General features: G+C 73.9%; 44 protein-coding genes and 1 pseudogene (1 of these 45 running past the window's edge). 21 read left to right on the top strand and 24 right to left on the bottom strand.

Annotated elements, in window-relative coordinates:
• From KV557_RS09235 to KV557_RS09200, 8 genes are all read left to right on the top strand, one after another.
• On the top strand, positions 1-256 hold the final stretch of the coding sequence (locus KV557_RS09235; protein WP_218199285.1) for a zinc-dependent metalloprotease. It extends 593 nt beyond the left edge of the window; only the last 256 of its 849 coding nucleotides appear in the window; its start codon lies off the left edge, out of view; the stop codon is at positions 254-256.
• 98 nt (positions 257-354) lie between these two features.
• Positions 355-1,467 (top strand): PQQ-dependent sugar dehydrogenase, encoded by a 1,113-nt coding sequence (locus tag KV557_RS09230; protein ID WP_218199284.1) that lies wholly within the window; start codon positions 355-357, stop codon positions 1,465-1,467.
• Between the two features lie 163 nt (positions 1,468-1,630).
• Positions 1,631-2,488 (top strand): DUF4132 domain-containing protein, encoded by an 858-nt coding sequence (locus tag KV557_RS09225; protein WP_374106606.1) that lies wholly within the window; start codon positions 1,631-1,633, stop codon positions 2,486-2,488.
• Positions 2,485-7,665 (top strand): hypothetical protein, encoded by a 5,181-nt coding sequence (locus KV557_RS09220; protein WP_256177145.1) that lies wholly within the window; start codon positions 2,485-2,487, stop codon positions 7,663-7,665. Before KV557_RS09225 ends, KV557_RS09220 begins: the two co-directional genes overlap by 4 nt.
• Positions 7,662-8,822: an AAA family ATPase gene (locus KV557_RS09215; protein WP_218199283.1), complete on the top strand. Its 1,161-nt coding sequence runs from the start codon at positions 7,662-7,664 to the stop codon at positions 8,820-8,822. Before KV557_RS09220 ends, KV557_RS09215 begins: the two co-directional genes overlap by 4 nt.
• 4 nt (positions 8,823-8,826) lie before the next feature.
• On the top strand, positions 8,827-12,672 hold the full coding sequence (locus KV557_RS09210) for a vWA domain-containing protein (protein ID WP_218199282.1): 3,846 nt from the start codon (positions 8,827-8,829) through the stop codon (positions 12,670-12,672).
• A 2-nt stretch (positions 12,673-12,674) separates the two neighbouring features.
• Positions 12,675-14,540 (top strand): hypothetical protein, encoded by a 1,866-nt coding sequence (locus KV557_RS09205; RefSeq protein ID WP_218199281.1) that lies wholly within the window; start codon positions 12,675-12,677, stop codon positions 14,538-14,540.
• A 126-nt stretch (positions 14,541-14,666) separates the two neighbouring features.
• Positions 14,667-15,137: a MarR family winged helix-turn-helix transcriptional regulator gene (locus tag KV557_RS09200; protein ID WP_218199280.1), complete on the top strand. Its 471-nt coding sequence runs from the start codon at positions 14,667-14,669 to the stop codon at positions 15,135-15,137.
• Between the two features lie 3 nt (positions 15,138-15,140).
• Here the strand turns inward: KV557_RS09200 and KV557_RS09195 are convergent, their stop codons facing one another.
• From KV557_RS09195 to KV557_RS09175, 5 genes are all read right to left on the bottom strand, one after another.
• On the bottom strand, positions 15,141-15,713 hold the full coding sequence (locus KV557_RS09195; RefSeq protein WP_256177144.1) for a GTP-binding protein: 573 nt from the start codon (positions 15,711-15,713) through the stop codon (positions 15,141-15,143).
• 100 nt (positions 15,714-15,813) lie between these two features.
• Positions 15,814-16,194, bottom strand: a complete 381-nt coding sequence (locus tag KV557_RS09190) for a DUF742 domain-containing protein (RefSeq protein WP_218199279.1) — start codon at positions 16,192-16,194, stop codon at positions 15,814-15,816.
• Positions 16,191-16,622: a roadblock/LC7 domain-containing protein gene (locus KV557_RS09185; protein ID WP_218199278.1), complete on the bottom strand. Its 432-nt coding sequence runs from the start codon at positions 16,620-16,622 to the stop codon at positions 16,191-16,193. The genes KV557_RS09190 and KV557_RS09185 overlap by 4 nt, the downstream gene beginning before the upstream one ends.
• Entirely contained in the window at positions 16,622-18,718 is a 2,097-nt protein-coding gene (locus tag KV557_RS09180; RefSeq protein WP_218199277.1) for a sensor histidine kinase, read from the bottom strand. The genes KV557_RS09185 and KV557_RS09180 overlap by 1 nt, the downstream gene beginning before the upstream one ends.
• A gap of 457 nt (positions 18,719-19,175) precedes the next feature.
• Positions 19,176-20,444: an acyl-CoA dehydrogenase family protein gene (locus KV557_RS09175; protein WP_218199385.1), complete on the bottom strand. Its 1,269-nt coding sequence runs from the start codon at positions 20,442-20,444 to the stop codon at positions 19,176-19,178.
• Positions 20,445-20,887: 443 nt separating this feature from the next.
• Here KV557_RS09175 and KV557_RS09170 point away from each other — a divergent pair, with 443 nt between their 5' ends.
• The 3 genes from KV557_RS09170 to KV557_RS09160 all read left to right on the top strand — a co-directional run bounded on the left by KV557_RS09170 (position 20,888) and on the right by KV557_RS09160 (position 25,958).
• On the top strand, positions 20,888-21,946 hold the full coding sequence (locus KV557_RS09170) for a GAF domain-containing protein (RefSeq protein WP_256177143.1): 1,059 nt from the start codon (positions 20,888-20,890) through the stop codon (positions 21,944-21,946).
• 299 nt (positions 21,947-22,245) lie between these two features.
• Positions 22,246-23,799: a lipase maturation factor family protein gene (locus KV557_RS09165; protein WP_218199384.1), complete on the top strand. Its 1,554-nt coding sequence runs from the start codon at positions 22,246-22,248 to the stop codon at positions 23,797-23,799.
• 206 nt (positions 23,800-24,005) lie between these two features.
• Entirely contained in the window at positions 24,006-25,958 is a 1,953-nt protein-coding gene (locus KV557_RS09160) for a hypothetical protein (RefSeq protein WP_218199275.1), read from the top strand.
• Between the two features lie 74 nt (positions 25,959-26,032).
• Here the strand turns inward: KV557_RS09160 and KV557_RS09155 are convergent, their stop codons facing one another.
• Together KV557_RS09155 and KV557_RS09150 are read right to left on the bottom strand one after the other, a co-directional pair.
• Positions 26,033-27,016, bottom strand: coding sequence for a lytic transglycosylase domain-containing protein (locus tag KV557_RS09155; RefSeq protein ID WP_218199274.1), 984 nt, complete (start codon positions 27,014-27,016; stop codon positions 26,033-26,035).
• 95 nt (positions 27,017-27,111) lie between these two features.
• The gene (locus KV557_RS09150; protein WP_218199273.1) at positions 27,112-27,921 is read right to left on the bottom strand and encodes a helical backbone metal receptor; all 810 of its coding nucleotides are present in this window, start codon (positions 27,919-27,921) and stop codon (positions 27,112-27,114) included.
• 140 nt (positions 27,922-28,061) lie between these two features.
• Between KV557_RS09150 and KV557_RS09145 the strand changes: the two genes are divergently transcribed.
• The 3 genes from KV557_RS09145 to KV557_RS09135 all read left to right on the top strand — a co-directional run bounded on the left by KV557_RS09145 (position 28,062) and on the right by KV557_RS09135 (position 31,108).
• Positions 28,062-29,150: an ABC transporter substrate-binding protein gene (locus KV557_RS09145; protein ID WP_218199272.1), complete on the top strand. Its 1,089-nt coding sequence runs from the start codon at positions 28,062-28,064 to the stop codon at positions 29,148-29,150.
• Positions 29,151-29,252: 102 nt separating this feature from the next.
• Entirely contained in the window at positions 29,253-30,287 is a 1,035-nt protein-coding gene (locus KV557_RS09140; RefSeq protein WP_256177164.1) for a FecCD family ABC transporter permease, read from the top strand.
• On the top strand, positions 30,284-31,108 hold the full coding sequence (locus KV557_RS09135; protein ID WP_218199270.1) for an ABC transporter ATP-binding protein: 825 nt from the start codon (positions 30,284-30,286) through the stop codon (positions 31,106-31,108). The genes KV557_RS09140 and KV557_RS09135 overlap by 4 nt, the downstream gene beginning before the upstream one ends.
• Here the strand turns inward: KV557_RS09135 and KV557_RS09130 are convergent.
• From KV557_RS09130 to KV557_RS09115, 4 genes are all read right to left on the bottom strand, one after another.
• Positions 31,093-32,073 (bottom strand): L-tyrosine/L-tryptophan isonitrile synthase family protein, encoded by a 981-nt coding sequence (locus tag KV557_RS09130; protein WP_218199269.1) that lies wholly within the window; start codon positions 32,071-32,073, stop codon positions 31,093-31,095. The genes KV557_RS09135 and KV557_RS09130 overlap by 16 nt on opposite strands.
• 100 nt (positions 32,074-32,173) lie before the next feature.
• Entirely contained in the window at positions 32,174-33,529 is a 1,356-nt protein-coding gene (locus KV557_RS09125; RefSeq protein WP_218199268.1) for a cytochrome P450 family protein, read from the bottom strand.
• Positions 33,530-33,593: 64 nt separating this feature from the next.
• Positions 33,594-35,003 carry an MFS transporter gene (locus KV557_RS09120; protein WP_218199267.1) on the bottom strand — a complete coding sequence of 470 codons (1,410 nt, stop codon included), beginning with the start codon at positions 35,001-35,003 and terminating at the stop codon, positions 33,594-33,596.
• Positions 35,004-35,209: 206 nt separating this feature from the next.
• Positions 35,210-35,830, bottom strand: coding sequence for a sigma-70 family RNA polymerase sigma factor (locus tag KV557_RS09115; RefSeq protein WP_218199266.1), 621 nt, complete (start codon positions 35,828-35,830; stop codon positions 35,210-35,212).
• Between KV557_RS09115 and KV557_RS09110 the strand changes: the two genes are divergently transcribed.
• Positions 35,829-36,071: a zf-HC2 domain-containing protein gene (locus KV557_RS09110; protein ID WP_218199265.1), complete on the top strand. Its 243-nt coding sequence runs from the start codon at positions 35,829-35,831 to the stop codon at positions 36,069-36,071. The two genes, KV557_RS09115 and KV557_RS09110, sit on opposite strands and share 2 nt — an antisense overlap.
• A 277-nt stretch (positions 36,072-36,348) precedes the next feature.
• On the opposite strand, the gene KV557_RS42390 is transcribed toward KV557_RS09110, so the two are convergent.
• On the bottom strand, positions 36,349-37,248 hold the full coding sequence (locus tag KV557_RS42390) for a hypothetical protein (RefSeq protein ID WP_256177142.1): 900 nt from the start codon (positions 37,246-37,248) through the stop codon (positions 36,349-36,351).
• 232 nt (positions 37,249-37,480) lie between these two features.
• Between KV557_RS42390 and KV557_RS42385 the strand changes: the two are divergent.
• Positions 37,481-37,858: pseudogene (locus tag KV557_RS42385) on the top strand (cytochrome P450); the annotation flags it as partial.
• A gap of 48 nt (positions 37,859-37,906) precedes the next feature.
• On the opposite strand, the gene KV557_RS09095 reads toward KV557_RS42385, so the two are convergent.
• The gene (locus KV557_RS09095; RefSeq protein ID WP_218199262.1) at positions 37,907-38,602 is read right to left on the bottom strand and encodes an MBL fold metallo-hydrolase; all 696 of its coding nucleotides are present in this window, start codon (positions 38,600-38,602) and stop codon (positions 37,907-37,909) included.
• Between the two features lie 169 nt (positions 38,603-38,771).
• On the opposite strand from KV557_RS09095, the gene KV557_RS09090 reads away from it, so the two are divergent.
• Positions 38,772-40,247 carry a CoA transferase gene (locus tag KV557_RS09090; protein ID WP_218199261.1) on the top strand — a complete coding sequence of 492 codons (1,476 nt, stop codon included), beginning with the start codon at positions 38,772-38,774 and terminating at the stop codon, positions 40,245-40,247.
• 31 nt (positions 40,248-40,278) lie between these two features.
• A complete protein-coding gene (locus KV557_RS09085) occupies positions 40,279-40,920 on the top strand; it encodes a DUF6461 domain-containing protein (protein WP_218199260.1) in 642 nt (213 codons plus the stop codon).
• A gap of 18 nt (positions 40,921-40,938) precedes the next feature.
• On the opposite strand, the gene KV557_RS09080 is transcribed toward KV557_RS09085, so the two are convergent.
• Positions 40,939-41,562 (bottom strand): HdeD family acid-resistance protein, encoded by a 624-nt coding sequence (locus KV557_RS09080; protein ID WP_308129817.1) that lies wholly within the window; start codon positions 41,560-41,562, stop codon positions 40,939-40,941.
• Positions 41,563-41,769: 207 nt separating this feature from the next.
• On the opposite strand from KV557_RS09080, the gene KV557_RS09075 reads away from it, so the two are divergent.
• The gene (locus tag KV557_RS09075) at positions 41,770-43,626 is read left to right on the top strand and encodes an NAD-binding protein (RefSeq protein WP_218199259.1); all 1,857 of its coding nucleotides are present in this window, start codon (positions 41,770-41,772) and stop codon (positions 43,624-43,626) included.
• A gap of 99 nt (positions 43,627-43,725) precedes the next feature.
• On the opposite strand, the gene KV557_RS09070 is transcribed toward KV557_RS09075, so the two are convergent.
• The 7 genes from KV557_RS09070 to KV557_RS09040 form a co-directional block, all read right to left on the bottom strand.
• Positions 43,726-44,511: an enoyl-CoA hydratase gene (locus KV557_RS09070; protein ID WP_218199258.1), complete on the bottom strand. Its 786-nt coding sequence runs from the start codon at positions 44,509-44,511 to the stop codon at positions 43,726-43,728.
• A gap of 208 nt (positions 44,512-44,719) precedes the next feature.
• Positions 44,720-45,784, bottom strand: a complete 1,065-nt coding sequence (locus KV557_RS09065) for an enoyl-CoA hydratase/isomerase family protein (protein ID WP_218199257.1) — start codon at positions 45,782-45,784, stop codon at positions 44,720-44,722.
• Positions 45,785-45,987: 203 nt separating this feature from the next.
• The gene (fahA, locus tag KV557_RS09060; protein ID WP_218199256.1) at positions 45,988-47,208 is read right to left on the bottom strand and encodes a fumarylacetoacetase; all 1,221 of its coding nucleotides are present in this window, start codon (positions 47,206-47,208) and stop codon (positions 45,988-45,990) included.
• Positions 47,205-48,080 carry a hypothetical protein gene (locus tag KV557_RS09055; RefSeq protein ID WP_218199255.1) on the bottom strand — a complete coding sequence of 292 codons (876 nt, stop codon included), beginning with the start codon at positions 48,078-48,080 and terminating at the stop codon, positions 47,205-47,207. Before KV557_RS09055 ends, fahA begins: the two co-directional genes overlap by 4 nt.
• Complete coding sequence (locus KV557_RS09050; protein WP_218199254.1) at positions 48,077-49,279, bottom strand: homogentisate 1,2-dioxygenase; 1,203 nt, start codon at positions 49,277-49,279, stop codon at positions 48,077-48,079. The genes KV557_RS09055 and KV557_RS09050 overlap by 4 nt, the downstream gene beginning before the upstream one ends.
• Positions 49,280-49,354: 75 nt before the next feature.
• Positions 49,355-50,569: a 4-hydroxyphenylpyruvate dioxygenase gene (hppD, locus tag KV557_RS09045; protein WP_256177141.1), complete on the bottom strand. Its 1,215-nt coding sequence runs from the start codon at positions 50,567-50,569 to the stop codon at positions 49,355-49,357.
• A gap of 255 nt (positions 50,570-50,824) precedes the next feature.
• Positions 50,825-52,144 carry a phosphoribosyltransferase family protein gene (locus KV557_RS09040; protein WP_218199253.1) on the bottom strand — a complete coding sequence of 440 codons (1,320 nt, stop codon included), beginning with the start codon at positions 52,142-52,144 and terminating at the stop codon, positions 50,825-50,827.
• Between the two features lie 226 nt (positions 52,145-52,370).
• On the opposite strand from KV557_RS09040, the gene KV557_RS09035 reads away from it, so the two are divergent.
• Positions 52,371-52,739, top strand: a complete 369-nt coding sequence (locus KV557_RS09035) for a hypothetical protein (RefSeq protein WP_218199252.1) — start codon at positions 52,371-52,373, stop codon at positions 52,737-52,739.
• A gap of 199 nt (positions 52,740-52,938) precedes the next feature.
• On the opposite strand, the gene KV557_RS09030 is transcribed toward KV557_RS09035, so the two are convergent.
• Together KV557_RS09030 and KV557_RS09025 are read right to left on the bottom strand one after the other, a co-directional pair.
• Positions 52,939-54,639 (bottom strand): acyl-CoA dehydrogenase family protein, encoded by a 1,701-nt coding sequence (locus KV557_RS09030; RefSeq protein WP_218199251.1) that lies wholly within the window; start codon positions 54,637-54,639, stop codon positions 52,939-52,941.
• Positions 54,640-54,781: 142 nt separating this feature from the next.
• Positions 54,782-55,336, bottom strand: coding sequence for a PadR family transcriptional regulator (locus KV557_RS09025; protein ID WP_218199250.1), 555 nt, complete (start codon positions 55,334-55,336; stop codon positions 54,782-54,784).
• A gap of 186 nt (positions 55,337-55,522) precedes the next feature.
• Between KV557_RS09025 and KV557_RS09020 the strand changes: the two genes are divergently transcribed.
• Positions 55,523-55,993, top strand: a complete 471-nt coding sequence (locus KV557_RS09020; protein ID WP_308129816.1) for an SPW repeat protein — start codon at positions 55,523-55,525, stop codon at positions 55,991-55,993.
• Positions 55,994-56,082: 89 nt separating this feature from the next.
• On the opposite strand, the gene KV557_RS09015 is transcribed toward KV557_RS09020, so the two are convergent.
• Positions 56,083-57,438, bottom strand: coding sequence for a class II fumarate hydratase (locus KV557_RS09015; protein WP_218199380.1), 1,356 nt, complete (start codon positions 57,436-57,438; stop codon positions 56,083-56,085).
• Between the last annotated feature and the right edge of the window lie 233 nt (positions 57,439-57,671).

The following is a 57,671-nucleotide window of genomic DNA, read 5'->3' as shown; positions in this document are numbered from 1 at the left end:
GGACGCGGCGGGGGAGCGGCTGACGGGCCTGGCCGGCCGACTGCTCGCACGCCTGCCCGGCGTACGGGCGGAACTCGACACCCACGACCGGGCGGAGACGTTCGTCCGCTACCTCGTCGAGTCGAGCGGGACGGCCACGGTGAACCGCATCTGGACCGACCACACCCTCATCCCGACCCGCCGCGAACTCACCACCCCGGCCACGTGGCTCACCCGCACCGGCCTGGAACCTCAGGACCGCACACCCGAATCCTGAGCGAACGCGCGAGGCCGTCGGCGGGCGGCGGGTCGTCGGGGACGCTTCGCGCCGATGTGCTGAGCTGAAGGCCCGTCACGTCCACGGAAGGGCCCCCGGTGCACCGTCGCCTCGCCGCCGCCCTGCTCGTCCTGCTGCTCGGCCCGGCCGCCGCCTGCTCCTCCTCGCCCGCACCCGCAGGCGGTGCGACCACCCCTGCCGCGACCACCGCCCCCGCGGGCGCCCCGGTCGTCCGGGCCACCGTGGCGGACGGGCTGGGCGTGCCCTGGGGCGTGGCCGTGCTGCCCGACGGCGACCTGCTGGTCTCGGAGCGGGACACCGCCAGGATCGTCCGGGTCGCGGCGACCGGCGGCCGGAAGACCGTGGCGGGCACCGTGCCGGGCGTGACCGCCGGGGGCGAGGGCGGGCTGCTCGGCATCGCGCTGTCCCCGGCGTTCGCCACCGACCGGCTGGTGTACGCCTACCTCAGCACGGACGCCGACAACCGGATCGTCCGCTTCGGCTACGACCCCACCCTGCCCGCATCCGCCCAACTCGGTGACCCCGCCGTGCTCCTGGCGGGCATCCCGCGCGGTCCGCGCCACAACGGGGGCCGGATCGCCTTCGGCCCGGACGGACTCCTGTACGCCACCACCGGCGACAGCAGCAACTCGGCGCTCTCCCAGGACAAGGGCTCGCTCGGCGGCAAGATCCTCCGGCTGACCCCGGACGGCGCCCCGGCGCCCGGCAACCCGTTCCCCGGCTCGGCGGTCTGGTCGTACGGCCACCGGAACGTCGAGGGCATCGCCTGGGACGGCGAAGGGCGGCTCTGGGCCTCCGAGTTCGGCGCGGACACCTGGGACGAGCTCAACCTGATCCGCCCGGGCGGCAACTACGGCTGGGCCGTCGTCGAGGGCATCGGCAACCGCCCCGAGTACATCGACCCGGTGGCCGAGTGGCGCCCCGCCGAGGCCTCCCCGAGCGGCCTCGCCTACGCCGACGGCGCCCTCTGGATGGCCGCTCTGCGTGGCACCCGCCTGTGGCGCATCCCGATCTCGGGCGACCACCTCGCCGCCGCCCCGCAGGACTTCCTGACCGGCACCTACGGCCGCCTGCGCACCGTCGTCACCGACCGCGACGGCACCCTCCTGCTCGCCACCGGCAACACCGACGGCCGCGGCGACCCCCATCCCGGCGACGACCGCATCCTCCGCCTCGCGGTCCAGAGGTAGCCCCGCCGCCGAGATCTCTCGCAGCCCTCGACCCCGGCATCGTTCACTCGTTCGAGCGGTTTGGTTTCCGCAGGTCGCGGAGCGGGGCCCCTGGGTGTCGGCTTGTCAGTGGGCCTCGCTACGTTCCTCCCATCGCTGACCGGCAGGTGGGAGGAGAACAGCCGTGGCATGGGTGGAAACAGGGGCGGGCGGGTACCGCGTCGCGCTCGACGGGGACGGCAAGGTGGTGTGCCGCAATGCGGCGGGCCGCGAGCTGAAGTCCGTCCCGTCGAAGCTGGGTGACGACCCGGTGGTCACCCAGCTGAGGCAGCTCGCCGAGTGGCTGGACGCGCACGAGCGGCGCTGCCAGGAGGACGTCGAGCGGTGGATGGTGCGCTCGCTGCCCGTGCCCGCGGCCGTGATCACCGCGGTGTGGGCCGACGAGGCCTGGCGGAACGTCCTGCGCGACCTCGTGGTCACCGGGGCGGACGGCGAGGTCGCCGGCTTCCTGCGCGGCGCGGACGCCGAGCGCGGGCTCGGGCTGGTCGACCTGGACGGCGACACCGTGCGCCTCACCGACGGCGAGATCCGGATACCCCACCCCGTCCTCCTCCCGGAGCTGGACGAGCTGCGCGAGTTCGCCGTCGAACTCGGCGTCTCCCAGCGGGTCCAGCAGCTCTACCGGGAGGTCTGGCACCGGCCGGACGAGACGCCGGGCGGTACCGAGGTCACCACCTACACCGGCGGGCGCTACAAGGAACTGCGCGAGCTCACCGGGCGCTGCGCCCGGCTCGGCTACCGGGTGCGCGGCGGCAGTGCCGTCCTGCCGGTGGTCGAGGACGGCCGCGCCGTCGAGGCCCGGCTCTGGGTGGGCGACTACTACGAGTACGACGCGTGCGAGACCGGCCCGCTCAGCTGGGCGGCTCCGGACGGCCGGGCGCTGCCGCTGGCGCAGGTCGGTCCGGTCGCCTGGTCCGAGGGCATGCGGATGGCCGCCGCGCTGCACGCCGGCCGCACGATCGAAGGGGAGGAAGCGGCATGACTGTCACCGCACCGGGCCAGAACGCCCGCCACGACACCACACCGGGCCAGAACGCCCACCACGGCACCACACCGGGCCAGAACGCCCAACTCGACCGGAACGAGCGCCTGCTCGACGCCGGCGCCGTCCTCCAGCCGGGCACCCTGCCCGGCGCCGGCCGGCCCGACAGCGCCGCGGACGTGCTCACCGCCCGCGCCTACGCCCACCCCGCGCTCGACGGGCGCCGGATCGTCAGGCTGGTGCCCGGCGCGCTCGGCGCGGCCGAGGACCTGGCCGTCGACTTCCTCGGGCTCGCCCCGGCGGCCGAGCCGGCCGAGGTCGGCCAGGTCCGGCAGGAGGCGCTCGGCTTCCCGGCGTGGGCGCTGGTCCACGACCCGGCCAACGGGCACCACGCGCTCGCCCTGGTCAAGGAGATCGAACGGCTCGCCCGCCAGGCCAAGTCCAAGCCCGGCGCCGCCAAGGACGGCTTCGACGCGCTCGCCGGGCGCCTCGGCCGTGCCGTGCCGCACTTCCTGCCCACCTTCTGCGAGGAGGTCGGCCGGATCTTCCTCGACCTGGGCAACCAGACCTACGCCGCCAGCTGGTTCGGCAAGGCCCGCGAGGCCGAGCGCACCCACGGCCTCGCGGTGGACGAGGAGCGGCTGCGCGCGGTCTTCCTGGAGTTCGCCCTGGCCGGCGCGCTCACCGTCAAGTCCCTGCGCCAGTACGTGAAGGCGCTCGCCGCCCGGCTCGACCCGGCGACGGCCTGGCAGCGCTTCCGCCAGCTCTGCACCGAGCGCTCCACCGCCGGCATGGCCCCGTACGCCGGGGTCGCGGAGGACGCCCGCGCGCTGATCAGGGCCGCCGGGCTGGACCGTGCCGAGCACGAACAGGCGCTGCTCGCCGAGCTGTTGGCCGCGCCCGCGGCCAACCGGGCGCCCGCCGCGTTCTGGAAGTCCTGGCACGGCGCCCTCGTCGAGCTCGGCAAGCGGGACGAGGCGGTCCGGGTCCGCCTGCTGGAGCTGATGCCCGACGCCGGCAGCGGCGGAGACACCGGCTCCCACGACGACGCCTGGCTCGGCGTGCTCGCCGAGACCGGGGCCGAACAGCTGCTGACCGGCCCGCGCCCCGAGGGCGCCGGGGACGCCGAGGGCACCGAGCCCGCCGCGGCCTGGCTCCGGCGCTGGTGCCACCACCACGGCCGCGGCTGGGGCTCCCGGCCCTCCCACGCCGCCACCGTGGCCCTGGCGGGCCGGATGGCCGGGCGGCTGCGCGCGGACGGCGTGCCGGTCGACCTGTTCACCGACATCCGCCGCAGCAACACCCTGCTCGACGTCCTGGACCTGCTGCTCGCCGAGGGCGTCCCGGTCGCCGACCCGCCGCGCGGCCACTCCTTCGACCTCACCGACTGGGTCCGCCACTGCACCCCGGCCAGCACCGGCCTGGCCGCCGTCGCCGCCGACCCGCGGTTCCGGTCCGCGCTGCGCGCCGCCACGCCCCCGGCCTGGGCGGCTGCCGTCGAGCACCAGGTGTCTGCCGTACCGCTGCTGCGCACGCTGTACGGCGAGTGGGCCGAGGAGCGCGCCGACGAGCTGACCGCCGCCCGCGGCCTGGCCGGCGCGGCCGACCTGGTGCGCTCGCTCTCCCCGTACCGCACCGCCGTCCGCGAGATCGCCCCGGCCGCCGCCGAGCGGATCGCCGGCCTCGACATCGCCGGGCTGCTCGCCCGCGCGCTCGCCACCGGCATCCTCGACGAACTCGGCTGGCCCGCCCTGGAGGAGGCGCTGGACAAGCTCGCCGACCCGCCCAAGCCGGGCGCCGACCAGGCGGCCCACCCGGACGCCGCCGCCCCCGGCCGGCGCACCCTCAACGACCTGCTCGTCGAGGACGCCTGGCCGCACCTGATCCTCGCCCGCCACGACAAGGCGATCGTGGTCGGCCCGCAGGGCATCGTGCTGGAGCACACCCTGCGCCTGCCCAAGCTCGACAAGTGGAACCGGCCCCGGCTGCGCTTCGTCGACGGCGAACTCCTCGTCGTCTGGCAGCAGGACGGCAAGCAGCAGGCCTACTGGTCCGGCCGCCCCGCCGAGATCTTCGAACTCGGCGGACAGACGATCGCCTGGTACTACTACGGCGACCGCCAGCCCGAGGCGCCCTCCCTCCCGCTGCCCGGCGGTGGCCGCACCACCGGCGAACGTCCGCTGCACACCGGCGACACCCGGATGCCCGCCGAACATCGCGTGCTCGGCGACGGCACCGGCCACTGGACCCTGCGCCACGGCCACGACGGGCCCGTCCTGCACGAGTTCGACCCGGCCACCGGCACCCTCGGCCGCGCCGCCGAACCGCCCGTGATCGCCGCCACGGCCGCCGCCGGCCGGCTGGAGCCCACCCGCACCCGGCTGCTGCCGCTCCAGCCCGGCCTCGAACACACCCCGCTCGGCACCGACGGCACCGTGCTCGGCAGCTGGGTCCGGGTCGAGCCCGGCCGCGCCGTCACCACCGGCACCGCCGACGGGCGGACCATCGTCCTGCCGTTGCACGGCGGCGTCACCGCCACCTTCCCGGTCGGCCGCCTCACCCTGCCCGGTGCCACCGGCCAGGTCGTCGCCGGCCCCGTGGTCACAGAACATGGCGTGGGCGCCCTCGCCCTCACCCTGCCCGACCTCGCCGCCCAGGCCGACCGCACCGTCGACCTGCGTCCCTGCCGCCCCGGCGAACTCCAGGCCGCCGGCACCGGGTTCGTCCCGCCGCTCGACCACTGGCACGCGCTGCGCGTCCGCGACGAGGCCGGCTCCTGCATCCTGCGCGCCGTCACCCCCGAGCAGGCCGCCGTCCTGATCGACGTCGCCTGGCCCACCGACACCGAACCCATGCCCGAGGACGACCAGCGCTGGATCACCGTCCAGGGCGTGCGCCGCAGGCTCGCCCAGCGCCAGGGCGCCCGCCGCACCCTGCCCGTCCAGGCGGTCGGCGCGGTCCTGCCCGGCATCGCCGACCTGCGGCTGCTCGCCGGGGTCGCCGGGCTCGCCCGGATCGCCGCCGACCTGCTCGACCGCGTCGCCCGGTTCGTCCCGCAGCCGGAGGCGGAGGCCCGGCCCAAGCCCGGCAGCACCGCGGCCGAGTACCGGCCCGACCATGGCCGCGACGACCAAGTCCACGCCGCCGTAAGTCCGTTCGTGCCCGAGGTGGCCCGCTCCGGCTCCGCCTGGGGCAACAGTGCCACCTGGCGGGTGCTCAACAACCTGCGCACCGTCACCGCCGTCCTCGCCGACCCGCCGGCCCCCACCGGCGAGGGCTGGAGCACCCCGACCACCGTCAGCCTGCACGGCGGCGACACCCACCACGCCTGGCTGTATCTGCTCGGCCGGCTCCACGTGCTCGCCCACGCCGCCGCCTCCCCGCTCACCGAATCCGCCCAGCGCTCCACGCTCGTCCAGCTGCTCGACGAGCTCACCAAGGGACTGCTCGCCGGCCGCGGCGCCACCCTGCGCGAGATCGTCCTCAGCGAGGCCTCCGACAGTCCCCTGAGGAACGGCCGGCCCACCACCCACCGCCAGGGCGAGGTGCTGCGCCACGGCGACCGCACCGTCGTCATCCTCGGCTACCGGTACCACCACCAGGACGGCACGGTGCACTGGCTCGCCGTCGACCACGACCCGAGCGGCGAGTTCGGCCCCGTCGCCCACTTCACCACCGCCGAGGAACGCGGCACCGAGGAGCTGATCAGCGCCGCCTGGGTCGCCAAGTTCTGGCGGGTGCTCGCCCTGCGCGGCGCCGTCCCCCACGACCCGGCCCGCGCCGCCGCCTTCGGCGCCCTCACCGGCATCGGCACCACCCGCTCCGCCCTGCTGCTCACGCCGCCGCCCACGCTCCTCCAGTGGTACGGCACGGTGCTGCCCGCCGACCGGCTCCAGGAGTACGGGCTCAAGGCCACCGAGGCCACCGCCGCACGCGACTGGCTGCGCCGGCGCGACCACGCGGGCCTCGCCGCCGTCTGGGGCGCCCTGCTGCCCGCCGACCCCAAGACCCTCTGGACCGACGGACCCGACATCGCCGCCGCGGCCGCGGCCTGGAACGAGCGCTTCGGACGGCTCGTCACCCTCCCCGAGGACGCCCAGGCCACCGTCCGCGGCGCCGACATCCAACACATCGAGGCCGTCCTCAACCCCGCCAACACCCCCTGGCTCGGCCGTACCACCGCCTTCCGGTTCACCACCGACGGATCGGCCCGCCAGCTGCTCCCGGCCGACCCGTCCGCCGTCCCCGACGCCGGAGTCCTGCGCGGCGCCCTCGACGCCCTGCGCTGGCTCGCCTACCATCTGCCCGCCGACAGCCCGCTGTGCCCCGTGCTGCCGCAGGCCGCCGCCGCGCTCCGGAGCCGGCTCGCCGATCCCGACCTGCTGCTCGACTTCAACCACGTCTACACCGTCAAGGGCAAGCCGCTGGCACCCGTCCTGCGCGCCCACTTCGGCCTGCCCGCCGAGGGCGGCGCCGACCCCGACGGGCTGGTCCGCTGCGGTCCGGCCCTCGTCCTCGCCCCCGACAACTCCGGCCACGAACGGGTCTGGCTGCGCCCCGCCGGGCTCGCCGGGCCCGACGACCCGGTGCTCGAACTGCTCGACGGGCTCGGCGCCGGCTACTGGTTCTCCGCCGATCGCCGCGCCATCGCGGCCGTGCTCGGCGGCGAACTCGACCGCCTGACCGCCCCCGTGGCGCTCGACGCCGCCGACGGAGGTCCGTTCTGGGCCCAGAACCCGCAGTTCGCCGTCCCCGACCTGGTCGCCGAGGCGGCCCGCACCCACGGCCTCGGCGAGGACGCCGCCGCGCTCTACCTCCAACTCCTCGCCCTGCCCGACCCCACCGACCGCAACGTCGCCCGCTGGACCGGCTGGAAGCCCGCCCGGCTCAAGCGGGCCCGCGCCGAACTCGCCGCCACCGACCTCGTGCTGGAGGCCAAGCGGTCCCGGGCCGGCCGCACCCTCTTCCTGCCCTGCGGCTGGCAGGAGGCCAAGTCGCCCGCCCTGCCCGCCGAGACCTGGAAGTCCGCCCTCTACGACCTGCCCACCCACCAGGTGGCGCTGCCGCACCTGCCCGTCCCCGAGCTGTTCGCCCGGGCCTGGCAGCGGATCCTCGACGGCGACGCCCCCGGATACGAACAGCTCCAGACCAGCAAGCGCAGGAAGGCCCGCCGATGACCGCCCCCACCGTGACCAGCCCAGCCCCCGGGCAGGCCCCCGCCCGGCAGATCGTGCCGCCGGAGGAGAAGTACGCCGCCGAACTGGAGTTCCTGGCCGCGTACGACTCCGGCCCGCGCCCGCCCGGCTGGCGGCTCACCCCGCGCGCCGCCGTCACCTTCGTCATGGGCAGCGACGGCGAGAAGCTCAAGGCCGGCCGCAAGAGCCTCGCCATCGAGCAGAAATTCGTCGGCGAGCGCGCCCTCGTCGAACGCTGCGTCGTCACCCTCGCCGGCGAGCGCGGCCTGCTGCTCGTCGGCGAGCCCGGCACCGCCAAGTCGATGCTCTCCGAACTGCTCGCCGCCGCCGTCTGCGGCACCAGCGCGCTCACCGTCCAGGGCACCGCCGGCACCACCGAGGAGCAGCTCAAGTACGGCTGGAACTACGCCCTCCTGCTCGCCAAGGGCCCCAGCCGGGAGGCGCTCGTCCCCTCCCCGGTGCTCACCGCGATGACGACGGGCGCGGTCGCCCGGGTCGAGGAGGTCACCCGCTGCCTGCCCGAGGTGCAGGACGCGCTGGTCTCGCTGCTCTCCGAACGGCGCGTCGCCGTCCCCGAGTTGGCGGGCAGCCCGGACGCGCAGCTGCACGCCGCCGCCGGCTTCACCCTGATCGCCACCGCCAACCTGCGGGACAAGGGCGTCAGCGAGATGTCCGCGGCGCTCAAGCGCCGGTTCAACTTCGAGACGGTCGGCCCGATCACCAGCCTCGCCGCCGAGGTCGACCTGGTCCGCCGCCAGTCCACCGCCGCCGTCGCCCGCGCCGGCGCCCCCTACGCGGTGGACGACGCCGTCCTCGAGGCCCTCGTCACCGCCTTCCGCGACCTGCGCACCGGCCGCTCCACCGAGGGCTGGGACGTCGAGCGCCCGTCCACCGTGATGAGCACCGCCGAGGCCGTCTCGGTCGCCACCGCCCTCGGCGTCGCCGCCGCCTACCTGCCCGACGGCGGCGACCTGCTCGGGCGCCTGCCCGGCCAGCTGATCGGCGTCGTCCGCAAGGACGACCCGGCCGACGCCGCCCGCCTGCTCGGCTACTGGGACGGCCCGGTCCGCCGCCGGGCCGAACAGGGCGCCGCCACCTGGCGCACCCTGTGGGACCTGCGTCCGGCACTGGAGGCGTGAGGCGATGAGCAGCGCGGTGATGCCCGAAACCCCCGGCCGCCCCGGCGACTTCACCGGCCCCGACGACCCGCGGCGGGCCGTCGAGGCGGTGGCGGCCCGCCTGGCCGCCGCCGGCACCGACCGGCCCGGGCCCTACCTGATCGGCGTGCGGCACCACGCGCCGTCGCTCAGTGCGGTCGTCCCCGCGCTGCTCGACGCCGCCCGGCCCGAGGTGGTGCTGGTCGAACTCCCCGCCGAGTTCCAGCCCTGGCTCGGCCACCTGGCGGACGAGGCCACCGAGGCCCCGGTCGCCCTGGCGGCGGCCCCGGCCGGCCCGGACGGTGCAGCCGGCCCCACCGGGAGCGCCGACGGGCTCGCCTTCTACCCGTTCGCCGACTTCTCCCCGGAACTCGCCGCCCTGCGCTGGGCCCGGCGCAACGGCGTCGAGACCATCGCCTGCGACCTCCCGCTCGCCCACCGCGCCCACGCACGCCGTGACGGGGGCCGCCCGGGCCCGGAACACCCCGGACCCGGCGTCACCGACGCGCTGCGCCACCGGCTCACCGGGCGCAAGGGGGACGAGGACCTGTGGGACCGCCTCGTCGAGACCGCGGCCCCCGGCTCCACCCCCGACGCCGTCCGCCGCGCCGCCCTCCTGGTCGGTTGGGCCATGCGCCGCGACGCCGAGACCGGGCCCGGCGTCGATCCGTACGACCTGCAGCGCGAAGCCTGGATGCGCGCCCGGATCGCGGACGCCGCAGCCGGCGGCCGGCGCGTCGCCGCCGTGATCGGCGCCTTCCACGCACCCGCCCTGCTGGACGGACCGCCCGCCGGCGAAGAACTGCCGAGCGGCGACGCCCCCGACCACGTCGTCTCGCTCATCCCGTACACCTACCCGCTGCTCGACGCCCGCTCCGGCTACCCGGCCGGCATCCGCGACCCCGAATGGCAGCACACCGTGCTCGACGCGGCCGGCGACCCCGAACGCCTCACCGAGGCGCTCACCACCACCGCCGTCCGCATCACCGAAGCCCTGCGCACCCAGGACCACCCCTCCGGCCCCGCCGACGCCCGTGAGATCGTCCGCCTCGCAGGCGACCTCGCCCGCCTGCGCGGCCTCGCCGCCCCCGGCCGCGGCGAACTCGTCGAAGCCGTCCAGACCGCCCTCGCCCAGGGCGAACCCGTCGGCCGCGGCCGCGCCGTCGCCCGTGCCCTCGAACGCGTCCTGGTCGGCACCCGCACCGGCCGCCCCACCCCGGCCGCCCCGCGCAGCGGCCTCGCCCCCGCCGTCGAAACCCTCCTGGCCGAACTCGGTCTCCCCGCCCCCGCCGACCCCGGCCCCCGCGAACTGCGGCTCGACCCGCTGCGCACCCCCCTCGACCGCCGCCGCGAGATCCTCCTCCACCGCCTCACCGCCTGTGGCGTCCCCTACGCCGACCCCGTCACCACCACCGGCCCGGGCGGCACCGAAACCCTCGGCACCCGCTGGCGCCTCCACTGGACCCCCGCCACCGCCGCCATGCTCACCGTCGCCGGCACCCGCGGCGTCACCCCCGCTCAGGCCGCCGAAGGCACACTCCGCGACCGCCTCCGCCGCGAGCAGCAGGAGGACGGCCCCACCCCGCGCGCGGTCATCCAGGGCCTCACCGACGCCGCCGCGTGCGCCCTTCCCACCCTCACCCGGACCCGCCTCACCCAATTCACCACCGTCCTCCCCGCGTCCGGCACACTCCCCGACCTCCTCGACGCCCTCGCCCTCGTGGACCGCCTCACCGCCGGCCACTACCCGGACGCCCTCCCCACCGAGGCCCCAGGGGACTCCTCGACTCCCACCGCCCACATCCCGGGCTGTTCCGACGGGAAGGCACCCACGGTCCTGGCCGGCGATGTGGCCGCTCCGGCCGTCGGCGAAGCTGCATCGGACGCTCTGCAGGTGGCTGTTGCGGCTTCCGACGGGCTCGTTGCCGGACGTGTAGAGGATTCCGCCTCACCCCAGGGACATGCGTTGCCGCGTGGCGAGTCGAGTTGCCCGGGCGAGTCGCTGGTTGCCGTGGGCGAAGTGCTGACCGTGGCCGCCGTGCGGCAGTTGGAGGGGCTGGGCGGGTCGGACGATCCTGCGGATGCGCGGGCGTTGGTGGAGCTGGCCCGGCGGGCGGATCTCGGGGGCGGGGTGCGCCTCGGGCATGTGCTGCGCGAACTCGCCGACCACGGCAGTCCGTTGGTGCGCGGCGCGGCCGGGGCGGTGCGGGTGCTGCTCGGGCAGGAGGCGGCCGCGGTGCTCGGCGGGCGGGCGGCTTCCTGGGTGGACGGGGCCACCGGTCCGGAGGCCCGGCATGCGCTCGGGCGCGGGCTGGTCGGGCTGCTGACGGCGGCGGAGGGGCTGTTCGCCTCCGCGCCCGAGGCGCTCGAACCCGTGCTGGAGCGGGTCGTCTCGCTGCCGGACGCCGCCTTCCTCGACCGGCTGCCCGCCCTGCGCGGTGGCTTCGACACGCTCAGCCCGGCTGCCCGCGACCGGCTGCTGACCCTGGTCGAGGAGCGCCTCGGCACCCGACTCGCCGCCCTGCCGGACGCCGTCCCGCCCGCCGTGCTCGCGGGCTGGGCGCGCGCCGATCTCGCAGCCCGTGCGGCGCTCGGCAGTCGCGGCCTGCTCCCGCCACCAGCGAGCGCACCCACAGGGCGTACACCCACACCGAGCACACCTACACCGAGCACACCCACAGCGCCCCCCGAGCCCCCGCCGGCCCTCCCGGCGACCGACCACGCCCTCACCCCCGCCGAGCGCTGGCGCCTGCTGCTCGGCCGCCCCGGCAGCGGCGGCCTTGCCGGCCGTGGCGCCCGACTCGCCACCGCGCTCGACGAGTTGTACGGCTCCGGCCGGGGCGAGGGCTCCGGCCCCGACCTGGACGCGCGGGACCGCCGGGGCGGACGCGAGGCGCCGTACCCCGGGGTGCGGGAGTGGGCCGAGGAGTTGTCGGCGCTGTTCGGGCCCGGCCTCCGCGAGGAGGTCCTGGCCGCCGCCGTTGCGCAGGGCCGCACGGACGCCCTGGAGGCGATCGAGCCGGACGCCGTCCGCCCGTCCGTCGAGCTGCTGCGCACCGTGCTGGAGCACGCGGGCGGCCTGCCGGAGGCGCGGGTGGCCCGGCTGCGTCCGCTGGTGCGGCGTTTGGTGGAGGAGCTCACCCGCGAGCTGGCGACCAGGCTGCGCCCGGCGCTGACGGGGATCAGCGTGCCGCGCCCGAGCCGGCGCCCCGGCGGCGGCCTGGACCTCGACCGGACGATCCGGGCGAACCTGGCCACCGCCCGCCCGTCCGAGGACGGCGGCACCCTGATCGTGCCCGAGCGGCCGGTGTTCCGGACCAGGGCCCGGCACGCGTCGGACTGGCGGCTGATCCTGGTGGTGGACGTCTCCGGCTCGATGGAGGCGTCGACGGTCTGGGCGGCGCTGACGGCCGCGATCCTGGCCGGGGTGCCGGCTCTGAGCACGCATTTCGTCGCGTTCTCCACCGAGGTCGTGGATCTGACCGAGCGGGTGGAGGATCCGCTGAGCCTGCTGCTGGAGGTCCGGGTCGGCGGCGGTACGAGCATCGCGACCGGGCTGCGGTATGCGCGGGAGCTGGTGACGGTGCCGTCGCGCACGCTGGTCGCGGTGATCAGCGACTTCGAGGAGGGCGGCCCGGTCGGCGGGCTCCTGACGCAGACCCGGGCGCTGGTGGACGCGGGCGTTCACGTGCTCGGCTGCGCGGCGCTGGACGACTCGGGGACGGCCCGCTATTCGAAGGCGATCGCGGGCCAACTGGTTGCGGCCGGCATGCCGGTGGCGGCGCTGAGTCCGCTGGAACTGGCCCGCTGGGTGGGGGAGAAGGTGCGATGACCATGATCGAGCAGACGACGAGCTGGCCCTCGGTGCGGCCGGAGGTGGTCGCCGAGGTGGTGGCCGGGCTGAGCGCGCGGTTGCAGAAGCGGCTGGACGGGGCGGCGGCAAAGCTGGCGGAGCGTCCGGTGGTGCGCTCCGGCGACGAGTGGCGGGTGGAGGTGGACGAGGAGACGGTGCTCGTCCTGCACGCCCCGGGCGGCGTGCTCGCCGACCCGTCCGACGTGCGCTGCGGGTGCCTGCTCGCCCCGGCGTGCGGGCACCGGGCGGCGGCGGTCACACTCTGCCCGCTGGCCGAAGCGGCCGAAGCGGCCGAAGCGGCCGAAGCGGCGGAACCGGCCGAAGCACCCGTGGCGCCCGAGCCGGAAACACCCCCCGCGACGGCAGCGGACGACGACACCCTCACCCCGCCCGAACACGCCGCCGCCCAGCACCTCCACCGCGCCGCGTGCACCGTCCTGGCGGCAGGGGTGAGCGGGGCGGGCGCCGTCGCGCAGGCGGAGCTGCTGCGGGCCGCCCACCGGGCGCGCCTGGCAGGCCTGTACCGCCCGGCCGCGGCGGCGGTGGCCGTGGCGACGCGGGTCCGGGCGGCCCGCTCGGGTGCGCCGGACCACCGGCTGGCCGGCCTGGTCGCGGGCCTGCGCGAGCTCCTCACCCTCACCCGGCGCCTCACGGCGGGCCCCGGCCCGGTCGTGGAGCTGCGCGGCACCGCCCGCCAGGCGTACGGCGAGGCGGGCGGGCTGCGGCTGTACGGGCTGTTCGCCGAGCCGGTGCTGACAGCCACGCACGCGGGCGTGCTCAGCTGGGCGGTGGACGCCGACGGCCGGCTCAGCACCGTCTCCGAGGTGCTGCCGCACGGCGATCCGGCCGCAGCGGCCCCGCAGGCCGTCGGGGCGGGCAACCGGGCGGTCCGGCTGGGCGACGCCTTGCTCAGCCACCGCGAGTTCACCCGCGCCGGGCTGGCCGTCCAGGGCGCGACCAGGTCGGCGAGCGGACGGCTCGGGGCGGGTGCCGCCGTCCGGGCCGTCCGGGCGACGGGCACGGCGTGGACGGCGGAGCCCGCCGCCGCGCTGTGGGCCGAGCCGGTAGCCGCCCAAGTGGCGCGGGCACTCGCGGCGGAGGCGCTGCCGTACGAGACCAGGCCGGCCGGGAGTGACCTGCTGTTCCTGGACGTCACCCTGCTGGGCCCGGCCGCGTACGGTCCGGGCGGGGCGCCGCAGCTCCTGGCGCGCTGCGGCGAGGACGGTCCGGTGGTGGAGCTGCGCGCCGCGCACGACCACCCGGGGCTCGCCCACCGCGCGAACCTGGCCCTGCTCGCGACCGCGCCCGGCCTGCGGCTGCGGGTGATCGGCCGCCTGGAACGCGCCGCCCGCCCGGAGCTGCGCCTGCTCGCGGTCGGCACGCCCCCGGGCGAGCCCGCACCGGGTGCCCCGGCCCTGACGCTCCCGGCCGACCGGGCAGGGCGGGTCAACCTCGGCCTCGAACGCCTCCAGGCCGCCGATGTCACGACCACCAGCACCCCCACCACCACCCCCGACCTCCCGGAGGGACAGCCCCTGGACCCGCCCGTGCACCTGCTCGGCCGCCGGGTCGAGCAGACCGTCACCACCGGCCGGAACGCCCTCGCCCCGAGCGCGGGCACGACCGCCGCCGACGCGGCCCGGCTGCGCGCCGCCGGGCTCGCCACCGCGGCCGACCTGCTCGACGCCCTGCGCGCCGCCGCGACCGACCACCGCCGCGACGTGTTCGGCCGGGTGATCCCCGACGACCACGAGGCCTTCACCACGGCCTGGCTCGCCGCCACCACCTACACCGAGGAACTGGCCGCCGCCCTCTGCCTCGCGGCCTGGGGCCCGTCGGAACCGTAGCCCCGACCACAAGGAGAAGCCATAAGGAGAAGTATTTGCACGGACAGGTAATCCGCGTCGGCTGGCATACTTGAACGAGGGGAGAACGAACCAGGCGAGAACGAACCGGGCAAGAGGAGGCGGCCGATGGGGATCCGCGACGACGCCGCCGAGGTCCGCGCCCGTGGCTGGCGCACGCTCGCCGCGCTGCACGGGCTGATCGACACGGCGCTGGAGAAGGCGCTCCAGGCGGAGCACCGGCTCTCGGTGGTCGAGTACACGGTGCTCGACGCGCTGTCGCGACAGGACGGCTGGCACATGCGGATGCAGCAGCTGGCCCGGGCGGCGGCACTGAGCAGCAGCGCGACCACCCGGCTGGTGACCCGACTGGAGGACCGCGGCCTGCTCAGCCGCTACCTGTGCGCGGACGACCGGCGCGGGATCTACACCGAGCTCACGCCGGACGGGCGGGCGCTGCTGACCTCGGCCCGCCCGGTGCACGATGCCACCCTGGAGGCGACCCTGGCGCAGGCGGCCGAGGTCCCGGAGCTGGCCCCGCTGGTCGGTGCCCTCGCCGGACTGGAATCCTCCGCCCGCACCCCCGCCGCCCGCGCCTAGCCCCTACCGCCGTCCGGCGAGGGCGTTGCGGTGCACCCGGTCGAGCAGGGCGAGCAGCAGCTCCTTGCTGGACGCCCGCTCCCGCACGTCGCAGAGCACGATCGGCACCTCGGGGCCGAGGTCGAGGGCCCGGCGGACGTCCTCCGGGCCGGCGTCGCGCCGGCCGTGGAAGCAGTTGACGCCGATCGCGAACGGGATGCCGCGCTGCTCGAAGAAGTCCACGGCGGCGAAGCTGGATTCGAGCCGCCGGGTGTCGGCGAGGACGATCGCGCCGAGGGCGCCGAGCGCGAGGTCGTCCCACATGAACCAGAACCGGAACTGGCCGGGCGTGCCGAAGAGGTAGAGCACCAGGTCGTCGCGGACGGTGATCCGCCCGAAGTCCATGGCCACGGTGGTGGTGGACTTGTCCTGGATGCCTTCGAGGCTGTCGACCCCGATGCTGGCGCGGGTCATCCGCTCCTCGGTCTGCAGCGGTTCGATCTCGCTGACGGAGCCGACCATGGTGGTCTTGCCGACGCCGAAGCCGCCGGCGACGAGGATCTTGACCGCGCCCGGCACCAGGCTCTGGGTCGTCAATTCGGGTCTCCTGGAATCGGACTGAGAGATGCGCGGAAGGCCGTGCGGAGCGTCGCGGGAACGACACGGGAAGCGACGCGGGAACGACGCGTCCGCCGGTTCAGAGCCGGCGGACGCCCTCGATCACGGCCTGGATCAGCGAGATGTCCGGCGCCTCGGCGAGCTGGACCGGGGCGCGGGTGAGGATGAGCCGTGCCTCGGCCAGGTCGTCGAGCAGCACCTTGACCACGCTGACCGGGAGGTCGAGCGTGGCGGCGATCTCGGCCACGGCCAGCGGGCGTTCGCGGCACAGGTCGAGGATCGCGGCCGGTTCGGGCGTCAGCCGGGTGGTGTCGGTGCGCGGGTCGGCGGTGACCACGAGGGTGATCAGCGCGAAGCCGTCACGGACCGGGCCGGTGCGCCCGTTGGTGATCGCGTAAGGACGGACCAGATGGCCTGCGTCCTTGTCGAAGAACCAGGCCTCGTCGGCGTCGGCGGTCACGCACCGCCACCCACGCCGACCTGGCCGGCGTCGCTGCGCGGCGCCGCGGTGAGGTACTGGCCGACCTGCTTGACCAGCATGTTGATCTCGTAGGCCATCAGTCCGGCGTCCACCTGCTCGCTGGTGAGCACGGCGAGGCGGGCGCCCCGGCCGGCGGTGGTGACGAACAGGAACAGCTGGTCCATCTCGATCACGGTCTGCCGGACCCGCCCGCCGTTGAACCGGTGGCCGGCGCCGCGGGCGAGGCTCTGCAGGCCGGAGGCGACGGCGGACAGGTGCTCGGCGTCGGCCCGGTCGAGGCCCTGGGACATGCCGACCAGCAGGCCGTCCTCGGAGAGGACGATGGCGTGGCGGGTCTCGGGTACCCGCGCCACCAGCTGGTCCAGCAGCCAGTTGAGGTCGCGCTGGGTGTCGGTGTGCTGCGTCATCACTGCTGTTCCTTGGCTTCCTGAGCGGCGGAAGGTGCGGCCGGTGCGGGGGGTGCGGTCGGTGCGTCCGGTTCGGGGTCGGCCGCGCGGGCGGTCCGGGTGCCGCGCTGGATGGCGGCCATGGTGGCGCGGGAGCGCTGCGGGGACGCGTCGTCGGCCTCGGCGGTGCCGTGCCGGGGGCCGGCCGGGCCGCCGGGGCGGGGGACCGGACCGGGGACGGGCCCGGGCCCGGAGACGGCCGACGGGGGCAGCATGGCGCCGGGCGCGTGGGCCTCCCGCAGCTGCTCGGCGAGGCTGGCGTTGCGGACCCGCTGCGGCAGGACGCGCGGGGTGCGCAGCCCGCCATCCGGGTCGTGGTCCAACGGGGCCTCCTGGGCGCGTTCGTGGGTGGGCGCGGAGCGGTCGGCGGACGTGCCGTCGAAGCCGGCCCCGGCCGCGCCGTTCGCCGTGGCTGCCGCGGCAGCTGCCGCACCGCCTGCACCGCCCTCGTCGCCTGTGCCGTCCGCACCGCCGAGGCTCTCCGCGAGGTTCTCGGCGAGGTCGTCGTACCGCCGGGGGAGCGCGGGCCGGGGGACGACCACGGCGCCGGGCAGGCCGGGGATCGGGGAGCCCGCCGGCAGGCCGCCGTTGGCGGGCGGCGCCACGCCGTCCTGGTCGCCGGCCACGGGGTACTGGGCGAGCAGCTCACCGATGATCACACCGGAGTCACCCTCGCCGAAAGCACCAGGAGCACCGGAAGCACCAGAAGCACCGGGCACTTCGGGCGCACCCGGCACACCGGCCGCCGGAGCACCCTCCGGACCCGCCGCCGGACCTCCACCCAGCAGCCCGCTGAGCACTCCGGCCAGCGCGCCCGACAACTCCCCGTCCACGTCGCCGAGATCGCCGTCCGCGCCCGGCCGGCGCTCCGGCACCGGCGTCCGCGTGACCCGCGCGCCGGACGGGAGCCCGGGCACCGCGGCCGGCTGCTCGGCCTGCTCCAGCAGCACCGCGGGCACCAGCACCACGGCTCGGGTGCCGCCGTACGGCGAGGGCCGCAGGGTCACCTGGATCTCGTGCCGGGCGGCCAGCCGCGCGACGACGAACAGGCCGAGCCGCAGGTCGTCGCCGAGTGCGGAGACGTCCAGCTCGGGCGGGTTGGCCAGGTAGTCGTTGAGCCGCTCGTACTCCTCCTCGGTCATGCCGAGTCCGCGGTCCTCGACCTCGACCGCGAGACCCTTGGGGACCTCCTGCGCGGAGAGCTGCACCTGGGTGTACGGCGGGGAGAAGGTGGTGCCGTTCTCGATCAGCTCGGCGACCAGGTGGATGACGTCGGCGACGGCCTGCCCGCTGAGCGAGGCACGCGGCACGCCCTGGACGACGACGCGCGCGTAGTTCTCGGTCTCCGAGACGGCGCTGCGCAGCACGTTGACGACGGGCACGGCGTTGCGCCAGCGCCGGGCGGGCAGCGCGCCGCCGAGGATGACCAGGTTCTCGGCGTTGCGCCGCATGCGGGTGGCGAGGTGGTCGACCGCGAACAGTTCGCGCAGCAGGTCGGGTTCCTCGTGCTCGCGCTCCAGCGCGTCCAGCATGCTGATCTGGCGGTGGATCAGGATCTGGGTGCGGCGGGCGATGTTGAGGAAGACCTTCTTCGTGCCCTCGCGGCCCTGGGCCTGGTGGACGATGGCGGCGACGGCGGCCTGGCGGACGGCGGCGAGGCCGTCGGCGGTCTGCTGCACCTCGTCGCCGGCCCGCCGGGACGGGGACCAGGTGGGCGGGACGGGCACCGGCTCGCCGGAGCGCAGCCGTCCGACGACCGCGGGGATCTCCTGCTGGGCGAGCGCGAGGGTGTCGGCGCGCAGTCCGGCGAGGCGGGCGGAGAGGGCCCGGGCGGCGCGGATGCCGTTGATCAGGCTGTACAGCAGGACCAGGGCGACGACGACGGTGCCGGCGACGAGGGCGGTGCGCTGTCCGGCGTCGCGCAGCAGGTAGGCGGCGTATCCCCAGGCGGCGGCGAGGCCCAGGCTGGGGACCAGCGCGAGGGCGAGGAGAGAGCTGCGGAGGGAGCCGGACCGGCCGGCGCGGTGGCCCGTGCGGGGGGCCGATATGCCTGGCATCTGATTCCTTGTTGCAGGGCCGAGTTGCAGGGCCGAGCGGCGGGTTGGCCCGCGCGCGGTCCGGCCGGGGCTTCAGGGCGCCACGGCCGGGTTGCCGGACGGGGTGACGCGGTGTCAACGTCCGGACGGGGTGCAGCACGGCCGCCGACGGCAGGAACGCTACCAGTCCCAGGTGCCCTCATCGCAACATCAACTGACGATATGTGAACGGATTCTGACCGTGGGTGCGAGTCCGGACGGAATCGTGCGCCGACGGATCGTCGCAGGTCGAACGGCTTTCGCGAAAGCGGTGACGGCTCCCCGGGAAGCCGGGGGGATCCTCCTGGAGAGCCGTCAGGAACAGGTCAAACACGGTTATGCTGAAGGGTCGGCAGAGCTGTGCTCAGTGGCCCGTGTGCTTCGGCCAGTCGGACCGGCGAACAGGGGTGGTCGGTCCAGCGGCCGGTGTGCTCCGCGCTCAGCCCGCCAGCGGCATAGAGATCAACGTCCCTCCACGCTCTACGTGCTCCTCCACCGCCGCCTCCCGCATGGCCAGTTCGGTCCACGCCCAGCTGGCCAGCCCGGACAGCTCCGCCGACCACTGCCTGCCGTACGTACCCGACGCGACCTGCCCGAGCCGCAGCCGCTGCACGTCCGAGGTGCCGGCCGGCGGGTAGATGTGGGTGGCGTCGCGCAGGTAGCGCTCGATGTGGAACTCGGTCTGGAGGCCCCGGGCGGCGTGGATCTCCATGGCGTTGCGCGCCGAGTCCAGCGCGTACTCGGTGTTGATGAGCTTGGCGTTCATCAGCTCGGCGTCGCATGCCTTGCCGTGGTCGAGCAGGTGCGAGGCGTGGTACGCGGCGAGCTTGGCGGTCATCAGCCGGGACTGCATCTCGCCGAGCTTCAGCGCGATGTTGGGCAGTTGGTTGAGCGGCTTGCCGTACAGCACCCGCTCCTCGGCGAAGCGGGCGGTGTCCTCGACGATCGCGGTGTGGATGCCGAGCGCGACGGCGGCGAGGTTGAGCCGCCCGTACAGCGTGGACGAGGAGTAGGCGACGTCCAGGCCCTGGCCCTCCCGGCCCAGCCGGTTGGCGGCCGGGATGCGGCAGTCCTCGAAGACGACCTCGCCGAAGCTGAAGCCGTGCAGCCCGCTCTGCGAGCCGAGGGCGCCGGTGCGGAAGCCGGGGCGGTCGCTCTCCACGAGGAACGCGGAGAGGCCCCGGCTGCCCTGGTCGGTGCGGAGCACCACGCCGTGCACGTCGCCGATGTGGGAGTTGCCGACGAACCACTTGCGGCCGTTGAGGACGTACTCGTCGCCCTCCCGGCGCGCGGTGCCGGTCATGCCGAGCACGTGGCCGCCCGAGTCGGGCTCGGTGACGGCGATGGTCGGCAGCGACTCCCCGGAGGCGAACCTCGGCAGCCACGCGCGCCGCTGGCCGTTCGTGCCGAAGTGGAGGACCTTGGCGACGCCGAGCTGCGAGGCCTGCGCCATCGCGCCCATCGCGCCGCTGACGCGGGCGAGTTCCTCGACGATGACGGTCTTGGCGAGGTGCCCGAGCCCCAGTCCGCCGAACTCGCGCGGGATGGTCGCGCCGATCCAGCCCCGGCGGGCGATCTCCCGTGAGAGCTCGAACTCGACCGTCCGGTCGGCCTCCATTCTGGCCACCTGCGGACGTATCTCCTTCTCGGCGAACTCACGCACCTCGGCTCGGATGCTCTCGTGACGCTCGTCGGTGAAGTAGTCCATCGCCATGTTGCGGTCCTCTCGTGTCAGCGGGTGTCGTGCCCTCCGTCCGTGCCGCCGATGCCGCGCCGGCCGCCGATGTGATGAGGTGGGGGTGGGGAGGTGGCGGCCGGTTGCCCCAAGTGCCCCTTTGCAACCGGTGCATGCGGAACTTCGGCCGGGTTCCCCTGGGGATGGGGCTACCGTCCGTGTCTTCGGCAGGGCTCATTGTCATATGGGCACATCGAGGTGACCCAGAGTCGATCTTGGATTGGCGTGAAAAAGATCGTCCGAATCCGGGCTGGTTTTACGGCGCCGCCGGATGGGAAGTGATCTTCCCCCGCTCGACAACCTGCCGAGCGGCCGTTCACGTGCGGCTTTGACTGTCCATCAGCAAGGGTGGCGAAGCGCACCGGGGGGCGCCGAACCGCCCTGATGTCTGATTACATGTCGCCATGACTGATGTGATGAGCACTCAAGGCCAGTTCCCGGGTGCCGCCGGGGAGTCCGAGCGGACCCGCAGACTGCGCAGCCTCGGTCTCAACGAGCCCTCCGCGGACGAGGCCTTCGACCGCTTCGCCCACCTCGCCGCCAGCATCACCCGCGCCCCCATCGCGATGGTCAACTTCATCAACGACGAGCGCCAGATGTTCCGGGGGCTCTACATCCCGCCAAACTCCTCCGAAGCGGTGGCCGAAGAAGGCGCATCGTGGGCCGATCGCGGCATCGCGTTCGACCTCCCGACCCGTCAGATGCCGCTGAGTCACGGCTTCTGCCCGCACGTCGTCGCCCAGCGCTCCCCGCTCGCCCTCGACGACATCCTCGCCTACCCCCGGTTCGCCGGAAACCCGGTCGTCGACGAACTGGGCGTGCGCGCCTACCTCGGCGCCCCGCTCGTCGACGACACCAACACCGTCATCGGCACCGTCTGCGTCCTGGACCGGGAACCCCGGCAGTGGGGCCGCGAGCGGCTGCGCGACATCCAGCACCTCGCCGAGGCGCTGCTCTCCGAGATCCGGCTGCGCGACACCCTCCTCGCCCAGCAGCAGGAGATGTTCGCCGCCTTCGACGGCTCCCCGTTCCCGATCATGCTCACCGACGGCCCCGGCCAGGAGATCCGCTACGCCAACGCCCAGCACGGCGACACCTTCGGCGCCCCGGCGGCGTACGGCGGGATCGGCGTCGCCTACCCGCAGCTCGGCGCGGCCGGGCTCCAGCAGGCCGTCGCCGAGGCGTACCACACCGGGCGCGCCACCGTCCTCAACGACGTCCGGATCCAGCCGGGCCGTCCCGAGGGCCAGCGCATCCAGCAGATCTTCAGCTTCACCTGCACCCCGCTGCGGGCCGCGCGCACCGGCCAGATCAACGGTGTCCTCACCGTCGGCATGGACGTCACCGCGCAGTCCCGCACGGAGGAGGAACTCGGCACGCTGGCCGCCCTGCTCGTCGACCGGCTCCAGCAGAGCGGACCCCCCGCCGGACGCCCGGGCATCACCGGGGAGACCGGCCTGGGCCTGTCGGGCTGAACCGCCGACCGGCCGCTCGCGGCACCACCCACCGCACCAGTCCGCAACCGAACAACCGGACGCACCGCGCGTCGCGACCGTCCGAATCAGCCAAAACGTTCAGAACAGTCCGAAAGTTCATTGCGGCGGGGCGCCTCTCACCCCCGAGGAGAGGCTCCCCGCCACAATGCCGTCCACGGGCCGTCAGCTTCCTCCGGCCGCCTCCTGGGCCGGCGTCCAGGCGCCGAGCGGGTGAACCGCCCGCCCCCGCGCCCCCGTTCGGGCCCGACCGACCGCCGCCGGTGGTAGGCATGGGCCGCATGGACTGGTTCGCCGCCCCCGACTACTGGCTGAGCCGGCTGCTCGTCCAGCGGATGATCGCCGCCCTCTACCTGATCGGCTTCCTCGCCGCCGCCGCCCAGTTCCGCGCCCTCATCGGCGCCGACGGCATGCTGCCGGTGCCCCGCTTCACCGCCCGCGTCCCGTTCCGCCACGCGCCCGGCCTCTTCCATCTCCACTACAGCGACCGCTTCTTCGCCGCCGTCGCCGGGACCGGCGCCGCCATCGCCGCCGCCCTCGTCGCAGGACTCGGCGACGCCGTCCCGCTCTGGGCCTCCCCGCTGCCGTGGGCCGTCCTGTGGGTGCTCTACCTCTCCATCGTCAACGTCGGGCAGACCTGGTACTCGTTCGGCTGGGAGTCCCTGCTCCTCGAAGCGGGCTTCCTCGCCGCCTTCCTCGGCAACGCCGACACCGCGCCACCCGCCCTCGTGCTCTGGCTGATGCGCTGGCTGGTCTTCCGGGTCGAGTTCGGCGCCGGGCTGATCAAGATCCGCGGCGACAGCTGCTGGCGCGACCTGACCTGCCTGCGCTACCACCACGAGACCCAGCCCATGCCCGGACCGCTCAGCTGGTTCTTCCACCACCTGCCCGACCCGCTGCACCGGGTCGAGGTCGCCGCCAACCACGTCGTCCAACTCGTCGTCCCGGTCTGCCTTTTCCTGCCGCAGCCGGTCGCCACCTACGCGGCCTCCTTGATCGTCGCCACCCAGCTGTGGCTGGTCGCCTCCGGCAACTTCGCCTGGCTCAACTGGCTCACCGTCACGCTCGCCCTCGCCGCCGTCGACCCGGCCCGCCTCGGCCTGCCCGTCCACCCGCGCCACTACCACGCCACGCCCGCCTGGTTCGAGGCCCTCGTGATCGCGCTCACCGCGACCGTCGCCGTCCTCAGCTACTGGCCGGCACGCAACCTCGTCTCCCGCCGCCAGATCATGAACCGCTCCTTCAACCGGCTCCACCTCGTCAACACCTACGGCGCCTTCGGCAGCATCAACCGCATCCGCCAGGAAGTCGTCGTCGAGGGCACCGACGAGCCCGTCGTCACCTCGCACACCGTCTGGCGCGAGTACGGCTTCAAGGGCAAACCCGGCGACGTGCGCCGCCTCCCGCGTCAGTACGCCCCCTACCACCTGCGGCTCGACTGGCTGATGTGGTTCGCCGGCATCTCGCCCGCCTACGCCCGCCCCTGGTTCCTGCCCTTCGTCGCCCGCCTCCTCGCCGGCGACCCCGCCACCCTCCGGCTGCTGCGCCACAACCCCTTCCCGGACGCCCCGCCGACCCACGTCCGGGCGACCCTCCACCTCTACCGGTTCACCGATTGGCGCGAACTGCGCGAAACCGGCGCGTGGTGGCACCGTACCGAGCTGTACGAGTACCTCGCGCCGGTCGACCTCGCCGGCCTCGCCCGCGCCGGGTACCGCCCGCCCCTCGGACGGCGGGTCCGCACCGTCCCCCTGGACCGCCTGCGACGCCCCGGGGACGGGCGCGGGCACTCGTCCGGAGCAGCGGGCGGCCACCCGCCCGGCCCTCCCGAGTAGCGGCCAGACGGACGGTATGGCACGCGACACCGGCCCTTCGGACGGTGGGTGCGTGCAAGGCTCGAACGGGCACCCGTATTCTGGGCCTCCACAACCGGCAGCCCGACCGCGCGGCCCCCCGGCCCCGTCCCGGGGCACCCCCGCGCAACCGGTCCGCCGCCCCCTCGCCGCCAGCCCCGCCGTCGTCGCCCAGAACCGGACCTCACATGACAGTGCTTCACTCGCGCAACGCCGACGCAGCCGACCCGGCGGACGTCGCCGACGCCGCAGACGTCAAGGACCCCCAGGACGCCAAGGCCACCACGGCGGAGCCCGATCTCCGCGAGGACCTCGGCCGCTACGCCGAACTCGGGGCCTTCACCCTCACCGCCGACACCCATGCCTGGTACGCGGCCGTCGACACCGTCGCCACCCCCGAGGACGCCCGCGCCGCCTCCACCGCGCTCGCCGAACTCCGCGGCCGCGACCTCCAGCAGACCTGGGACGCCGTCACCGCCCTCGCCGCCGAGGCCAAGCTCGACGAGCCCGACACCGTCGCCAAGACGGCGCTCCTCGTCGAGATGCTCCAGCGCGTCCACCGCACCTCGGCCACCCTCACCGTCGCCGCCTACGACGCCGACCTCGACGCCCTCGCCGCCGCCACCGCCGACGGCGCGTGGCGCCGCGAGCGCGGCATCAAGCTCTCCTGGCTGCGCGCCCGCGCCCTGCGCAAGCAGGCCGCCGCCCTCGCCACCGACCGCCGCACCCGCCGCGAGGACCTCCACGAGGCGCTCGCCTCCGCCGAGATCGAGCGCCGCGCCTGGGCCGCTCTCGCCCCCTCCGGCACCCTCCCGACCGTCCCCGCCGACGGCGACCTGGTCGCGAAGACCGCCCAGAGCCTCGACGCGATCAACGCCGGGCTGCGCGAACTCACCCGGCTGCTCCCCGAGCACGACCTCGACGGGCTCGCCTTCGGCGACCTCATCGACCTCGTCGAGCGGCTCGCCGCCGACGAAGGCACCCTCTACCGCCTGCACACCATCCGCAGCCTGCGCGCCACCCTGGAGGAGGCCGGCCTCGGCGACCTGCTCGCCGAACTCACCGCCGCCCAGGCCGACCGCCGCGCCGCCGAGGCCGCGTTCGCGGCCCGCCAGGCCCTGGCGGGCGGGCAGCGCGACGGGCTGGCGGAGGAGGAGGCGGAGGCTTCCGAGGTCGAGCCGGCTGCTGAGGACGAGACGGAGCCGGCCGCCGAGGCTGCGGCCGAGGCCGAGGCCGAGCAGGCCGTCGTGTCTCTCCCGGCGCCCTCCCCGGCCGCCGACGACCTCGTGGCCGCCGCCACCGCCGCCCTCGCCGAGGCTGCCGAGGCGGAGCCGGAGACTGCCGAGTCGGAGGAGCCGGCGGAGGCCGAGGCAGTCTCCGCCGAGACCGAGGTTGCCGACGAGGCGCCTGCTGCGGCTGAGGAGCCGGAGGCCGTCGAGGCCGAGCCGACCGCCGAGCCGGAGGCCGCCGCCGAGGTCGAGGCCATCGAGCCGGAGGCCGTCATCGAGACGCCCGCCGCCGAGGTCGAGGTGGTCGCCGAGCCGGAGGTCGTGATTGAGGCCGAGGAGCCGGTTGCCGAGGTCGAGCCGGAGGCCGCTGAGACCGAGGTCGTCGCCGAGGCGCCTGCTGTGGTTGAGGAGCCGGAGGCCGCTGAGGCCGTGGCGACTGCTGACCCGGAGGCCGTCGAGGCCGAGCTGACTGCCGAGCCGGAGGCCGCCGTTGAGGCCGCCGCCGAGGTCGAGGCCATCGAGCCGGAGGCCGTCATCGAGACGCCCGCCGCCGAGGTCGAGGTGGTTGCCGAGCCGGAGGTCGTGATTGAGGCCGAGGAGCCGGCTGCTGAGGTCGAGCCGGAGGCCGCTGAGACCGAGGCCGTCGCCGAGGCTCCCGCCTCCACCGAGGCCGAGGCCGCCGCTGACGAGCCCGCCGGGCCGCCGGCCAAGCCGGATTTCACGCCCGGGCGGCCCGTGACCGCCTACTCGGCGGAGGAACTGCTCGCCGTCGTGCGGTGGGTGGACGGCGACGGTGTCGAGCGCAGTGACGAGGAGCTGCTGCGTGCGGCGATGAAGGAGCTGGGCTTCGCCCGGCTCGGGCCGCGCATCAAGGAGGCGCTGGGCGCCGCCGTCTCGGCCGCGCGAGGCTAGCAGCCAGGCACGCCCGCACGCCCGCATGTCCGCAGGGCCCGGAACGCGAGAGCCGCGTTCCGGGCCCTGCGCCGTCAGCCGGCCTTGTTCCAGGGCTGGCCGGACATCAGCGCCTTCACGTTGGCGACGTAGCTCGGGTTGGGGATGACGAGGCTGCCTTCGGTCTCGCCGGTGGCCGGGTCGGTGACGGTGTTGTAGTGCACGTTGCCCGCGCCCGCGTTGTACGCGGCGATGACCAGATCGAGCAGCGGCGTCTTGCCGGTGGCCGGGTCGGGGGAGAGGTCGTACTTGCCGCCAAAGGAGGAGTCGCCGAAGTAGGCGACGAGCCAGTCGAGCAGCTGCGTGCCGAGCTGGACGTTCCCGGGGAGCGTCTTCGGGTCGGAGGCGGTGCCGAACTTGTTGTTCATCCAGCTGATCGTGTTCGGCATGACCTGCATGGTGCCGATCCCGCCGTCGCAGGCGAGGATGCCGGACTGCCAGCCGCTCTCCTGCCAGGCGATGGCCTTGACCAGGTTGACGGGCAGCGGCGGGAGCTTGTCGGTGCCGCCGTTGCTGAGGCTGAGAGTCCGCGGCTTCTCGGCGGCGGCCGCGAGGGCCGCCGCGACGGCCTCCTTGGGCTCGTCCGGCTGGGGCTTGGACGGCTGGCAGCCGCTCTGCAGTGGTGGGACGTGCGGGGTCGCGGGCGCGGGCGGCGGCGGGGGAGCGACGGGGCCGGGCTTGGCGGTCGGCGCGGGGGCCGCCACTGCCGGGGCGGGGGCCTTCTCGGCGGTGCCGGCGCTGTTTGCGCCGCCCGTTCCGCCGGACGGCCTGGCCGCGCCGGGCTTGGCGCTGCTCGGCGTCGGGGTCGGGGTGGGCTTGGCCGACTTGCTCGCCGTCGGGCTCGGACTGCCGGTGGCGCTGGGGCTCGCGGTCGGCGAAGTCGTCGCGGCCGGGCTCGCGCTGGGCGTGTCGGTGGGCGAGGCGGTCGTGGCCACTGCCGTCGTGTTCGGCGCCGCGTCGGTGTGGCCGTCGGCGGGCTTGCTGCCGCATCCGGCCAGGACGGCCGTTGAGACGGCCACAGCCGACACCATCACCAGCGCACGCCGGGATGTGCTCACTGCCATATGTGGTTCCCCCCACTCGTCACCGGCGGGCCCGGTGAGTGGCGGTCATCCTACGATGCGTTGATCCTGCCTTGTACGAACGGGTGGCCCAACGCCTCGGCGAGGACGGCCGGAGCCGCGACGAGCGAGGGTCCGTACCAGGTCAGGTGCCGTCCGCTGACCAGCGCCGTCGGCACTCCCGGGAATGCCTCCGGGCCGTCGTCGGCGGTGAAGCGGTACGGCTCGTCCGGCAGGATCACCAAGTCCAGAGCGCAGGCGAGCAGTTCGGGCAGGGGCACGGCGGGGTAGCGCTCGGGGTGGTCGGCGTGGACGAGCCGCACGCCGAGGCGCCGCAGGAGGTCCCCGGCGAAGGTGTCGCGCCCGAGGACCATCCAGGGGCGGCGCCAGATCGGCACGATGGCCCGCGGGCCGTCCTCCTGTGTCCTGCCCACATCCCGCCACGCAGCCTCCGCCTCGTCCAGCCAGCCCGGCCGCGGCAGCCCGCATGCGGCGGTGAGCATCCGGTCCAGCGAGCGGAACGCGTCGTCGAGCGTGCGGATGTCGGTGACCCACACCGGCACGCCGGCCGCCCGCAGCGCGTCCAGGTCGGGCCGCCGGTTCTCCTCGTCGTTGGCGAGGACGAGGTCCGGGGCGAGCGCGAGGATCCGCGGCACGTCCGGGTTCTTGGTGCCGCCGATCCGGGTGACGGCCAGTCCGGCCGGGTGGCTGCACCAGTCGGTGGCGCCGACCAGGAGCCCGGGCGCGGTGGCGGCGACCGCCTCGGTCAGTGACGGCACCAGCGAGACGACCCGCCGCACCGGGCCAGGGCCGAGCCGGACGGGCAGGTCGAGATCGTCCCGCAGGACGGTGGGAGCGGCCATCCGGTCAGCGTACGCCGGGCATCGGTGCCCGCCGCCCGCGCGGCGAAAGTCGCCGGGAACCCGCCGGGGAATCCAGCCGACTACCTGGTCCGGGTCCGCAGGACGGGCCCCGAGCACGATCACCGATCAGGAGAGTTCCCATGCGCCCTCGCGTTGTCTGCGCCGTCGCGGCCGCCGTCGCCCTGTTCGCCACGGCCTGCGGAAGCAGCGGGGGAGGGGGCGGTGGCCGGGGCGCGCAGGACGTGGCCAAGGCCGGCCCCGCCGGCGCCTTCCCCGTCAAGGTCTCCGACTGCGCGGGCAAGGAGACCACCATCGCCAAGGTGCCCGGGAAGATCGTCACCAGCAACGCCGCGAGTCTGGAGATGCTCCTCCGACTCGGCGCCGGCGACCGCCTGATCGGTACCGGCTTCCCGCCTGGCAAGGGCACTCTGCCGGCGGACCTCGCCGAGCAGGGCGCCAAGGTGCCCGTGCTGGGCGACCGGACCATCCCCAAGGAGAAGCTGCTCGGCTCCGGCGCCGATCTCTACGTCGACACCTTCGGCGCGATGCCGATGATGGGCGGCGGCGCCAACGGGCCCACCGAGGAGGAGTTCACGGCGGCCGGCATCCAGCACGTCTTCCTGCTCTCCACCGCCTGCGCGGGCACCCCGAAGGCCGCCAAGGCGCCGCGCACCGACCTCGCCCAGGTCGAGGACGACATCCGCCGGCTCGGCGCCGTCACCGGCACGGCCGCCCGCGCCGAGGAGCTCGTCACCGGCATGGAGCGGCGGGTCGGCGAGGTGCGCACCGCGCTGGCCGGCGTCCCGGACGGGCAGCGGCCGAGCTACTTCGTCTTCGACTTCGACGCCGGCACCAAGCAGCCGGTCTCCGTGTGCGGCCGGCAGGTCGCCAATGCGGTGATCACCCTGGCCGGCGCCCGCAACGTGTTCGCCGACTGCGACGCCGACTTCAAGCCCGGCTCCTGGGAGGACGTGGTCGCCAAGAACCCTGACTGGATCCAGCTCTCCGTCCGCAACCGCGGCAGCGAGGAGGCCACCCGCAAGGCGTTCGACGACGCCGAGGCGTTCCTGAAGAGCTTCCCCGCCACCCAGGGTCTCAAGGCCGTCCAGGAGGGGCACTTCGTGCGGCTCGGCTCCGAGGTCACGACCATCGCGGGGGTGCGCAACGCCGACGCCGTCCGGCAGATCGCCGCCACCGTCCACCCGGACCTCGTCAAGAGCGGGCAGTAGACCGTGACTTCGGCCTCTGCCTCTTCCTCCGCCACTGGATCCGAAGCCTCTGCCTCGGCGGCCGAGGCGGACGGGACCGCCGGCCCCCGCCCGGCCCGCACCCTGCGGGCCGGGCCGCTGGCCGCCGGACTCGCCGTCGCCCTGGTGCTCGCGCTGACCGCGGCCGTCTCGCTCGGCGCCGTCGACGTGCCGCCCGGCGAGGTCTGGTCGGTGGTCGCCCGCCGGCTCACCGGACGTGCCCAGGAACCCGGTACCCGCGACCTCATCGTCTGGCAACTGCGCGTGCCCCGCGCCCTGTTGGCGGCTGTCGTCGGTGCCGGGCTCGGCCTGGTCGGCACCGCCGTCCAGGCCCTCGTCCGCAACCCTCTCGCCGACCCCTACCTGCTCGGCATCTCTTCCGGCGCCTCGCTCGGGGCCGTCGCCACCATCGTCCTCGGTACCACCCTCGGTCTCGACCTCTCCTTCGGCAGCGCGCTCGGTCTCACCGTCTCCCTGGCGGCCTTCGCCGGCGCGCTCGGCGCGTTCTCCCTGGTGTGGCTGCTGGCCCGGCGCGGCGGCGGGTTCTCCCCGTTGCGGCTGGTCCTCGCGGGCATCGGCATCGCCCAGTTCCTCGGCGGGATCACCAGCTACCTCGTTCTCCAGACCAGCGACGAGCAGCAGACCAGGGGTGTCCTGTTCTGGCTCATGGGCAGCCTCGGCGGCGCCGTCTGGGCCCAACTCGCCGTTCCCGCCGCCGCCGTGGCGCTCGGACTGGCCCTGCTCCAGGCCCGCGCGCGCGGACTCAACGCGATGCTGATGGGCGACGAGACGGCCGCCGGGCTCGGCGTGGACGTTACCCGGCTGCGCCGCGAGATCTTCGTCGTCACGAGCGTGCTCACCGGCGTGCTGGTCGCTGTATCCGGAGCGATCGGCTTCGTCGGGCTGATGGTGCCGCACGTGTGTCGGCTGCTCGTCGGCGGCGACCACCGGCGCCTGCTGCCGCTGTCCGCGCTCACCGGCGCCCTGCTGCTCGTCGTCGTCGACACCCTCGCCCGCACGGCCCTGGACGGCCAGGAGCTGCCGATCGGCGTCGTCACCGCCGTACTCGGCGCGCCCACCCTGCTCTACCTGCTGGACCGACGACTGGAGCGCAATTGAGAATCGCCGTCAAGGACTTGAGCGTCGCCCTGGCCGGGCGGACGGTGGTGGCCGGCGTCCACCTGGTCGCCAAGGAGGGCGAGATCGCCGGACTGGTCGGGCCCAACGGCAGCGGCAAGTCCAGCCTGCTGCGCACCGTCTACCGGCACCTGCGGCCGAGCGCCGGGCGGGTGCTGCTGGCCGGACGGGAGTTGGGCGAGCTCAGCCCCGCGCAGTCCGCCCGGCACATCGCCGCGCTGCCGCAGGAGCGCGGCGGGGACTTCGAGTTGACCGTCCGCGAGGTCGTCGCGATGGGACGCACCCCCTACAAGCGGGCGTTCGCCGCCGACGACGCCGAGGACCACCGGATCGTCGCCGACGCGCTGGTACGGGTCGGCATGGCGGACGCCGCCGGACGCCGGTTCGCCCAGCTGTCCGGCGGCGAACGCCAGCGGGTGCTGCTGGCCCGGGCGCTCGCCCAGCAGCCGGACGTCCTGGTGCTGGACGAGCCGACCAACCACCTGGACGTCCGGCACCAGGTCGAACTCCTGGCCCTGCTGCGGGAACAGCGCCGCACCACCCTGGTCGCGCTGCACGACCTCAACGCCGCCGCCTCGGTCTGCGACCGCCTGCACGTCCTGCATCGGGGCGTCCTGGTGGCCTCCGGGGCGCCGCGCGACGTGCTCACCGCCGAGCTGCTGGCCGAGGTGTTCGGCGTGCGGGCGGCGGTGGTCGAACACCCGCTCACCGGCGACCCGTTGATCGCCTTCGACCACCGCACGCCCGCACGCCCCGCCGACGGGCAACCGACGCCCGACCGCGACCGTCAGACGATCTCGTAGTGGCTCGGGCGGCCGTCGCGTTCGACCAGCCGCCCGACCTCGGCGGCGTCCTGGCTGCGCAGCAACTCCCAACGGCCGTCCGCCCGGTGGAGCACCGAGGAGTGCCAGGGCGTCATCCACGCGTCGGCCGCCTCCAGCAGCCGTATGCCGAACTTCAGCACCCCCGCCCGCTGTGGGTGGATGGACAGCCGGAACGAGCGCGGGTGCTGTTCGGCGATCAGGTCGCCCCAGGCCCGGCTGCGCTGGATCACGCCGTACGCGCGGCGCCGGCAGTCGCGCTGCAGGGCGGATCTGGTGCCGGTGAAGCCGACGGTGTCCTCGGTGAGGAAGCGGGTGATGCCCCGGTAGAGCCGGAGGGTCTCCTCGTCCGTCAGCACCTGCTCGCGCAACTCCTCGACGCTCGGCGCATATTGGGCGTGCACCCGGGCCCGCTTCTCGTCGAACGACAGGTCGCCGAGGACGGCCCGCAGGTCGTAGGTGGCGAGGTGGGTCAGGCCCTCGCGCCCGATCATCGCGGCCAACTCGTCGGAGTAGTCGTCGATGTGGTCGTCGGGGACGTTGATCAGGTCGCCGAAGATGTGCCCGTCCGAGCAGATCAGGATCTGTGCGCCGGGCTCGTAGAGGGCGCCGATCTCCTCGCAGAGCCGGTTGAGGAAGGTGAGCGACAGGCGCTCGCCCTCGTCGGGCAGGTGGCCGAGCACCTTCGCCGGGTTCGGCGACTTGCAGGGGAAGCCGGGCAGGGTGAACAGGATCGGGTCGCCGGCGGCGATGAAGTCGGCGAGCTGCTCCAGCTGGAGCGGGAAGTGGTCCGGCGTCGCGTCGAGTTCGGGGTCGGACGCGCGACGGTGCGGCAGCAGCAGGCCGAGGACGCGGGCGGAGAGGCTTCTGGTGCTCTCGCCGGCCTGATCGGATTTCTCGGTCTGGGAGTCGGTGGTGACGGTGGAAACGGTGCCGACGGGCGGCATGGTGGTCCTCCACGGAACGTCGTACGGGCTTCGGGGCAGGCGGAGCCGCGCCCCGGTTGTGCGGCCGGGGCGCCGGGGGGCCGGGGAATGGCGTGGCCGGTCAGACACGCCTGTCGTAGGCGACCGGCAGCTTGTTGACCCCGCGGGCCAGGACGGCGGGGATCCAGGTGAGCGCATCGAGACCGGCGGCCTCCGCCCCGGCGGGGCGCAGCCCGGGCAGACGGGAGAGCAACGTGCCGATGGCGATCTGGAGTTCGGCGCGGGCCAGGGCGGCGCCGGGGCAGTAGTGGATGCCGTGGCCGAACGCGAGGTGGGCGTTGGGCGTACGGTCGAAGTCGAGGCGGTCGGCGTCCGGGAACTGCTCGTCGTCGCGGTTGGCGGCGCAGAGCGAGACGATGACGGAGTCGCCGGCGGGGACGGTGGTGCCGAACAGGTCGCTGTCCTCGGCGAAGAACCGCCAGGTGGTGAGCTCGAACGCGGCGTCGTGGCGCAGCAGTTCCTCCACCGCGCGGGCGAGCAGGCCCGGGTCCTCCATGCGGTCGCCGTCCGTGTGGTCGCCGGTCGTGCCGTCCCTGAGGCGCGCGAGGTGGTCGGGGTGGCGCAGCAGGGTGATCAGCATGGTGGTGATCTGGTTGGTGACCGGCTCCTGGCCGGCGACCAGCAGCTGGAACACCATGGAGTCCAGTTCCTCGCGGCTCAACTCGCCCGCATCGCAGGCGGCGACGAGCCGCCCCAGCAGGTCGTCCTCGGCCCGCGCCGGGTCGTAGTGGGCGCGCTTGTGGGCGACGACGTCCGCGATGTACGTCTGCAGCCCGCGCAGCCGCCCTTCGTACGCCGCCCGGCCCGGGTCGAGCGGGCCGACCGGCTGGACGACCTTGCCCCAGTCGCGGTCGAATCGCACGGCCAACTCAGCTGGCAGGCCGATGACTTCGGCGAGCACCCGGAACGGGAAGTGGGCCGCGAAGCCGGCCACCAGGTCGGCGCCGCCGGTGGCGAGCAGGTCGTCGACCAGGGCGTCGGCGAGCTCCTGCAGGCGCGGGCGCAGGGCCTCCACCCGGCGGGGCGCGAAGGCGTCCAGGACGAGTCGGCGCATCGCGGTGTGCTTGGGCGGGTCCTGGTGGAGCAGGTGCACCTGGAGCTGGGAGTGCTGCGGCTCGGGCATGATCGAGGCCAGTCGGCGCCAATTCGCGTTGCCCAGAGCGTGGTTCTTGCCGAGCCGGGTGTCGTTGAGGGTCGCGTGCGCGGCCCGGTAGCCGGTGACCAGCCAGGCGTGGATGCCGCTCGGGAACTCCACCCGGTGGACCGGACCGGCCTCGCGCATCCGCCGGTACAGGGGGTACGGATCGCTCTTGTACTCCGGCCCGTAGAGCTTGACGGGGTCGGGGAGCGCGGTGTCTGCCTGTTGGTCGTGGCCGAACGGGCAGCCCGCCGCCGGTTGGTGGACGGTGTCGGTCATCTGCGGTGCTTCCTCCGGTCGTACGGTGTTCCAGGGTGGTGGGCGGTCGGGCGGGCCGGCCGCGTCACGCCGGTGCGCGGTGGGCGCGGTGGTGCAGGGCGAGGAGGGCGACGGCGGTCGCGGCGGCGAGGACCGCCAGGGCGAGGCCGGCTCTGGTGCCGGTGGTCGCGCGGTCGCCGGCCAGGGTGGCGGCGGTGGCGAGGGCGGGGCCCAGGGCGAAGCCCAGGCTGCGGGAGAGCTGGACGGCGGAGCCCGTGGTGGCCAGCCTCCCGGGCGGCGAGGCGGTCATCACCAGTGCCTGCGTGGGGCCGCCGTTGAGGCCCATGCCGGCGCCGGCGAGGGCGAGCCGCCAGGCGATGTCGCCGTTGGACCAGGCGCCGTCCAGCGGGACGAGAAACAGCAGGCCGAGGGTGGTGACGGCGGCCCCGGTGAGCGCGGTCGGCCGGGCGCCCCAGCGGTCCGCGAGCCGTCCGCCGAAGCGGCCCGCCACCACCATGCCGAGCGGGAAGGCCAGCATGGTGAGCGCGGTGCCGGTGGCGCTCTCGGCCTCCGCGCCGCGCAGGTGCTGGACGAGGAGGTACTGGCAGGCCGCAAAGCCGGCGGCGAGGGCCAGTACGGAGGCGTTGACGCCGGTGGTGCCCGCGGCCCGGAGCGTCTCGGCGACCGGCCGCCCACCGGGGCGGCGCAGCCAGACCAGGACGAGCGGGGCGGCGGGCAGCGCGAGCAACAGCCACAGCGGCGCCCGGGGTGCGAGGGTGAGCGCGAGCAGGACGGAGGCGACGGCGGAGCCGATGAGGGCGGCGTCACCGAGTGAACCGCGGTCCGGCAGCCGCAACTTACCGGCGTGCGGGGCGTGCCGCCGCACGATCAGCACGGCGGCCAGGCAGACCGGCAGCTTCACCAGGAAGACCGCCCGCCACCCGACGTGGTCGAGCAGCAGGCCGCCGATCACCGGCCCGGTGACGGCGCCGAGCGGGCCGAGCGTGGCGGGCACGCTCATCGCCCGCCCGCGCAGCTCGGGCCGGACGGCGGTGGCGGCGAGCACCGGCATCAGCACGAACAGCACCGCGCCGAAGGCCCCTTGCGCAAGGCGGGCCGCGATCAGCCAACTGGCCCACGGCGCAAGGGAGGCGAGCACGCTGCAGGTGGCGAAGCAGCCGACCGCGAGCAGCAGCGCGGAACGCGTGCCGACCTGGTCCAGCCACCGCCCGGCTGGCAACAGCAGAGCGACCAGGGGGAGTTGGTAGCCGAGCGTGGCCCACTGGGCGACCCCGGCGGACACGTGCAGGCCGGCCGAGATGTCGGTGAGCGCCAGGTTGACCACGTTCATGTCGAGCATCGCGACGAACGAGAGCAGCCCGGCGGCGACGACCAGGCTCCACCGGTCCACCGGGCCGGTCTGGCTGTCCTGGTTGTCCTGGCGTGCCCGGTGTCCCGTCAACCCACCGGCGCTCGGCCGATGTTGCGCTGCCATGGAGTCCTCCGTTCCCCCGCTGTACCGGACACCGCCTCGGCGGCGGGGTCCGGTACAGCAGTCGGGGGCGCGGCGGATCCAGTTCCCGAACACTTGAAGGAATCTTTCCGATCGGCGCCGCCGGGCGAACAGTTGACAACTAACAGATGACAGATGTTGAAATCTGTAATCTGTTAGTTGTTATCTGTCATCCGTCGCCTGAACTCTCAGCAGGCCGCCGCCAGCTCCCCGCTCTCCGCCGCCCGCAGCCTCGCTATCAGCTCCTCCCGGGCCCGGGCGACCCGGGACCGGACGGTTCCGACCGGGCAGCCCGCCACCTCGGCGGCCTCGGCGTAGCTCAGGCCGACCACCTGGGTCAGCACGAACGCCTCCCGCCGCTGCACGGGTACCCGGTCGAGCAGGTCGCCGAGCGCGATGCCGTCCTCGAAGCCGGCCGCCGGTTGGGTGCTCTGCCGTTCGGCGGCTTCCTGCCAGTCCGGCAGCGCCGCGCAGCGTGGCCGGGCGGCGGCCGTCCGGTACCGGTCGATCACGGTCCGCCGGGCGATCGACAGCAGCCACGTCCGGGCCGAGGAGCGGCCGGCGAACGCGGGCAGGCCCCGCAGGGCGCGCAGGAAGGTCTCCTGGGCGAGGTCGTCGGCGGACTGGACGTCGGTCAGGTGGGCGACGAACCGCCACACGTCGCGCTGGGTGGCGCGCACGAAGGCCTCGACGTCGGGCGCCCGGCCCGCGCGGGCGGTCAGGGCGAGCGCGGTGAGCTGCTCGTCATCCACGGCGGCCTCCCACCCGGCCGGTCCCGCCGTCGAAGCCGTGCGGCACGATGGTCGCATGAGATGCGCGCAGTTCCGTACCGCTCTGTCCGCCCGCCTGGACGGCGAGCCGGCTGGGCTTCCGGACGGCCGCCTGGACAAGCACGTCGCACGCTGCGCGGGTTGCCGGGACTGGCTGGAGCGGGCCGAGCGGCTGCGCGGCCGGGTCGGGGTGGCCGCCACCGACGGCCCGTCGGCGGACTGGACCGCCGGTCTGCTGACCCGGCTGGAAGACGAAGGGCCGCGAGGCCCGGAGCAGTAGGACGGTGGCGCCGGCCGGAACCGGTGCGCCGTCGTAGTCAGGCATGAAAGGTCCTGAGGGAAGGGCTGGGGGCGGCGCCCGCCGTGGGCGGCGCCGTCGGCGTCCGTGGGTTCTCCGCGCGGCGCGCCCCGGGAGCGGGTGGCAGCGCGCGCAGGCCCGGGCCCTGACGGCACGGCGGCGCAACGCTCGGCCGGACGGCAGGGCGACCTGCCCGTCGCGGCGCCTCCGGCGGCGGTGAGCGGCCGGGAGTGGCGGGTGGAGTACGGCGACGGGCGCGTCAGCAGGCGAGGGCGAGCGCGGGCGGCCCGCGCCGTACGACGGCGTGCGTGAGCAGCACCTGCCGGGGCAGTCGAGTCCGGCGGACGGCAGGCCGGGGCGGGGTCGGCGGGCGGTAGCCGAAGGGCCGGGCGAACAGCGCGAGGAGTGGGAGCAGCAGCGCGCCCGCCACGACGGAGCCGAGTGCCCCGAGGAGTTCGAAGAGGCGGACCAGCGCGGCATCACCGCGCCAGAGCAGCAGCGCGCAGGCCAGCGCGGCCAGCACGTGGGCGGCGATCATCCCGGGGGACATCCCGTGCGCCGCCATGTCGTGGGAGGCTGCCATGGCATGGCCGGAGGCGCCGCTCCCACCGGACGCGGAGGACATCCCTGACATTCCGGGCATGCCCGCTGTCCCGGCCATGTCCATCGCCGAGCTGTCGCCCGAAGCGACCCCCGGGACCGCCCCCGCCCCCGTGTCGTGGTGCATGCCCGCCACGGCGCGCAGGCCGGCGGCGGGCGGGACATCCGGGTCGAGTCCGGCCATCCTCGCCAGGTCGGCGGGCGACAGTCCGGTGGGCACCCGGTCCGGGTTGCAGAGCAGCAGGGCGGTCCAGTCGGTGCCGGCGAGCCGGCCGAGGCCGCCGTTGCCGGGGGTGAGTGCCCCGGCCCGCTCGAGGAGCAGGTGCAGCGCGCTCTGCGCCGCGACCATCCAGGCGCTGATCACCCCGAGGCCCCGCCGCCTCCCGGCGAGCAGCCAGGTCAGGGCGAGGACCGCGCCGAACGCGCCGGCCAGCACCGGCGGCGACACCCCGGCCCCGCCCATGCCGACGTGCGCCGCGGCGGCCAGCGCCACGCACAGCGCGGCGAAGACCACGGCGCGCAGCGAGCGGATCCGATCGGTCATCACGATGGCACTCATCGTCGCACCCGCCCGGTCCAGCCCGGACCGCACCCTCCGGTATTGGCCGGTTCCGCCCCGTGAGACCATGCCCGGCCGCATCGCCCCAGTCCGCCGCCACCCGTCCCCAGGGCCCGGTCGCCGGATCCCGCCAAGCCGCTCGTATGACCATCGGTGCGATTTGACATCGTCCATCGCTCAATCACTAAATGTGCACACCCCCGTACCGCCCGTCAGTAGCGCGCAGCTGCAGGACGAGATCGTCCGGCACGCCACGCCGATCATCCAGTTCCGCCGCACCCTGGCCGTCGACCACGAGCTGGGCGGCCCCGGCGGACCGCTGCTGTGGGCGGGGGAGAAGGCGGTCCTGTTCTTCGGCTCCGCCAACCGTGACGAAGAGGTCTTCGCCGACCCGGACGCCTTCGACATCACCCGCACCCCCAACCCCCACCTGGGGTTCGGAGGCGGCGGGCCGCACTACTGCCTGGGGGCCCACCTCGCCCGGCAGGAGATGAAGGTGCTCTTCCGCGAGCTGTTCACCCGCCTGCCCGAGCTACGGTCGGTCGGCGAGCCGGACCTCGTCCCGTCCAGCTTCGACCACCGCGTCCGGACGCTGCGCTTCACCTTCTGACACGCAGTGACCGCGCGGCGCGTCACTTTCTGACACCCGGTGCCCGGGCTACCCCGCCGGCTCCCAGACCGCGTTGTCGTGCGCGAACAGCACCCGGTGCGGCCCGAACGCGGCCAGGCGGTCCAGCCAAGCCGGGTAGCCGGGCAGCGGCGGTGCCACGCCCTCGCGCGCCGCCCGCCGGGCGAGCACCGCCGAACCGTACTCGGACGCGAAGTCGTACGCCTGGCCGGCGAGCACGACGGCGCCGCCGTCCGGCCGCTCCACGACCAGCGACTGGTGCCCGGCGGTGTGCCCGGGCGTCGGGACCACCCGGACCCCCGGCCACACCTCGGCCTCGCCGTCCAGCTCGCGGTAGTCCGCGCCCGGGAAGTCGACCAGCGCGTCGATCGTGTAGTCGCCCTTCCGGGCCGCCGCCAGCTCGGCCGCCTGGACGAGCACCGGCATGCCGGCCAGCAGCGGGTTGCCGCCGCAGTGGTCGATGTGCAGGTGGCAGTTGACCACCAGGTCGAGGTCGGCGAGCGCGACCCCGGCCGCCGCGAGCGCCTCCGGCAGCGGGCGGCGGACCGGGCGGTAGTGCGCCTCGGTCTCGGGGTCGCCGGCGCCGATCCCGGTGTCGAACAGCAGCAGCCCGTCCGGGCGCCGCACCAGGTACGCGAGCACCGGTTCGACCCGAGGCCGCGGGCCGCCCACCTCGGCGGCCGGCCGGACGAAGTAGCCCAGGTCGAGACGGCGGATCGCGTGCATTCAGGCCCCCTGTCGCCGTACGGGCCGCTCCGGCCCCCCGTCCGCACCCTACCTGCCGACCGTCCGTGGTCCTTCCGCCGATCGGCCAGGGCCGAGTGATGCCCGGTGGGCGGGCGGCGGGTGGCGGGCGTCACGGCGGGCGGTCGGCAACGGGAGCAGAATGCCGGACATGACAGAGCGTCCGACGCCCCAGGCCGAGCAGTCCCCGACCGCGCAGTCCGTGACCGAGCAGTCCCCGGCCGAGCAGACCCCCGTACCGCAGCCCGTCGCCGCGCAGCCCGTCGCTGAGCGGCCCCCCGTCGACGGGCCCACCGCGCACGCCTGGGCCGCCCTCGGCGGATCCGCCGACCTGCTGGAACGGGTCTCCTTCCACGGCCCCGACGCCGTCCTGCCCTCCGGCCTGCCGGTGCGACAGCTCGCCCGCGCCACCGTCGCCGCCTGCTCGCTGGCCGCCGCCGAACTCGCCGCCCACCGCAACGGCGGCCCCGTCCCCGCCGTCCGGGTCGACCAGGGCGCCGTGGCCACTGCCTTCGTCAGCGAGCGCCACCTGACCGTCGACGGCCGCACGCCCGTCACCTTCGCCCCGCACTCCGGCTTCTGGCGCACCGCCGACGGCTGGGTCCGGACCCACGCGAACTACCCGCACCACCGCACCCGGCTGCTCACCGCTCTGGACCTGCCCGCCGACGCCGGACCCGAGCACCTCGCGAAGGTGCTGGGCGAGCAGCCGTCCGAGCGGATCCAGGAACGCGCCTACGAGGCGGGGGCGCTTGCCGTGGCCGTCGCGCCGGTCAGTGCCACCGCGCACCCCCTGGTCGAGACCCGCATCGTCGATTCCGGCCCCTCGACGGCCCGCCAGCTCGGCCCCGCCGCGCTGCCCGCCGACGGCATCCGCGTCCTCGACCTCACCCGCGTCATCGCCGGCCCGGTCGCCACCCGCACCCTCGCCCTGCTCGGCGCCGACGTGCTGCGCGTCGACTCGCCCCACCTCCCCGAGGCCGACGACGCCCACGCCGACACCGGCTTCGGCAAGCGCTCCACCCGCCTCGACCTCGCCGACCCCGCCGACCGCGCCGTCTTCGAGGACCTGCTCGCCACCGCCGACGTCGTCATCACCGGCTACCGCCCCGGCGCCCTCGACGCCCACGGCCTCGCCCCCGACGCCCTGCCGGCCCGCCGCCCCGACCTGATCGTCGCCCAGCTCTGCGCCTGGGGCTGGACCGGCCCATGGGCAGGGCGCCGCGGCTTCGACAGCCTCGTCCAGGCGGGCGTCGGCATCGCCGGCCACGAGTCCGCCCCGGACGGTCACCCCGGCGTCCTCCCCGCGCAGGCACTCGACCACGGCACCGGCTACCTCATCGCCGCCGCTGTCCTGCGCGCCCTCACCGACCAGCGCACCGGGCGCCCCGGCGGGCGCCACCTGCGCTTCTCCCTCGCCGGTACCGCGTCCTGGCTGCTCCACGGCATCGAGCCTGAGGCGTCGGCCAGCGACGAGCCGTACGATTCCGAGCGCTGGCTTGCCGAGACCGACTCCGCCTACGGCCGCCTGCGCCACGCCCTCCCGCCGATCGCCTACGACGGCGCGCCCACCGACTGGTCCCGCCCGCCGGGCCGCTGGGGGAGCGACCCGGCGACCTGGCTCTGACGGTGTCACAGCCGTCTGGGAGCATCGGCCCATGACTGCACACGCCACCGACTTCACCTGGTTCTCGAAGCGCTACCCCGTCCTCGGCGAGGCCTACTGCCTGACCCAGGTCCGGGGCGTCGCCGCCGACGAACTGCTGCGCCGCTTCGACGCCGTCCCGGGCCGGGAGGTCACCGGCCTGGACGCCGTCGTCGCCGCCTGGGAGACCTTCGACGACGGCGAGGACCCGGACGCCGAGCGCCTGTTCAGCGAGGACGAGTACGCGGACCGGCTCCTCGTCGCCGTCACCGAACTCGACGGCTGGGCCCTGGCCGCCGAGCCCTACGGCTACCTCGGCAGCCTCTGGGACCTGCTGCCCCGCCTCGCCGACGGCACCCGGGCGGTCTCGCACTTCCGGAACGTCAACGCCGCGGACGCCTTCAACTGGTGGGAGGGCGCCGGCTGCCGGCTCCACTTCGAGCCGCTCTTCCCCGACCAGCGGGACGGGTCGGACGCCGACGCCCCAGGGATCCCGGAGCTGCTGACGGCCTGCGGGTTCCGTCTCGACGACAAGAACCTCGACCTCCACACCGAGGCCGCGTTCGCCCTCGCCGAGCGGCTGACGGACGTCCGGCTCGACGTCGAACGGCTGGAGGCCGCGACGTTCAGGATCGGCTACGCGCCCAGGCCGTAGTTCTCTCCTCTGCCCCTTTTAGACGCCCGACGGGATCCGCTTCGCCCGGCTGCGCATCTGGAGCGCCGTCACGATCTCGATCAGGCCGAGGACCAGCAGCCAGCAGCCGGCCAGGATCGTCAGCGCGGCGATCGAGCCGACCGGCCAGTCCATCAGCAGTACGCCGGCCAGCGTGTTGGCCACGCCCGCGAAGGCCTGCCAGCCACGGGCGGGCATGTTCGGGTCGGAGATGGCGGCGGCGAGCTGGGTGATGCCCCGGAACAGCCAGCCGATGCCGATCCAGAGCGCGAGCAGCAGCAGCGACTGCGCGGCGCTGCGGAAGCAGAGCAGCCCCAGCAGCACGCAGATCGCACCGCTGATGAACGCGAGCACCCGAAGCGCGGTGGTGGCGTGCGTGCCGAACGCCGCGACCAGCTGGACGATGCCGATGACCAGCAGGTACAGGCCGAACAGCACACCCACCACCAGCAGGGTCTGCCTGGGCCAGGCGAAGACGACGATCCCGAGGGCGAGCGAGGCCAGCCCGGCGAGCAGCAGGACCTGCCAGGCGGCCTTTGCGAGCAGGCCGAGCGGGCCCTGGACGGGGGAACCGTCGGGGTTGATGGCCGGGGAACCGTCGGGGGTGATGATCGGGGGGACCACGGTGGCGCACTCCTCGGGCCGGGAACGGGCGGAACAGGCGGGGTACGGGCGGGGGACGAACCCCACCCTCATGCCCCCGGCTGCCTCCCGCTCGTCCGGTACCGCCATTGGAGGGATGGAAACCGATGCCCGTCCGGGACATTCGGAGCCCTGCCGGTTGCCGGAACGACACCCTCCGAGCACCAGCCGTAGATACCATCCGGTGGTATGACTTCTGAAGGGTGGGGGACCCCTCCGGTCGAGCCGATCAGCCAGCACTACATCGTCTGCGGCGGAAACGCGCTGGCCCACCGGCTGATCCTGGAACTCGTCGAGCACTACGAGGTTCCGGTCGTCGTCCTGGTCGCGGACCGCAGCCGCGACCACGCGCCGCAGATCGAGCAACTGTCCGGCGTCGCCGCCGTCGTGGAGTACAGCAGCATCACCGACGAGGCGCTGCGCGCGGTGTCCATCGAGACCGCACGCGGCCTTGCCCTCGTCGAGGGCAGCGACCAGGAGAACATCCACACGGCGCTCAGCGCCCAGGGCCACAACCCGGACATCCGGATCGTGCTCCGGATGTTCAACCAGCGCCTCGGCGAGAACATCGAACGCCTCCTCAGGAACGGCGCCGCGCTCTCCGGTTCCGCCACCGCCGCGCCCGCCTTCGCCGCCGCGGCGCTCGGGCGGCCCAACTCGGTCGAGGTCGGCGGACGGTTCCTGCACATCGCCTTCGACGACGCGATCACCTCCGACCGGATCTGCATCGTCGCCGACCACATCGACCGCCAGGACCTCAGCAAGATCCGCCTGATGCCCGAACAGGAGGGCAGTTCGGCCGAGTTCGTCCAGCTCGCCAGTGAGTTCGGGGACGACGGGCCGGTGCGCGTGGGGAGTGGTGGCGGTGTCGGCAGTGGCAGTGGCAGCGCTGGTGGCGGTGTGCGGCACGACGTAGAGCCGCTGCCCGAGGCGGTCGCGGAGACGGGCGGGGTCGCCGCCCTCCAGGCGCTGCCCATCGAACCCCGGGAACCGATCAGCTGGGCACGGCGGCTGCGCTGGCGGGTGCTCGACACGGCACGCTTCTTCACCAGCGCCCGGCTGCGGCTGGTGCTGCTCACCGCGTTCGCCCTGGTCCTGATGTCCTTCGCGGTGCTCTGGTACCTCAGCCGGGACTTCGGCTGGACCGTCTACATCTCGCTGCTCGACCTGGCCGGCGCGGCCCAGCCCGACCAGCCCGCCGACATCGCCGCCGGAACGGGGACGGGCGGTGGGTGGCAGCGGGCCGCGCAGGTGGTCATCACCCTCTGCGGCATCACCTTCGCGCCGGTCGCCACCGCGATCGTCGTCGAGGTGCTCGCCTCCGGGCGCCGCGGCCTGCCGCGCAACCCGAGCGCCGGCACCCGGGACCACGTGATCGTCGTCGGGCTCGGCAACGTCGGCACCCGGGTCGCCGCTCAGCTGCACGAGCTGGGCGTGCCGGTGGTCTGCATGGAGCGCGACCCGCAGGCGCGCGGCATCGCCGCCGTCCGGGCGCTCGGCATCCCGGTGGTGCTCGGTGACGGCCCGTTCGAGGAGCAGCTGCGCCGGGCCCGGCTGAAGCACAGCCGCGCCGTGGTCGCGGTCAGCGGAGACGACGCCACCAACCTGGAGGCGGCACTGGAGGCGCGCCACGGCAACCCCGAAGTCCGGGTGGTGGTGCGGCTGTTCGACGACAACTTCGCCGGCCACTTCTACGCGACGCTGGACAACGCGGCGTCGCGGTCCGTCTCCTACCTGGCGGCGCCGGCCTTCGCCGCCGCCCTGATGGGACGCGAGGTGCGGGGCACGCTCTCGGTGCTCCGGCACGTGCTGCTCATCGCCGAGCTGACCGTGGAGGACGGCAGCGGGCTGATCGGCATGAACCGGCACGACCTGGAGGACCCGGGCGGCGTCCGGGTGATCGCCGCCCGGGTCGCCCGCAGCCCGCACCTCCAGTGGAACTACGCCGACCGCACCCGCCGGCTCGGCCCGGGCGACCGGATCGTGGTCGCTGCCACCCGCAGCGGGCTCGCCCGGCTCAACACGGTGCTGGCGGACGAGGGCTGACGGGTTTCAGCAAACAGATAACACTGACAGATAACAGCTGACAGACAACAGATTTCATCATCTGTCATCTGTCATCTGTCAGCTGTTCGCCGTCATCCGTCAGCGATTGATGAAGGCCGGCGGGCGCTTCTCCGCGAACGCCGCCATGCCCTCCTTCTGGTCCGCGGTCGCGAACGCCGCGTGGAAGAGGCGGCGCTCGAAGCGGACGCCCTCGGCGAGCGTGGTCTCGAAAGCCCGGTTGACGCTCTCCTTCATCATGATCGCCGCCGGGGTGGACATCGCCGCGACGGTCTCGGCGGTGGCCAGAGCCTCCGCCATCAGCTGGTCGGCCGGGACGATCCGGGAGACCAGGCCCGCCCGCTCGGCCTCCTCGGCGCCCATCATCCGGCCGGTCAGGCACAGCTCCATCGCCTTGGCCTTGCCGATCGCCCGGGTCAGCCGCTGCGAGCCGCCGATGCCCGGGATCACGCCGAGCTTGATCTCCGGCTGCCCGAACTTCGCGGTGTCCGCGGCCAGCAGGATGTCGCACAGCATCGCCAGCTCGCACCCGCCGCCCAGCGCGAAGCCGGCCACCGCCGCGACGACCGGCTTGCGCAGCTCGCCGAGTCGGTCCCACGGGCCCAGCCAGTCGTCCAGGTAGACGTCGGGGAACCGGTTGCCCTGCATCTCCTTGATGTCGGCGCCCGCCGCGAAGGCCTTCTCCGACCCGGTGATCACCAGACAGCCGATCTCCGGATCCCGGTCGAAGGCGGTGGCCGCCGCGACGACCTCGTTCATCAGCTGGGTGTTCAGCGCGTTGAGCGCCTTGGGCCGGTTGAGCGTGATCAGCCCGACCCGGCCCTTCCGCTCGACCAGGATCGTCTCGTAGGTCTCGGTCTCGGTCATCGCCGTTGACTCCCATTCCGCTGCTCGGCGCCGCACGGGCGCGCCCTGACCACCCAACGATCTACGACGCGCCCCGCCTCGCGCCAGTCTTGGCATGCGAGACAGTCGTCACGAGTCAGACCCTGGGGCCCGGGCCGGGATCAGAACCGCACGCCGTACCGTTCGGCGTAACCGGTACCGCTCGGTGTAACCGCCCGGGTGGCACGGTTCAGGCCAGGCCGAGCTCGTCGCCCTCGCGCGGGGCCAGGAAGTGTGCCACGTCCGCGTCCGTCACCTCGGCGAGCATGGCAGCGGACCAGCGCGGGTTGCGGTCCTTGTCGATCACCTGGGCGCGGATGCCCTCGATCAGGTCGTCGCCGTCCAGTGCGGCGCACGAGATGCGGTACTCCTGGTCGAGCACCGCCTCCAGCGACGGGAGCGACCGGGCCCGGCGCAGCGCGGCGAGGGTGACCTTGACGGCCGTCGGCGAGTTGGCGAGGACCAGTTCGGCGGCCTCCTTCGCCTCCGGCACACCGGAGTTGAGCAGCCGCTCGACGATCTCCTCGGCGGTGTCGGCGGCGTAGCAGGCGTCGATCCACGCACGCTGGGCCGCGAGGGCGGCGGGCGGCGCGGGCTCGGCGTGCGCGGCGACGGTGGCGGCCACATCCGGCTCCTGGGCGAGGGCGTCGAGCAACGCAGGGATCTTGGCCGACGGGACGAAGTGGTCCGCGAAGCCGCACAGCAGGGCGTCGCCGGGGCCCATCGAGCCGGAGGTCAGGCCCAGGTGGGTGCCCAACTCGCCCGGGGCGTGGGCGAGGAGGAGGCTGCCGCCGACGTCCGGCACCAGGCCGATCCGGGTCTCGGGCATGGCGACGGTGGAGCGTTCGGTGACGATCCGGACCGCGCCGTGGGCGGAGAGGCCGACGCCGCCGCCCATCGTGATGCCGTCCATCACCGCGACGTAGGGCTTGGGGTAGCGCGCGATCAGGGCGTTCAGCCGGTACTCGTCACGGAAGAACGCCCGCGCGCCGGCGCCGCCCGCCTTGGCGGAGTCGTGCATCGCTCGGATGTCGGCCCCGGCACAGAGCCCGCGCTCGCCGGCCCCGGTCAGGACGACGGTGTGCACGGCATCGTCGGCGGCCCACTCGTCCAGCGTCGCGCTGACGGTCGTGATCATGCCGTGGGTGAGGGAGTTGAGCGCCCTCGGCCGGTTCAGCACGATCCGTCCGACCCGGCCGTCCCGGTGGACCTGTACCTCGGCTGCTGTTGCCTCTGCCGCCGCCCCTGCGCTCATCGGGCCCGCTCCCGTTCCTCGGTGTCGAAGATCCCTGTCCCTGCCGCCCACCGTACTAGGGCAAACAGATGACAGATGACAGATGATGAAATCTGTCATCTGTCATCTGTCATCTGTCAGTTGTCACCCGGGACCTGCCGCGGCCCGACTGCGGCCCGTCCACGGCCTGCGCGCGGCCCGGCTACGGTCCATCTACAGCCCGGCTACGGCTCGACCCGCCCCGCGACCTCGCCGAAGCCGACGACCGTCCCGTCCGGGCCCGGCGCGGTGGCGGTGATGATCACCTCGTCGCCGTCCTCCAGGAACGTCCGCGTCGTGCCGTCCGCGAGCTTCAGCGGCTCCTCGCCGTTCCAGGTCAGCTCGATCAGCGCGCCCCGGGTGTCCGGCTCGGGCCCGCTGACGGTGCCCGAGGCGAACAGGTCGCCGGTGCGCAGCGAGGCGCCGTTGACCGTCATGTGGGTGAGCTGCTGCTGCGCCGTCCAGTACATCGACGCGAACGGCGGGCGGGAGACCAGGTGCCCGTTCAGGCGGATCTCCATCGCCAGGTCCAGGCCCCACGGCTCGCCGCCGCGGTCGTCCAGGTACGGCAGCGGCTCGACATCGCGCTCGGGCGGGCTGACCCGGGCGTGCTGCAGCGCGTCCAGCGGGACGATCCACGGCGAGACCGAGGTCGCGAAGGACTTGCCGAGGAACGGGCCGAGCGGCACGTACTCCCAGGCCTGGATGTCCCGCGCGGACCAGTCGTTGACCAGGCAGACGCCGAACACGTGCTCGCGGAAGTCGTCCAGGACGACCGGCCGCCCGAGCGTGGACGGCGCGCCGACGACGAAGCCGACCTCGGCCTCGATGTCCAGCCGGCGGGTCGGGCCGAAGGACGGCACCGCGTCGGCCGGCGCCTTGCGCTGCCCGTACGGGCGCACCACCGGCGTGCCGGAGACGACGACCGTGCCCGCCCGGCCGTGGTAACCGATCGGCAGGTGCTTCCAGTTGGGCGTCAGCGGCTCCGAGCCCGGGCGGAAGATCCGGCCCAGGTTGGTGGCGTGGTGCTCGCTCGCGTAGAAGTCGACGTAGTCGGCGACCTCGAACGGCAGGTGCAGCTCGACCTCGCCCACCGGCAGCAGCGCCGGCGACAGCGCCTCGCGGTAGGACTCGTCGGTCAGCCACAGCGTGAGGTCCGCCCGCACCTGCGTCCAGGCCGAACGCCCGGCCGCCAGCAGCGGGTTGAGCGAGTCCGCATCCAGCAGCACCGAGGGCGCCCCGGCCGCGCGGGCGGCTGCTCCGGCGTCCAGCACGAAGTCCCCGACGCGCACGCCGATCCGGCGCCGTCCGGGCTGGTCGGCGGCGGTGAAGACGCCGTACGGCAGGTTGTGCACGCCGAACGGCGAGTCCTGGGTGCTGGCGAGCCAGCTGCGGGGGGTGCTCAACGGTCCTCCTGGGGCAGTGGACTGGGCGACAGCAGGCCGAGCGCGGCCAGGTCGTCCAGGGGTTCGGCGATGCTGCAGGTGCCGAACGCGGTGAACGAGTTGCGGATCACCGTAACCTGATGCCCGCTCAGTTCGCGGACGGCCTTGGCCAGCACCTCGCCGTCGCGCTCCGCCAGCACTTCGGCGGCGGCGGCCCGGTCCGTCTCCTGCGCGGCCAGCAGCACGTTGAGGAAACCGTGGTGCTCGAAGCCGGTGACCGGATCGGTGTGCCGGAGGGCATTGTGCAGCCCTGCCGTGCACTTGTACGGCAGGCCGCGCTGCGCGCAGCCGGTGAGGAAGGCGGCCAGCTCGTCCTCGCCCGGGAACGCCTCCGCGACGACCCCGCCGGTGCGGAACTTCGCCCGATAGGCACTGTCGACCAGCACGTCCAGGACCTCGTCCAGGCCGTCGCCGCGCAGGAGTTCGCGCGGCAGTTCGACGGCGGCGGGAACGTCCGGCGGCAGCAGCCGGTCGAGTTCGGCGACGGCCTCGCGGACGTCCCGGGTGGCGAGTTCGACGCCGGCCACCTCGAACGGCGCGGCGGCGGCGAGCGCCGGGCCGAGCTCGGCACTGCCCCCCGGCAGCACGAGCCCGACCCTGAGCGGCCCGGTGCCCTCCACCGCCGCGGCCAACTCGCCCAGCCGGCCCGCCCCACAGAGGAACGGGCCGACCGCGTCGGCATACCAGGCCGCGCGGTGGGCGCGGTGCGCGGGCACCGCCTCGACGACCGGCAGGTTCCCCGGCGGGAACACCGCCGCGTCGTCGAAGAGTCCGTGGAACAGCTCGGGGACGGGGGACAGCTCGGGCACGGGTGACAGCGGGATCGCGCTCATCGCCCGGGCCCCCGGCCCGCCCACGTCCACGCGTAGTTGCCGTCCTCGCTGGCCCGGCCGCCCTCGCCCAGCTCCAGCGGGCGGAACGTGTCCACCATGACGGCGAGTTCGTCGAAGAAGTCCACACCGATGCTGCGCTCGTACGCGCCCGGCTGCGGACCGTGGGTGTGCCCGCCGGGGTGCAGCGAGATCGAACCCTGGGCGATGCCCGAGCCCTTGCGGGCCGCGTAGTCGCCACCGCAGTAGAACATGACCTCGTCGCTGTCCACGTTGGCGTGGTAGTACGGCACCGGGATCGACAGCGGGTGGTAATCCACCTTACGGGGAACGAAGTTGCAGATCACGAACCCGTTGCCCTCGAACACCTGGTGGGCCGGCGGCGGTTGGTGGATCCGGCCGGTGATCGGCTCGTAGTCCCGGATGTTGAAGGCGTACGGGTACAGGCAGCCGTCCCAGCCCACCACGTCGAACGGGTGGTGCGGCACGGTGTAGCGGGTGCCCGAAACGCCGTTCGGGCCACGGTGCTTGACGAGCACATCGACGTCCCCGGGGGCGTCGACCACGAGCGGGCCCTCCGGTCCGCGCAGGTCCCGCTCGCAATACGGCGCGTGCTCCAGCAGCTGTCCGTACTTGGAGAGGTAGCGCTTGACCGGGGTGATGTGGCTGTTCGCCTCGATGCAGTACGCGCGCAGCGGCTCGTCCCCGGCCGGCACCCAGCGGTGCGTGGTGGCCCGCGGGATGATCACGTAGTCGCCCTGGCCGACCTCCAGCGAGCCGAAGACCGTCTCCACCGTGCCGGAGCCGGACTCCACGTACACGCACTCGTCGCCGAGTCCGTTGCGGTACAGCTCACTCGGGGCCCCGGCGGCGACGTACGAGATCCGCACGTCGCCGTTGCCGAGGACCAGGCGGCGGTTGCTCACGACGTCCGCGGACTTCCACTCCTGGTCCGCGAACAGCTCGTGCAGCTTGAGGTGGCGGGGGAGCAGGGGATGGTTGGGCACCGTGGACTGGTCCGGCAGCTCCCACGGCACCGCGTTCACCACGGCCGACGGGATACCCCGGTGGTAGAGCAGCGAGGAGTCCGAGGAGAACCCCTCCTCGCCCATCAACTCCTCGTAGTACAGCCCGCCTTCGGGTGTGCGGTGCTGGGTGTGCCGCTTGGGCGGGATGCTGCCCAGCTGCCGGTAGTACGCCATCTCCCTGCTCCTCCTCGACCGTGCTCAGTCGACCGTGCTCACGGTACGCCGACCGTGCTCAGAGTTCCGCGACGTTCACAGGTTGCCGCGGGCGTCCTGCTCGCGCTCGATGGCCTCGAACAGCGCCTTGAAGTTGCCCTTGCCGAAACCCAGCGAACCGTGCCGCTCGATGAACTCGTAGAAGACGGTGGGGCGGTCGCCGATCGGCTTGGTGAAGATCTGCAGCAGGTAGCCGTCCTCGTCGCGGTCGACCAGGATGCCGCGCTTCTTCAGCTCGTCGATCTCCACCCGCACGTGGCCGATCCGGGCGCGCAGCTCCGGGTCGTCGTAGTACGAGTCGGGGGTGTTGAGGAACTCCACGCCGCGCGAACGCAGCACGTCCACGGTGGTGAGGATGTCGTTGGTGGCGAGCGCCATGTGCTGGCAGCCCGGGCCGGTGTAGAACTCCAGGTATTCGTCGATCTGGGACTTCTTCTTGGCGATGGCCGGCTCGTTGAGCGGGAACTTCACCCGGTGGTTGCCGCTCGCGACGACCTTGGACATCAGCGCGGAGTAGTCGGTGGCGATGTCGTCGCCGACGAACTCGGCCATGTTCACGAAGCCCATGACCCGGTTGTAGAACGAGACCCACTCGTCCATCTTGCCCAGCTCGACGTTGCCGACCGCGTGGTCCAGCGCCTGGAACAGGCGCTTCGGCGAGCCCGCCGGGTGCTTGACCTTGCTCTCGGCGGCGATGTAGCCGGGCAGGTAGGGGCCGGAGTAACGGGAGCGGTCGATCAGGGTGTGCCGGGTCTCGCCGTAGGTGGCGATCGCCGCGCGGCGCACGGTGCCGTTCTCGTCCGAGACGTCGTTCGGCTCCTCCAGGACGGTGGCGCCGGTCGCGCGGGCGTGCTCGATGCACTTGTCGACGTCCGGCACTTCGAGCGCCAGATCGACCACGCCGTCGCCGTGGCGGCGGTGGTGGTCCAGCAGCGGGCTGTCCGGCAGGACGCCGCCCTTGATCACGAAGCGGCAGGAGCCGGAGCGGAGCACGAAGGCCTTGCGGTCGCGGCGGCCGGTCTCCGGGCCGGAGTAGGCGACCAGCTCCATGCCGAAGACGGCCTGGTAGAACTGGGCCGTCTGGGTGGCGTTGCCGACCACGAACACGACCGCGTCCTGCGCGGTCACCGGGAACGGGTCGGTGGCCGGGTCGTGCTCGACGAGGCCGACGAGGCGGCGCAGCTGGTCGGCGTCGAGACCGGCCTCGCGCTCCTCGGGGGTCAGCTCAAGGGCGTGGGACTGCGGGGTCATCGGTCGTTCCTCCACTTTGGGCCTCGGCTCTGAGGCATCCGCTTGAGGCGGCCGCGCCGCTGATGGGTGGGCGGTCCGGCTGAGCGGAGAGCTTGCTCCTGTCCGGGTGGTTGGGCAACAGGTCGGATTTTCACTGTTCAATGTGTACAAGCTGATCAGGAAATCCCTCGTTCAGCTGCGCAAAATGTGCTGCCGATCGGGACTGATTCACGAAGTCTGCGTAAGAGCTCTGCGTGACTGGTGGGATGGGCTGCTTCACGGCTCGGTCCCAGGTCGGAGGTGGTGCCGGAACCAGTCCCCGGCCAGCTCGGAGACCCGGTCCAGCGTGCCCGGCTCCTCGAACAGGTGGCCCGCGTGCGGCACCACGGCGAGTTCACTCTCGCAGCGCAGCCGGGTCCGCGCCCGCTGGTTGAGGTCGATCACGGTGCCGTCGAGGGCACCGACGATGAGCAGGGTGGGGGCGGTGACGCGGCCCAGCACCTCCGGCCCGGCAAGGTCGGGGCGGCCCCCGCGGGAGACCACGGCGCCGACGGCCGGACCGAGATCGGCGGCGGTGTGCAACGCCGCGGCGGCACCCGTGCTGGCGCCGAACAGGCCGAGGGGGAGGCCCTGGGTGGCGTCGAGCGTGGACAGATGTTCGGCGACGGCGGTCAGGCGGGAGCCGAGCAGGCCGACGTCGAACACCTTGCGGCGGTCCGGCTCCTCGGCCTCGGTGAGCAGGTCGAACAGCAGCGTGGCCAGGCCGGTCCGGTTCAGGTACCCGGCGACGTGCCGGTTGCGGGGGCTGTGGCGGCTGCTGCCGCTGCCGTGCGCGAAGACGACGATGCCGCGGGCGGCGGCGGGGACGGTCAGGTGGCCGGCCAGGCGGACTCCGTCGGCGGGGACGGTCAGTTCGCGGTCCACCACGACGGGTGCGGGCGGGCGCTCCCCGCGGGCCTCGGCCAGCAGGCGCAGGACCTCGTCGTCGCCGGTCTGGGAGAAGTCGGCGTAGAACTCGCCGATCGCGAAGAACGGGGACGGGGTGCCGACGCAGACCAGCTCGTCGGCGACCTCGGTCAGGCGGTCCGTCCAGTCCTGGGGCGCCACCGGGACGGCGAGCACCACCCGGTCCGCGCCACGGGCCCGGACGATCCGGCAGGCGGCGCGGGCGGTGGAGCCGGTGGCGATGCCGTCGTCGACCACGATCACGGTCCGGCCGCGCAGGTCGGCGGGCGGGCGGCCGCCCCGGTAGCGGCGGGCCCGGCGCTCCAGTTCGGCGCGCTCGTGCCGTTCCACGTCGGCGAGTTGCTCCGCCGTGACCCCGGCCAGGCGCATCACCTGGTCGTTGAGCACCCGGACGCCGTCCTCGCCGATCGCTCCCATGCCGAGCTCGGGCTGGTAGGGCACGCCGAGCTTGCGGATCACGCAGATGTCCAGGGGCGCACCGAGCGCCGCGGCCACCTCGGCGGCCACGGGCACCCCGCCGCGCGGCAGGGCGACCACCACGGTGCCGGGGCCGCCCAGGTGCCCCAGCAGGGCGGCCAGCCGACGGCCGGCCTCGGTGCGGTCGGTGAAGTGGGTACTGGTGACGTGCATGATGCAGCCTCCGAGTTCCACCGTACGTCGGGTGGGGGGTGGGGGAGGAGCGGGGTGGGGTGGCGAGCCCGCTGAGGGGAGCCCCGCCGAGTGGCCCCAGCCCCCCCGGTAGCCCGGCCGGGAGCGGGACGGGACGTGGCCCCCGTGTGGCCGGGACAGCGGGCAGCGGACGGTGATGTCAACGGCGGGCCACCGTAGCCCGCCAGAGACCGAAGGAGCCCCCGTCATGCCGGGCACTGTCCTGACCGACCTGCACCGACGCGGCGCCGCCGACCCAGGCTGCCTGCTCTCCGGCCCGCTGCGCGGCGTCGGCCTGCAGTGGCTCGACCCGGGCCGCAGCGCTGAGCTGGCCGCCGACGACGTCGAGCACGCGCTCTACGTCACCGCCGGCTCCGGCCGGGCCGCCGCGCCCGACGCCGCCCCCGACACGGCCGCCCCCGACGACGGCATCCCGCTCGTCGAGGGCACGGCGCTCGCCCTCCCGCTCGGCACGCGGACCGTCCTCACGGCCGGCAGCGCCGGGCTTGAGTACTTCCACGCCGTCCTCGCCGTCCCGCACCCCGCCGACGCCCCGAAGGAAGGTGAACCCCGGTGATCGTCTCCACCGCCACAGGCTCCGCCACCGTCATCCTCGACCCGAACGGCGAACGCGTCCGCGTCCGCTGCCTCGCCCGGCGCTCCATGCTCGCGAGCGCCTGCGAATCCTTCGATCACCTGCGGCTGGCCGAAAGGCAACCGGGGGCGCCGGTCCGCCGACCGGCACCCCCGGGGTCTCACCGAGTTCCGTACAGCCCCTACGGCTGCATCTCGTACGCGCCCGACAGCGCGTCGACCCGCGCCCACACCTTCGCCGCCCGCTCTGCGTCGGCGACCGGCCGGCGCACGTTCGCGAGCGCCCAGGCGGCCTGCTCCTCCGTCGCCGAGGCCTTGCCGTACAGCTCGGTAGCGTGCGCGGAGAAGTCGCGGACCAGCGCGTCGAATATCTGGTCCAGCACGTCGGTGTCCAGACCGGTCAGCTCCGCCTGCTCCAGCACCAGCTGGCCGTAGACGATCAGCGCGAACAGCTGGCCGATCTCCAGCAGGAAGTCCAGGTCCGCCTGCTGCTCCTTGCTCGGGGCGTTCTGCAGGAGCAACTCGCAGAATCCGTCGGCCTGTTCGCGGAAGCGGGCGACGTTCGGCAGGTGCGCGTGCCGGTCGTAGGCGGTGCGCCAGTCGTGGAAGCGGATCGCGCCGAGGCCGCGGGCCGGGCCCTGCCGGAACAGGAAGACGTCGTCGGTGGCGTCCAGCCGGTTCGGCACCGGCGCGTAATCGGCCGGGGCGAACAGGTAGTTGCCCATGAACTTGAGGATCAGCGCCAGGTTGACGTGAACGGTGCCCTCCAGCTTCGGCAGGCCGCGGATGTCCTTCGCGGCCTTGTCGAAGTAGGTGTCCGCCTCGAAGCCCTTGGCCGCGATGACGTCCCACATCAGGTCGATGACCTTCTCGCCCTCGGTGGTGACCTTCATCTTGGTCATCGGGTTGAACAGCAGGTACCGGCGGTCCTCCGGGGAGGCGCTGCGGAAGTAGTCGACGGCCCGCGCGCTGAACAGCTTCATCGCCACCAGGCGGGCGTAGGCGTCGGTCAACTCCCGCCGCACGTGCGGGAAGTCGGTGACCTTTTTGCCGTACAGCACCCGGTTGTGGGCGTGCGTGACCGCCTCGTACATGGCGTGCTCGCAGATGCCGACCGAGGCCGTGCACAGGTTGAACTTGCCGACGTTGACGGTGTTCAGCGCGGCGTCGAAGGCGGCCTGGCCGGTGTGCAGCACGTCCTCGGCGCGGACCGGGTAGTCCTCCAGCCGGAACTCGCTGACGTACATCTGGGCGTTCACCACGTTCTTGACCAGGTGGTACGCCTCGTGGCGGCTGTCGGCGGCGAAGAACACGTAGCCCTCGGGGCCCTCGACGTCCGAGCGGCGGCCGAACACCGAGACCAGGCCGGCCACGTTGCCGTTGCCGATGTAGTACTTGGAGCCGGTCGCGGTGAAGCCGCCCTCGCCGTCGGGGGTGAGGATCATGTCGGTGGAGTAGATGTCGGCGCCGTGGGTGCGCTCGGAGAGGCCGAACGCCATGACGTGACCCTCCGCCAGGAGGCGTGCGGCGCGGGCCCGGACGGCCTCGTTCTCGCTCTGCCAGACCGGCCCGAGGCCGAGGATGGTGACCTGCCAGGTGTACCAGTAACCGAGGCCGTAGAAGCCGAAGATCTCGTTGAGCTCGGCGATCCGGGCGGTGTCCCACCGCTTGTCCGGGTCGGCCGCCGACGGGGTCAGAAACTCCGCGAACAGCCCTTCCTTGGCGGCGAATTCGAGGAAGTCGGCGTACCAGGTGCGGTCGATGTAGGTGTCGATCAGCGCCTTCTTGCCGCGGGACTCGAACCAGTCGACGGTCGCGCGCAGCAGCCGGCGGGTCGGCTCGTCGAACTGGGCGGGGTCGTAGGTGCGCGGGTTGAAGAGCATCACGGGCTCCCGGGGGTCGAGGGTGTGGGGTGGCAGAGGACGGCGGACAGCTGACGGATAACAGATTTCAGACTCTGTCATCTGCTGTCTGTCGACCGTCGGCTGTCCGCCGCCTGTCGGGCTGTCAGGGCTGTCGGGCCTGTCAGGGCCGTCTGTCGGCGGCGAGGCGGTGCAGGGTGGCGAGCACGTCGTCCAGCCAGGCGAGGGTCATCCGCTCGAATTCGATGCCGCCGCGCAGCACCACGTGCTGGAGTTCCTGGGCGGTGTCGAGCGCGGTGAGATCGGGGAAGTCGCGCTGCTCGCCGTGCAGATAGCGGGCGAGCAGGGCGGCGTGGCCGTCGCGGTGGCGCTCGACCTCGGAGATCAGTGCGGCCGGGTCGTCGAAGGCGGCGGCGCGGATCTTCACCGCGAGCTCGTGCCGGACGGTCTCCGGCTCGACTGGTTCGCGCAGCCAGCCGGCCAGCGCGGCCCGTCCGGGTCCGGCCGCCGAGTACACCTTCTTGTCCGGGCGGCCGTCCTGGACGACCTCCTCGGCAGCGATCCAGCCGTCCGCCTCCATGCGCCGCAGCACCCGGTAGATCTGCTGGTGGGTGGCGGTCCAGAAGCGGCCGATCGAGCGGTCGAAGCGCCGGGCCAGCTCGTAGCCGGAGCCGGGCTGCTCCAGCAGTGAGACGAGGATCGCGTGCTCCAGTGCCATGACCCGCATCCTGCTATGCAACGAGTTGCATAGCAATGGGCCTCCGGAGTGGTGAGACGCAGGTCACCGGCGTGATCGGATGGTTATCGATCATTTCGGGCAAGCAGGTGCAAAACGTTAGAGAAGCGCCAGAATGGGTACGGGGCAAGCGCCTTCCATGTTCCGAACCCATAGGAGGTGGTATCGGTGTCTACCCAGATCCCGATGGGCATGGAGCACCATCCGGACATCGTCGAACTACGGGAACACTACGAGCGGGTCACCTCGACCCCGCGCGCCCAGGGCATCGAGGCCCTGGCCGTGCTGGGCGGTCTCTTCCTGGCGGCATCGCCCTGGATCGTCGGCTTCACCGCCTTCAGCACCCTGACCGTGACCTGCCTGATCGTGGGTCTGGCCTACACCCTGCTGATGGCCGGATACGGGTCGGCCTACGAGCGCACACACGCGAGGGCCTGGGCGGCCGCCGCGCTCGGTGTCTGGACGATCATCTCTCCCTGGGCCGTCTCCGGATCGGTCGCGCACGGCAAGAACATCGTCACCTGCGTCATCGTCGGTGCCGTGATGTTCCTGCTCGGGCTCGCGGCGATCTCGATGGCCACGATCACGGCGAACGGAGCAGCGATGCGGCTCGGCCGGGCCGGCCGCGCCAAGGGCTGACCTCCCCGACAGCCCGCGTCCGGGGCGTGGACCGGCGGCGAACCGCCCTCCGCGCCCCGGCGCACGTCCACAGCCACAGCTGTCGGCGACTACGGGTGGGTCATCCGCAGCACGTCCAGCGCCTCGTCAAGCTGCTCCCGGGTGAGCTTGCCCGCCTCCACATAACCGCGCTCCAGTACCACCTGGCGGATCGTCTTGCGCTCGGCCAGCGCCTGCTTGGCCACCTTCGCCGCCTCCTCGTACCCGATGTAGCGGTTCAGCGGGGTGACCACCGACGGCGAGGACTCCGCGTACTCCCGGGCCCGTTCGACGTTCGCGGTGATGCCGTCCACCGTCCGGTCGGCGAGCAGCCGGGCGCTGTTGGCGAGCAGTCGCACCGACTCCAGGACGTTGCGGGCGATCACCGGGAGCATCACGTTCAGCTCGAAGTTGCCGCTCGCGCCGGCCAGTGTGACCGTGGCGTCGTTGCCGACCACCTGCGCCGCGACCATCAGCACCACCTCGGGCAGCACCGGGTTCACCTTGCCCGGCATGATCGACGAACCGGGCTGCAGATCCGGCAGGTTGATCTCGCCGAGGCCGGTGCGCGGGCCCGAGCCCATCCAGCGGAGGTCGTTCGCGATCTTCGTGAACCCGACTGCCACCGTGCGCAGTTGGCCGCTCAGCTCGACCAGGGCGTCGCGCGCGCCCTGCGCCTCGAAGTGGTCCCTGGCCTCGGTCAGCGGCAGGCCGGTGGCGCGGGCCACTTCCTCGATGACGGCGGCCGGGAAGCCGGGCGGGGTGTTGATGCCGGTGCCCACCGCCGTGCCGCCGAGCGGCAGTTCGGCGACCCGGGGGAGCGTCGCCAGCAGCCGCTCCCGCCCGTGCCGCACCTGCGCCGCGTAGCCGCCGAACTCCTGGCCGAGGGTGACGGGCGTGGCGTCCATCAGGTGCGTCCGGCCCGACTTGACCACCTGTGCGAACTCGGCGGCCTTGCGCTCCAGCGCCTCCGCCAGGTGCTCAAGCGCCGGGATCAGGTCGTGGGTGACGGCGGCGGTGGCGGCGATGTGGATCGAGGACGGGAACACGTCGTTGGACGACTGGCTGGCGTTGACGTGGTCGTTCGGGTGGACCGGCCGGCCCAGCCGCTCGGCGGCCAGGGTGGCGATCACCTCGTTCGCGTTCATGTTGGACGAGGTGCCCGAGCCGGTCTGGAAGACGTCCACCGGGAACTCGCCGTCCCAGCGGCCCTCCGCGACCTCCTCGGCCGCCGCCGCGATGGCCGCCGCCGTCTCCTCGTCCAGCACGCCGAGCCGGGCGTTCACCCTCGCCGCCGCCGCCTTGATCCGGGCCAGCGCGGCGATGTGCGCGCGCTCCAGCCGCTGGCCGGACACGGGGAAGTTCTCCACCGCCCGCTGTGTCTGCGCCTGCCACTTGGCGGCGGCCGGTACGCGGACCTCGCCCATCGAGTCGTGCTCGACCCGGTAGTCCCGGCCGTGGCCTTCGCCGCGCTCCTGGCCGTGGTCCTGCTCGTGCTCCTGGCCGTGCCCCTGCTGGTCGCCCATCGCGCGCCGCACCTCCTGAACGGTCTCGAACGGAGGCCCCGAGCGGTCTCCGATCACGTCTCCGACCACGACAGCCGCGCGCGGGCCCCGGGTATTTCCGGGTGTCCGAACAACCACTCGTAGGGGTTACGGGG

The sequence above is a fragment of the Kitasatospora aureofaciens genome (assembly GCF_019192735.1).
In the GTDB taxonomy this organism is placed as follows: Bacteria; Actinomycetota; Actinomycetes; order Streptomycetales; family Streptomycetaceae; genus Kitasatospora; species Kitasatospora aureofaciens_A.
The sequence above is the reverse complement of the archived record's forward strand: the minus strand, read 5'-3'. Positions and strand labels throughout refer to the sequence as shown.

Excerpts from the sequence above, each read along its gene's own strand:
- KV557_RS09145 (WP_218199272.1), top strand. The coding sequence starts at position 28,062 with ATGCGCCCTCGCGTTGTCTGCGCCGTCGCGGCCGCCGTCGCCCTGTTC.
- KV557_RS09035 (WP_218199252.1), top strand. The coding sequence starts at position 52,371 with ATGCCGGGCACTGTCCTGACCGACCTGCACCGACGCGGCGCCGCCGAC.
- KV557_RS09150 (WP_218199273.1), bottom strand. The coding sequence starts at position 27,921 with ATGGCCGCTCCCACCGTCCTGCGGGACGATCTCGACCTGCCCGTCCGG.
- KV557_RS09065 (WP_218199257.1), bottom strand. The coding sequence starts at position 45,784 with ATGAGCGCAGGGGCGGCGGCAGAGGCAACAGCAGCCGAGGTACAGGTC.
- hppD (WP_256177141.1), bottom strand. The coding sequence starts at position 50,569 with ATGACCCCGCAGTCCCACGCCCTTGAGCTGACCCCCGAGGAGCGCGAG.
- KV557_RS09160 (WP_218199275.1), top strand. The coding sequence starts at position 24,006 with ATGACAGTGCTTCACTCGCGCAACGCCGACGCAGCCGACCCGGCGGAC.
- KV557_RS09165 (WP_218199384.1), top strand. The coding sequence starts at position 22,246 with ATGGACTGGTTCGCCGCCCCCGACTACTGGCTGAGCCGGCTGCTCGTC.
- KV557_RS09115 (WP_218199266.1), bottom strand. The coding sequence starts at position 35,830 with ATGCGACCATCGTGCCGCACGGCTTCGACGGCGGGACCGGCCGGGTGG.
- KV557_RS09210 (WP_218199282.1), top strand. The coding sequence starts at position 8,827 with ATGAGCAGCGCGGTGATGCCCGAAACCCCCGGCCGCCCCGGCGACTTC.
- KV557_RS09075 (WP_218199259.1), top strand. The coding sequence starts at position 41,770 with ATGACTTCTGAAGGGTGGGGGACCCCTCCGGTCGAGCCGATCAGCCAG.
- KV557_RS42390 (WP_256177142.1), bottom strand. The coding sequence starts at position 37,248 with ATGAGTGCCATCGTGATGACCGATCGGATCCGCTCGCTGCGCGCCGTG.
- KV557_RS09110 (WP_218199265.1), top strand. The coding sequence starts at position 35,829 with ATGAGATGCGCGCAGTTCCGTACCGCTCTGTCCGCCCGCCTGGACGGC.
- KV557_RS09055 (WP_218199255.1), bottom strand. The coding sequence starts at position 48,080 with ATGAGCGCGATCCCGCTGTCACCCGTGCCCGAGCTGTCCCCCGTCCCC.
- KV557_RS09205 (WP_218199281.1), top strand. The coding sequence starts at position 12,675 with ATGATCGAGCAGACGACGAGCTGGCCCTCGGTGCGGCCGGAGGTGGTC.
- KV557_RS09015 (WP_218199380.1), bottom strand. The coding sequence starts at position 57,438 with ATGGGCGAGGTCCGCGTACCGGCCGCCGCCAAGTGGCAGGCGCAGACA.
- KV557_RS09120 (WP_218199267.1), bottom strand. The coding sequence starts at position 35,003 with ATGGCAGCGCAACATCGGCCGAGCGCCGGTGGGTTGACGGGACACCGG.
- KV557_RS09185 (WP_218199278.1), bottom strand. The coding sequence starts at position 16,622 with ATGACGCAGCACACCGACACCCAGCGCGACCTCAACTGGCTGCTGGAC.
- KV557_RS09025 (WP_218199250.1), bottom strand. The coding sequence starts at position 55,336 with ATGGCACTGGAGCACGCGATCCTCGTCTCACTGCTGGAGCAGCCCGGC.
- KV557_RS09130 (WP_218199269.1), bottom strand. The coding sequence starts at position 32,073 with ATGCCGCCCGTCGGCACCGTTTCCACCGTCACCACCGACTCCCAGACC.
- KV557_RS09030 (WP_218199251.1), bottom strand. The coding sequence starts at position 54,639 with ATGCTCTTCAACCCGCGCACCTACGACCCCGCCCAGTTCGACGAGCCG.
- KV557_RS09180 (WP_218199277.1), bottom strand. The coding sequence starts at position 18,718 with ATGCCAGGCATATCGGCCCCCCGCACGGGCCACCGCGCCGGCCGGTCC.
- KV557_RS09215 (WP_218199283.1), top strand. The coding sequence starts at position 7,662 with ATGACCGCCCCCACCGTGACCAGCCCAGCCCCCGGGCAGGCCCCCGCC.
- KV557_RS09220 (WP_256177145.1), top strand. The coding sequence starts at position 2,485 with ATGACTGTCACCGCACCGGGCCAGAACGCCCGCCACGACACCACACCG.
- KV557_RS09200 (WP_218199280.1), top strand. The coding sequence starts at position 14,667 with ATGGGGATCCGCGACGACGCCGCCGAGGTCCGCGCCCGTGGCTGGCGC.
- KV557_RS09085 (WP_218199260.1), top strand. The coding sequence starts at position 40,279 with ATGACTGCACACGCCACCGACTTCACCTGGTTCTCGAAGCGCTACCCC.
- KV557_RS09090 (WP_218199261.1), top strand. The coding sequence starts at position 38,772 with ATGACAGAGCGTCCGACGCCCCAGGCCGAGCAGTCCCCGACCGCGCAG.
- KV557_RS09125 (WP_218199268.1), bottom strand. The coding sequence starts at position 33,529 with ATGACCGACACCGTCCACCAACCGGCGGCGGGCTGCCCGTTCGGCCAC.
- KV557_RS09040 (WP_218199253.1), bottom strand. The coding sequence starts at position 52,144 with ATGCACGTCACCAGTACCCACTTCACCGACCGCACCGAGGCCGGCCGT.
- KV557_RS09175 (WP_218199385.1), bottom strand. The coding sequence starts at position 20,444 with ATGGACTACTTCACCGACGAGCGTCACGAGAGCATCCGAGCCGAGGTG.
- KV557_RS09050 (WP_218199254.1), bottom strand. The coding sequence starts at position 49,279 with ATGGCGTACTACCGGCAGCTGGGCAGCATCCCGCCCAAGCGGCACACC.
- KV557_RS09070 (WP_218199258.1), bottom strand. The coding sequence starts at position 44,511 with ATGACCGAGACCGAGACCTACGAGACGATCCTGGTCGAGCGGAAGGGC.
- KV557_RS09095 (WP_218199262.1), bottom strand. The coding sequence starts at position 38,602 with ATGCACGCGATCCGCCGTCTCGACCTGGGCTACTTCGTCCGGCCGGCC.
- KV557_RS09170 (WP_256177143.1), top strand. The coding sequence starts at position 20,888 with ATGAGCACTCAAGGCCAGTTCCCGGGTGCCGCCGGGGAGTCCGAGCGG.